The sequence below is a fragment of the Pseudomonas sp. PDM32 genome (assembly GCF_019219225.1).
In the GTDB taxonomy this organism is placed as follows: Bacteria; Pseudomonadota; Gammaproteobacteria; order Pseudomonadales; family Pseudomonadaceae; genus Aquipseudomonas; species Aquipseudomonas laurylsulfatiphila.
In genome coordinates this window covers 1-57671 of record NZ_JAHUWE010000014.1, presented here as the reverse complement: position 1 = coordinate 57671, position 57671 = coordinate 1, and the positions used below count along the sequence as shown (strand labels likewise).

Annotated in this window: 50 protein-coding genes (1 of these 50 running past the window's edge); 24 read left to right on the top strand and 26 right to left on the bottom strand. The window is 60.6% G+C overall.

Going from position 1 to position 57671, the window contains the following annotated elements; genetic code table 11:
- Positions 1–133, top strand: the end of a protein-coding gene (gene tauD / locus KW846_RS24370) for a taurine dioxygenase (protein WP_218485817.1). 710 nt of this gene lie to the left of the window's left edge; only the last 133 of its 843 coding nucleotides appear in the window; its start codon lies beyond the left edge, outside the window; its stop codon occupies positions 131–133.
- Positions 134–263: 130 nt separating this feature from the next.
- On the opposite strand, the gene mgrA is transcribed toward tauD, so the two are convergent.
- The gene (gene mgrA / locus KW846_RS24365; protein WP_218485816.1) at positions 264–1301 is read right to left on the bottom strand and encodes an L-glyceraldehyde 3-phosphate reductase; all 1038 of its coding nucleotides are present in this window, start codon (positions 1299–1301) and stop codon (positions 264–266) included.
- A gap of 237 nt (positions 1302–1538) precedes the next feature.
- Between mgrA and KW846_RS24360 the strand changes: the two genes are divergently transcribed.
- Positions 1539–1799 (top strand): hypothetical protein, encoded by a 261-nt coding sequence (locus tag KW846_RS24360; protein WP_218485815.1) that lies wholly within the window; start codon positions 1539–1541, stop codon positions 1797–1799.
- Between the two features lie 24 nt (positions 1800–1823).
- Here the strand turns inward: KW846_RS24360 and betT are convergent, their stop codons facing one another.
- Positions 1824–3779 carry a choline transporter BetT gene (gene betT / locus KW846_RS24355; protein ID WP_162130348.1) on the bottom strand — a complete coding sequence of 652 codons (1956 nt, stop codon included), beginning with the start codon at positions 3777–3779 and terminating at the stop codon, positions 1824–1826.
- A 397-nt stretch (positions 3780–4176) separates the two neighbouring features.
- Positions 4177–5103: a serine O-acetyltransferase EpsC gene (gene epsC / locus KW846_RS24350; protein WP_007972891.1), complete on the bottom strand. Its 927-nt coding sequence runs from the start codon at positions 5101–5103 to the stop codon at positions 4177–4179.
- 190 nt (positions 5104–5293) lie between these two features.
- Between epsC and KW846_RS24345 the strand changes: the two genes are divergently transcribed.
- From KW846_RS24345 to KW846_RS24285, 13 genes are all read left to right on the top strand, one after another.
- Positions 5294–6286 carry a D-cysteine desulfhydrase gene (locus KW846_RS24345; protein ID WP_218485814.1) on the top strand — a complete coding sequence of 331 codons (993 nt, stop codon included), beginning with the start codon at positions 5294–5296 and terminating at the stop codon, positions 6284–6286.
- Between the two features lie 297 nt (positions 6287–6583).
- Positions 6584–7384, top strand: a complete 801-nt coding sequence (tcyJ, locus tag KW846_RS24340; RefSeq protein ID WP_007972895.1) for a cystine ABC transporter substrate-binding protein — start codon at positions 6584–6586, stop codon at positions 7382–7384.
- Positions 7384–8049 (top strand): cystine ABC transporter permease, encoded by a 666-nt coding sequence (tcyL, locus tag KW846_RS24335; RefSeq protein WP_007972897.1) that lies wholly within the window; start codon positions 7384–7386, stop codon positions 8047–8049. The genes tcyJ and tcyL overlap by 1 nt, the downstream gene beginning before the upstream one ends.
- Before the next feature lie 4 nt (positions 8050–8053).
- On the top strand, positions 8054–8809 hold the full coding sequence (tcyN, locus tag KW846_RS24330; protein ID WP_218485813.1) for an L-cystine ABC transporter ATP-binding protein TcyN: 756 nt from the start codon (positions 8054–8056) through the stop codon (positions 8807–8809).
- A 482-nt stretch (positions 8810–9291) separates the two neighbouring features.
- The gene (locus KW846_RS24325; protein ID WP_218485812.1) at positions 9292–10056 is read left to right on the top strand and encodes a hypothetical protein; all 765 of its coding nucleotides are present in this window, start codon (positions 9292–9294) and stop codon (positions 10054–10056) included.
- Positions 10057–10373: 317 nt separating this feature from the next.
- Positions 10374–11606 carry an SfnB family sulfur acquisition oxidoreductase gene (locus KW846_RS24320; RefSeq protein ID WP_218485811.1) on the top strand — a complete coding sequence of 411 codons (1233 nt, stop codon included), beginning with the start codon at positions 10374–10376 and terminating at the stop codon, positions 11604–11606.
- A 23-nt stretch (positions 11607–11629) separates the two neighbouring features.
- Positions 11630–12823 carry an SfnB family sulfur acquisition oxidoreductase gene (locus KW846_RS24315; protein WP_218485810.1) on the top strand — a complete coding sequence of 398 codons (1194 nt, stop codon included), beginning with the start codon at positions 11630–11632 and terminating at the stop codon, positions 12821–12823.
- Positions 12824–14176, top strand: coding sequence for an LLM class flavin-dependent oxidoreductase (locus KW846_RS24310; protein ID WP_218485809.1), 1353 nt, complete (start codon positions 12824–12826; stop codon positions 14174–14176).
- 120 nt (positions 14177–14296) lie between these two features.
- Entirely contained in the window at positions 14297–15106 is an 810-nt protein-coding gene (locus KW846_RS24305) for a MetQ/NlpA family ABC transporter substrate-binding protein (RefSeq protein WP_218485808.1), read from the top strand.
- A 2-nt stretch (positions 15107–15108) separates the two neighbouring features.
- Positions 15109–16230 carry a methionine ABC transporter ATP-binding protein gene (locus KW846_RS24300; protein ID WP_218485807.1) on the top strand — a complete coding sequence of 374 codons (1122 nt, stop codon included), beginning with the start codon at positions 15109–15111 and terminating at the stop codon, positions 16228–16230.
- Positions 16220–16864, top strand: coding sequence for a methionine ABC transporter permease (locus KW846_RS24295; protein ID WP_015093002.1), 645 nt, complete (start codon positions 16220–16222; stop codon positions 16862–16864). Before KW846_RS24300 ends, KW846_RS24295 begins: the two co-directional genes overlap by 11 nt.
- Positions 16865–17404: 540 nt before the next feature.
- A complete protein-coding gene (locus KW846_RS24290) occupies positions 17405–17743 on the top strand; it encodes a DUF6124 family protein (RefSeq protein WP_218485806.1) in 339 nt (112 codons plus the stop codon).
- Positions 17744–17878: 135 nt separating this feature from the next.
- Positions 17879–18508: a bifunctional 2-polyprenyl-6-hydroxyphenol methylase/3-demethylubiquinol 3-O-methyltransferase UbiG gene (locus KW846_RS24285; RefSeq protein WP_218485805.1), complete on the top strand. Its 630-nt coding sequence runs from the start codon at positions 17879–17881 to the stop codon at positions 18506–18508.
- A 75-nt stretch (positions 18509–18583) separates the two neighbouring features.
- Here KW846_RS24285 and KW846_RS24280 read toward each other — a convergent pair whose 3' ends face one another.
- The 3 genes from KW846_RS24280 to KW846_RS24270 are packed head-to-tail and all read right to left on the bottom strand — an operon-like array spanning position 18584 to position 23795.
- Positions 18584–21634: an efflux RND transporter permease subunit gene (locus tag KW846_RS24280; protein ID WP_218485804.1), complete on the bottom strand. Its 3051-nt coding sequence runs from the start codon at positions 21632–21634 to the stop codon at positions 18584–18586.
- Entirely contained in the window at positions 21631–22695 is a 1065-nt protein-coding gene (locus tag KW846_RS24275; RefSeq protein ID WP_218485803.1) for an efflux RND transporter periplasmic adaptor subunit, read from the bottom strand. The genes KW846_RS24280 and KW846_RS24275 overlap by 4 nt, the downstream gene beginning before the upstream one ends.
- Positions 22692–23795 (bottom strand): efflux RND transporter periplasmic adaptor subunit, encoded by a 1104-nt coding sequence (locus KW846_RS24270; protein WP_218485802.1) that lies wholly within the window; start codon positions 23793–23795, stop codon positions 22692–22694. The genes KW846_RS24275 and KW846_RS24270 overlap by 4 nt, the downstream gene beginning before the upstream one ends.
- 177 nt (positions 23796–23972) lie before the next feature.
- Here KW846_RS24270 and KW846_RS24265 point away from each other — a divergent pair, with 177 nt between their 5' ends.
- Positions 23973–25169, top strand: a complete 1197-nt coding sequence (locus KW846_RS24265) for an AAA family ATPase (protein ID WP_218485801.1) — start codon at positions 23973–23975, stop codon at positions 25167–25169.
- 468 nt (positions 25170–25637) lie between these two features.
- On the opposite strand, the gene KW846_RS24260 is transcribed toward KW846_RS24265, so the two are convergent.
- The 8 genes from KW846_RS24260 to KW846_RS24225 all read right to left on the bottom strand — a co-directional run bounded on the left by KW846_RS24260 (position 25638) and on the right by KW846_RS24225 (position 34156).
- Entirely contained in the window at positions 25638–26420 is a 783-nt protein-coding gene (locus KW846_RS24260) for a MetQ/NlpA family ABC transporter substrate-binding protein (RefSeq protein WP_007972924.1), read from the bottom strand.
- Positions 26421–26673: 253 nt separating this feature from the next.
- Positions 26674–27594: a sigma 54-interacting transcriptional regulator gene (locus KW846_RS24255; protein WP_007972926.1), complete on the bottom strand. Its 921-nt coding sequence runs from the start codon at positions 27592–27594 to the stop codon at positions 26674–26676.
- Between the two features lie 55 nt (positions 27595–27649).
- A complete protein-coding gene (locus KW846_RS24250) occupies positions 27650–28231 on the bottom strand; it encodes an alpha/beta hydrolase (protein WP_007972928.1) in 582 nt (193 codons plus the stop codon).
- Between the two features lie 268 nt (positions 28232–28499).
- Positions 28500–28901, bottom strand: coding sequence for a biopolymer transporter ExbD (locus KW846_RS24245; RefSeq protein WP_102701888.1), 402 nt, complete (start codon positions 28899–28901; stop codon positions 28500–28502).
- Between the two features lies 1 nt (position 28902).
- Entirely contained in the window at positions 28903–29628 is a 726-nt protein-coding gene (locus KW846_RS24240) for a MotA/TolQ/ExbB proton channel family protein (protein WP_218485800.1), read from the bottom strand.
- A gap of 44 nt (positions 29629–29672) precedes the next feature.
- Positions 29673–30482 (bottom strand): energy transducer TonB, encoded by an 810-nt coding sequence (locus KW846_RS24235; RefSeq protein ID WP_218485799.1) that lies wholly within the window; start codon positions 30480–30482, stop codon positions 29673–29675.
- A 259-nt stretch (positions 30483–30741) separates the two neighbouring features.
- Positions 30742–33102, bottom strand: coding sequence for a TonB-dependent receptor (locus KW846_RS24230; protein WP_218485798.1), 2361 nt, complete (start codon positions 33100–33102; stop codon positions 30742–30744).
- 133 nt (positions 33103–33235) lie between these two features.
- On the bottom strand, positions 33236–34156 hold the full coding sequence (locus KW846_RS24225) for a TauD/TfdA family dioxygenase (RefSeq protein WP_218485797.1): 921 nt from the start codon (positions 34154–34156) through the stop codon (positions 33236–33238).
- A gap of 183 nt (positions 34157–34339) precedes the next feature.
- Here KW846_RS24225 and KW846_RS24220 point away from each other — a divergent pair, with 183 nt between their 5' ends.
- Positions 34340–35260, top strand: coding sequence for a LysR family transcriptional regulator (locus KW846_RS24220; protein WP_218485796.1), 921 nt, complete (start codon positions 34340–34342; stop codon positions 35258–35260).
- A gap of 123 nt (positions 35261–35383) precedes the next feature.
- Here the strand turns inward: KW846_RS24220 and KW846_RS24215 are convergent, their stop codons facing one another.
- Complete coding sequence (locus KW846_RS24215) at positions 35384–36397, bottom strand: ABC transporter substrate-binding protein (RefSeq protein WP_218485795.1); 1014 nt, start codon at positions 36395–36397, stop codon at positions 35384–35386.
- A 403-nt stretch (positions 36398–36800) separates the two neighbouring features.
- Between KW846_RS24215 and KW846_RS24210 the strand changes: the two genes are divergently transcribed.
- Genes KW846_RS24210 through KW846_RS24200 form a run of 3 tightly spaced genes read left to right on the top strand, consistent with a single transcriptional unit; the run spans position 36801 to position 40837 of the window.
- The gene (locus tag KW846_RS24210; RefSeq protein WP_218485794.1) at positions 36801–38399 is read left to right on the top strand and encodes an ABC transporter permease; all 1599 of its coding nucleotides are present in this window, start codon (positions 36801–36803) and stop codon (positions 38397–38399) included.
- On the top strand, positions 38396–39211 hold the full coding sequence (locus tag KW846_RS24205; protein WP_218485793.1) for an ABC transporter ATP-binding protein: 816 nt from the start codon (positions 38396–38398) through the stop codon (positions 39209–39211). The genes KW846_RS24210 and KW846_RS24205 overlap by 4 nt, the downstream gene beginning before the upstream one ends.
- 15 nt (positions 39212–39226) lie before the next feature.
- A complete protein-coding gene (locus tag KW846_RS24200) occupies positions 39227–40837 on the top strand; it encodes an arylsulfatase (protein ID WP_218485792.1) in 1611 nt (536 codons plus the stop codon).
- Between the two features lie 130 nt (positions 40838–40967).
- Here KW846_RS24200 and KW846_RS24195 read toward each other — a convergent pair whose 3' ends face one another.
- Positions 40968–42041, bottom strand: a complete 1074-nt coding sequence (locus tag KW846_RS24195) for a fatty acid desaturase (protein ID WP_218485791.1) — start codon at positions 42039–42041, stop codon at positions 40968–40970.
- A gap of 100 nt (positions 42042–42141) precedes the next feature.
- On the opposite strand from KW846_RS24195, the gene KW846_RS24190 reads away from it, so the two are divergent.
- Positions 42142–43146, top strand: a complete 1005-nt coding sequence (locus KW846_RS24190) for an AraC family transcriptional regulator (RefSeq protein WP_116582523.1) — start codon at positions 42142–42144, stop codon at positions 43144–43146.
- A 210-nt stretch (positions 43147–43356) separates the two neighbouring features.
- Here KW846_RS24190 and KW846_RS24185 read toward each other — a convergent pair whose 3' ends face one another.
- The gene (locus KW846_RS24185; protein WP_218475584.1) at positions 43357–44043 is read right to left on the bottom strand and encodes a Crp/Fnr family transcriptional regulator; all 687 of its coding nucleotides are present in this window, start codon (positions 44041–44043) and stop codon (positions 43357–43359) included.
- A gap of 83 nt (positions 44044–44126) precedes the next feature.
- Between KW846_RS24185 and KW846_RS24180 the strand changes: the two genes are divergently transcribed.
- Positions 44127–44651 (top strand): DUF962 domain-containing protein, encoded by a 525-nt coding sequence (locus KW846_RS24180; RefSeq protein WP_218485790.1) that lies wholly within the window; start codon positions 44127–44129, stop codon positions 44649–44651.
- A gap of 87 nt (positions 44652–44738) precedes the next feature.
- Here KW846_RS24180 and KW846_RS24175 read toward each other — a convergent pair whose 3' ends face one another.
- The 6 genes from KW846_RS24175 to dibA all read right to left on the bottom strand — a co-directional run bounded on the left by KW846_RS24175 (position 44739) and on the right by dibA (position 51106).
- Positions 44739–45713 (bottom strand): sulfate/molybdate ABC transporter ATP-binding protein, encoded by a 975-nt coding sequence (locus KW846_RS24175; RefSeq protein WP_218485789.1) that lies wholly within the window; start codon positions 45711–45713, stop codon positions 44739–44741.
- Between the two features lie 3 nt (positions 45714–45716).
- Complete coding sequence (cysW, locus tag KW846_RS24170; RefSeq protein ID WP_007972954.1) at positions 45717–46586, bottom strand: sulfate ABC transporter permease subunit CysW; 870 nt, start codon at positions 46584–46586, stop codon at positions 45717–45719.
- Positions 46587–46598: 12 nt separating this feature from the next.
- Positions 46599–47417, bottom strand: coding sequence for a sulfate ABC transporter permease subunit CysT (gene cysT / locus KW846_RS24165; protein WP_007972956.1), 819 nt, complete (start codon positions 47415–47417; stop codon positions 46599–46601).
- 151 nt (positions 47418–47568) lie between these two features.
- Positions 47569–48582: a sulfate ABC transporter substrate-binding protein gene (locus tag KW846_RS24160; RefSeq protein ID WP_102701901.1), complete on the bottom strand. Its 1014-nt coding sequence runs from the start codon at positions 48580–48582 to the stop codon at positions 47569–47571.
- Positions 48583–48696: 114 nt separating this feature from the next.
- Positions 48697–48879: a sulfur starvation response protein OscA gene (oscA, locus tag KW846_RS24155; RefSeq protein WP_007975618.1), complete on the bottom strand. Its 183-nt coding sequence runs from the start codon at positions 48877–48879 to the stop codon at positions 48697–48699.
- A 286-nt stretch (positions 48880–49165) separates the two neighbouring features.
- Entirely contained in the window at positions 49166–51106 is a 1941-nt protein-coding gene (dibA, locus tag KW846_RS24150; RefSeq protein WP_218485788.1) for a phosphodiesterase DibA, read from the bottom strand.
- A gap of 147 nt (positions 51107–51253) precedes the next feature.
- Between dibA and desA the strand changes: the two genes are divergently transcribed.
- Together desA and KW846_RS24140 are read left to right on the top strand one after the other, a co-directional pair.
- Positions 51254–52438: a delta-9 fatty acid desaturase DesA gene (gene desA / locus KW846_RS24145; protein ID WP_007975621.1), complete on the top strand. Its 1185-nt coding sequence runs from the start codon at positions 51254–51256 to the stop codon at positions 52436–52438.
- Positions 52439–52695: 257 nt separating this feature from the next.
- The gene (locus KW846_RS24140; protein ID WP_218485787.1) at positions 52696–53685 is read left to right on the top strand and encodes a sensor domain-containing diguanylate cyclase; all 990 of its coding nucleotides are present in this window, start codon (positions 52696–52698) and stop codon (positions 53683–53685) included.
- A gap of 125 nt (positions 53686–53810) precedes the next feature.
- On the opposite strand, the gene KW846_RS24135 is transcribed toward KW846_RS24140, so the two are convergent.
- From KW846_RS24135 to KW846_RS24125, 3 genes are all read right to left on the bottom strand, one after another.
- Positions 53811–55025 (bottom strand): response regulator, encoded by a 1215-nt coding sequence (locus KW846_RS24135; protein WP_218485786.1) that lies wholly within the window; start codon positions 55023–55025, stop codon positions 53811–53813.
- A gap of 137 nt (positions 55026–55162) precedes the next feature.
- The gene (gabT, locus tag KW846_RS24130; protein ID WP_218485785.1) at positions 55163–56440 is read right to left on the bottom strand and encodes a 4-aminobutyrate--2-oxoglutarate transaminase; all 1278 of its coding nucleotides are present in this window, start codon (positions 56438–56440) and stop codon (positions 55163–55165) included.
- 186 nt (positions 56441–56626) lie between these two features.
- Positions 56627–57671 (bottom strand): aldehyde dehydrogenase family protein (locus KW846_RS24125; protein WP_218485784.1); only part of this gene is annotated, 1045 nt, incomplete at its 5' end.

Sequence of the window (57671 nt, the reverse complement as noted above, 5' to 3'; positions counted from 1 at the left end):
GCGCTGGAAGCAGGATGACATTGCGTTCTGGGACAACCGTGTGACCCAGCATTACGCGGTGGATGATTACCGGCCGGCGCGGCGGGTGATGCAGCGGGCGACGGTGTTGGGGGATGTGCCGTTTTTTCGGTGAATCCCTGATTTCTTTATTGACTGGTCTGGCCCCTTCGCGAGCAGGCTCGCTCCCACGGGGTATGTGCTTGACACAGATCCAGTGTGGGAGCGAGCCTGCTCGCGAAGAGGCCGGAACAGACACCCGAAAATTACTCAGCTGTAGAAGGCTTCTCCCAAAGGTTGATCCCGCCCTCCTGGGCAAACCGGTCAATCTCCGCCAGTTCCTCTGCACTGAAGCTCAGGTTCTTCAACGCGCCGACGTTCTCGATGATCTGCTCCGGCCGGCTCGCGCCAATCAATGCCGAAGTGACCCGTGGATCGCGCAGGGTCCAGGCCAGCGCCAGTTGCGCCAGGCTCTGGCCACGACGCCGGGCGATTTCGTTGAGTGCGCGCACCTGAGCGATGTTGGCCTCGGACAAGTGCGATGCCTGCAACGAACCACCCCCCGGACGATTGACCCGCGCATCCGCCGGCACGCCGTTGAGGTACTTGTCGGTCAACAATCCCTGCGCCAGCGGCGTGAACGCAATCACGCCCGTGCCGAGTTCGTCAGTGGTGTCCAGCAGGTCTTTTTCCACCCAGCGATTGAGCAGGTTGTAGGCCGGTTGGTGGATCAGCAGCGGGACTTTCCACTCTTTGAGCAGCGCCGCCATTTCGCGGGTTTTCACCCCGGAATAAGACGAGATGCCGATGTACAACGCCTTACCCTGCTGCACCGCGGTGGCCAGCGCACTGGCGGTTTCTTCCAGTGGCGTGTCCGGGTCGAAACGATGGGAATAGAAGATGTCGACATAGTCCACACCCAGGCGCTGCAGGCTCTGGTCGAGGCTGGCCAACACGTACTTGCGCGAACCGCCGCCCTGACCGTAAGGCCCCGGCCACATGTCCCAACCGGCCTTGCTGGAAATGATCAGTTCGTCGCGGTACTGCTTGAAGTCTTCACGCAGCAATCGGCCGAAGTTGATTTCGGCACTGCCATAGGGCGGGCCGTAGTTGTTGGCCAGGTCGAAATGGTTGATCCCCAGATCGAACGCCGTGCGCAGCAACGCGCGCTGGGTATCGATCGGCGTGCTGTCGCCGAAGTTGTGCCACAGGCCCAACGACAGCGCAGGCAGCACCAACCCACTGCGACCCACGCGGCGGTATGGGATGGAGTCGTAGCGGTTTTCGGCAGCGGTGTAAGTCATCGAATCCTCTCTTGTCGGTCTTGAATCTGGTATCGACTGCTTCGCCAGTCGCCCAGCATACGCCCGGATCAACGCCAGAAAACCCGGGATTCGACTAAATGCTGAAACGTTTCACAAAAATTTGATTTGCCCGGATTATTCGACAAAACAGCGACAGGCTTGCGTGATCCGGGTCGACAGGAACACAGTCGCCAAAGCAACGAAGACGCGATAACGATCGCAAGGATGGAAGAAGCCATGCACACCACCATCATCATCACCTTCGGCCTGGTCTTGCTCGCGATGATGCTGTTCATCGGCGAGAAACTTGGCTTCAGCCGCCAGACACTCACCTACAGTTTCGTGATCCTGTGGCTGGCGCTGACGGTGATCAATGGCGCCATCGGGGTGGTGACCGCCGGCCAGTCGTTGAGTACGGAACTGGGGATCGGCACGATGGTGTTCAGTATCCCGGTGGCGGCGCTGGTGTTGTTCATGGTGCTGAGCGCCGAGGGCTGAAAAGCCCCGGCGCCCTGCCCGCGATCAACGCACCAGATGCAAAAACTGCATGTGCCGCTCGTACTGGTCGAGGATGTCGTTGATGATCTGTTCCTTGGTGTAGCCCACCAGGTCGTAATCCTGGCTGCCCTCGCTCAGATGCACTTCGGCCCGGTAGTAACGGCGATTGTTGAGTTGCTTGGAACCCATGCCGCCACGGGCAAACGAAGGCGTGAAATAGCCGCGCATCTGCACCTGATAAACGAACGGATGCTGATCGCCGTGGCCGATTTCCAGGCTGACGCTGTCATGGGCCGGGTCCGGGTGCATGACCACGTGCAGCCCCTTTTCGCGGAACACCGCCGACACTTCCTCAATGGCCGGTCGCACCGTCGTATCGAGGAAGCGATAAACCTCGTCCCGCGACGGGAAATGCACAGCCTGACTCAGGCGTTGCCGCCAGCCGCCGCGTCGTGACCCGGACACAGGCGCCAGCGAATGCATCTGCGCAATCTGCTTCTGCGACTCCAGATAAAACGCCTTGTGCAGACCCCACATCATCAACAGCAAGATCAGTGAGAACGGCAACGAAGTCAGGACCACCGCCGACTTCAACGCATCGATACTGCCGGAAAACAGCAGCGCGCTGGTCACCAGTGCGGTCATTGCGCCCCAGAACACCCGCAGCCATTTCGGCCCGTCTTCATCGGGATTGCCGCCCTTGGCGGACAGCGTCGACAGCACCACGGTGCCGGAGTCGGCGGAGGTGACGAAGAACACAAAGCTGATGAACACCGTCACCGCGATGACGGTTTTGCTCCACGGGTAGGTTTCCAGCAGCAGGTAGAGCGTCATCGACGGATTGTCGATAGCCGACATGCCGAGCGCGCTCATGCCGTGGTTGAGCACTTGATCGATGGCGCTGTTGCCGAAGATCGACATCCACGCCAGGGTGAAGCCGAGCGGAATCAGGAGCACGCCGAAGACGAATTCGCGGATGGTGCGGCCACGGGAAATCCGCGCGATGAACAAGCCCACGAACGGCGACCATGCGATCCACCAGGCCCAATAGAACACCGTCCAGCCGCCCAGCCAGTCGCTGGGTTTGTCGTAGGCATAGAGGTCGAAACTCTTCATCGGCAAGGCGCCGAGGTAATCGCCGAGGTTCTGGATCAGGGTGTTGAGCAAGTGCTGCGTGGGGCCGGCAAACAACACGAACAGCAACAGCGCACAGGCCAGCAGCATGTTGATGTCGGACATGACCCGCACGCCCTTGTCGACGCCCGACACCGCAACGATGATCGCCGCGCCCATCATCAGGGTGATCAGGCCGACCTGAACCCACTGGGTGTGGGCGATGCCGAACAGGTAGTCCAGGCCCGAATTGAGGTGCAACACACCAAAGCCCATGTCCGCGCCGAGGCCGAACACCGTGGCGATGATGCCGAAGCCATCCACCGCGTAGCCGATGGGGCCATTGATGCGCTTGCCGATCAGCGGATACAGCGCCGAGCGCAGGGCCAGCGGCAGGTTGTGGCGATAGGCGAAATAGGCCAGCGCCATACCGACAAAGGCGAACACGCCCCAGCCATGCAGGCCCCAGTGCAAAAACAGAATCTGCATCGCCTGACGCGCCGCATCCGCGGTACCAGCCTCGCCCTGGGGTGGTTGCAGCATGTGGGTCAACGGTTCGGACACGCAAAAGAAAAACAGGGTGATGCTGATCCCCGCGGCGAACAGCATGCCGGCCCATGACAAATAGCTGAATTCGGGCTCGTCGTGGTCGGCACCGAGCTTGATCTTGCCGTAGCCGGACAAGGCGGTGACCACCACGAAGACCAGATACAGGGTCATCGCCAACAGGTAATACCAGCCGACCGTGTTGGCCGCCCAGTTTTGCGCCGCCAGCAACCAGGCACCGGCCTGCTCGGGCATGGCGATGACAACGACACCAAACAACAGAATGAAACTCGCCGAGAACCAGAACACCGGCGGATTCATGCGGACCAGGCCGCTTGGAGGGATGGACGATGCACTCATGTACGGTGCACCTCGAAGGGGTAAAACGTGGCTGTAGAAATCGGACTCAGCAAAGGCAAGCCTCCTGTTGTGAGCGGGCGGCGAACCACCGGTTTAACTTGAATGAACGTTCAAGTTAAACATGGATAGGGGGCTAAGGACTAATCGCAGGGCTCGGCGGTAGTGGTTGTACGCTAGCTCAAGGGAGGGTAATACGCAGGATTTACGGGGTTCTGCAGGCGCTGTAAGAGCTGTAGGAGCTGTCGAGTGCAACGAGGCTGCGATCTTTTGATCTTGATTTTGCGGTGCATTGGAAAAGATCGCAGCCTCGTTGCACTCGACAGCTCCTACAAGTCCTACAGGTCCAACGACAGGGATCTTATTTTTGCGCCCCATCTTCATGCTGCAGATTCGCCTGGGTCAGGTTGCTGCCCGCCGGCACGCTGCGGGTCAACCAGACGTTGCCGCCAATGGTCGAACCCTGGCCGATGGTGATCCGCCCCAGGATCGTCGCCCCGGCATAAATCACCACGTCATCCTCGACAATCGGATGCCGCGGCTGGCCTTTCTGCAACTGACCGTCTTCGTCCGCCGGGAAGCGCTTGGCGCCCAGGGTCACGGCCTGATAAATCCGCACGCGCTCGCCGATGATCGCGGTTTCGCCGATCACCACGCCGGTACCATGGTCGATGAAGAAACTGCGGCCGATCTGCGCGCCGGGGTGAATGTCGATACCCGTGGCCGAGTGGGCGATTTCCGCGCTGATCCGCGCCAGCAACGGCAACCCGGCACGGTACAAATGGTGGGCCAGCCGATGGTGAATCACCGCCAGGATCCCCGGGTAGCACAACAGTACTTCATCGACACTGCGCGCCGCGGGGTCGCCGTGATAGGCCGCCAGTACGTCGGTGTCCAACAGGCTGCGCAAGCCCGGCAGGGCGAGGGCGAAGTCCTGGATGATCTGGATGGTCTTGGCTTCGACTTCGGTATCGGCCTGGGCACTGTGGCGCGCGGCATAGCGCAATTCGAGTCGCGCCTGAGCCAACAGTGCATTCAACGCTACATCCAGCGTGTGGCCGACGTAGAAATCTTCACTCTCTTCGCGCAGGTCAACCGGCCCCAGGCGCATCGGGAACAGCGCACCGCACAAGGCTTCGAGAATCTCTGCCATGGCCGCCCGGGAGGGCAGCTCGCGACCGCCCTGCTCGGTACTGGCCCGGCCATTTTGCGCTCGCCACTGCTCACGCGCGGTGCGCAGCTGGCTGACGATGGTCTGCAATTGCCAATGGCTGGAACGCTCACTCACGGTAGAAACTCCTCACGGGCGACCGGACTGTCTGGCCGCACTGACGGCGATTACTTTACGGCAAGGGCAGCGGGGCAAATTAAGAACCAATAATGCTGTGCTCATTACGATTAGCTATAAGCAATTGACGGTTGCCCAGCCTTTTTCGCGTGCCTATAGTCCTGAGATCTTCCACGGCCAGTACGGACCCATGATCAAACAACAGCTCGCCCGCTTTAACCGCCTCGACCTGCTCGGTCAACCCACCGCCCTGGAAAAACTCGAACGCCTGTCGACCTGGCTGGGTCGTGACCTGTACGTCAAACGCGATGACCTGACGCCACTGGCGATGGGCGGCAACAAGCTGCGCAAACTCGAATACCTGGCCGCCGATGCACTGGCCCAAGGCGCCGACACCTTGATCACCGCCGGTGCGCTGCAATCGAACCACGTACGTCAGACGGCTGCCATTGCGGCAAAACTGGGTCTGGGCTGCGTAGCCCTTCTGGAAAACCCCCTCGGCACCGATGACAACAATTACACCGGCAACGGCAACCGCCTGCTGCTCGACCTGTTCGATGCCAAGGTCGAGCTGGTGGAAAACCTCGACAACGCCGACGAACAACTGCAAGCCCTTGCCGGCCGACTGCGCAGCAATGGCAAGAAGCCGTACCTGGTGCCGATTGGAGGCTCCAACGCGCTGGGCGCACTCGGTTACGTACGTGCCGGGCTGGAACTGGCCGAACAGATCAAGGACACCGGCCTGACGTTCGCCGCCGTGGTCCTGGCCTCGGGCAGTGCCGGTACCCACAGCGGCCTGGCACTGGCCTTGAGTGAAGCACTGCCGGATCTGCCAGTGATCGGCGTGACGGTCTCGCGCAGCGATGAAGACCAGCGGCCAAAGGTTCAAGGCCTGGCAGAACGCACTGCCGAGCTACTGGGTGTGAGCTTGCCGGACGCCTTCAAAGTCGAGTTGTGGGACGAATACTTCGCCCCGCGTTATGGCGAGCCGAATGCCGGAACACTGGCGGCGGTGAAGCTGCTGGCGAGTCAGGAAGGCTTGCTGCTGGACCCGGTCTACACTGGCAAGGCCATGGCAGGTTTGCTGGACGGGATCGGGCGTCAGCGTTTCGACGAGGGGCCGATTATCTTCCTGCACACTGGCGGGGCGCCGGCGTTGTTTGCCTATAAGGATTTTCTGTAACCGATTCAGAAGATCAAGAGATCGCAGCCTTCGGCAACTCCTGCAGGTGCATGCCAATCCATGTAGGAGCTGCCGAAGGCTGCGATCTTTTCTCACAACCGCCACATATTCATTTAACGCATAACAAAAAGAATATTTATTATTTTCCTATCTAACGGCGGCGTCTTATATTCACGCCGCAGGCGAATTTGCAGCGAGACGCATAAGCTGCATTAGGGCAGGATATCGCAGTCGTCCGAATCCCGAATTTGCCAACTTTCCTAAAGCGTCTTCCATAAGAAAACACAGGGGCTTGTCATGAATTTTTCCGCACTACGTCGCAATCTGCTGGTGGGCTCGCTGGGCCTGGCACTGAGCGCAGGCCTGATTGGCCAAGCCGTTGCCGGTGAGCAACTGCAAAAAATCAAAGACGCCGGCGTGATCAACGTTGGCCTGGAAGGCACTTACCCACCGTTCAGTTTCGTCGATGCCGACGGCAAACTGACCGGCTTCGAAGTCGAGTTCTCCGAAGCCCTGGCCAAAGAGCTGGGCGTCAAGGTCAAACTGCAACCGACCAAATGGGACGGCATCCTCGCAGCCCTGGAATCCAAGCGCCTGGACGCAGTGATCAACCAGGTGACCATCTCTGAAGAGCGCAAGAAGAAGTATGACTTCTCCGAGCCGTACACCGTTTCCGGTATCCAGGCACTGGTGCTGACCAAGAAGGCCCCCGAGCTGAACATCAAGACCGCTGCCGACCTGGGTGGCAAGAAAGTCGGCGTAGGCCTGGGCACCAACTACGAAGAGTGGGTGAAAACCAACGTGCCGACCGCTGACATCCGCACTTACGAAGATGATCCGACCAAGTTCCAGGACCTGCGTGTCGGCCGTATCGACGCCATTCTGATCGACCGTCTGGCCGCACTGGAATACGCCAAGAAAGCCAAGGACACCACCGCCGCCGGTGACGCGTTCTCCCGTCAGGAAGCCGGCATTGCCCTGCGCAAAGGCGAGCCTGAACTGCTGGCCGCAGTGAACAAGGCGATCGACAAGCTGCGCGCCGATGGCACCCTGAAAAAGCTCTCGGAAAAATACTTCAACGCTGACGTCACTCAATAATGGAAGAAGCTTTCCAACTCGCACTGGACTCCGTGCCCTTTCTGCTCAAGGGCGCGTACTACACGGTCATCCTCAGCCTGGGCGGGATGTTCTTCGGCCTGGTGATGGGGTTCGGCCTGGCGCTGATGCGCCTGTCGCGCTTCAAACTGGTGAGCTGGATCGCTCGCATCTACGTGTCGTTCTTTCGCGGCACGCCGTTGCTGGTGCAACTGTTCGTGATCTATTACGGCTTGCCGCAATTGGGTCTGGAACTTGATCCGCTGCCGGCGGCCCTGATCGGCTTCTCGCTGAACATGGCCGCCTACGCCTGCGAAATCCTGCGTGCCGCGATCAGCTCCATCGAGCGCGGCCAGTGGGAGGCCGCTGCCAGTATCGGCATGACCCGCGCGCAAACCCTGCGCCGGGCCATCCTGCCGCAGGCCATGCGCACCGCATTGCCACCGCTGGGCAACAGCTTCATTTCGCTGGTCAAGGACACGGCGCTGGCCGCTACCATCCAGGTGCCGGAACTGTTCCGCCAGGCACAGCTGATCACCGCCCGTACCTTCGAAATCTTCACCATGTATCTTGCCGCCGCACTGATCTACTGGGTCCTGGCCACGGTGCTGTCGCACCTGCAGAACCAGTTGGAAGCGCGGGTCAATCGGCACGACCAGGAGTCCTGACCCAATGATTGTCGTGGAAAAACTGACAAAGCAGTTCAAGGGTCAAGTCGTGCTCAATGGCATCGATCTTGAGGTCAAGGAAGGCGAGGTGGTCGCGATCATCGGCCCCAGCGGTTCGGGCAAGACCACCTTCCTGCGCTGCCTGAATTTCCTGGAAGAACCCACCAGCGGCCGGATCAAGGTCGGCGATATCGAAATCGATACCAGCCGTCCCCTGAACCAGCAGCAGAGCCTGGTGCGACGTTTGCGCCAGCACGTGGGCTTCGTGTTCCAGAACTTCAACCTGTTCCCCCATCGCACCGCCCTGGAAAACGTCATCGAAGGCCCGATCGTGGTCAAGAAGACCCCGCACGCCGACGCTGTAGCCCTGGGTAAAAAACTCTTGGCCAAGGTCGGTCTGGCGGGCAAGGAGGACGCTTACCCGCGTCGCCTCTCCGGTGGCCAGCAACAGCGCGTGGCGATTGCCCGGGCGCTGGCGATGGAGCCCGAAGTGATCCTGTTCGATGAGCCGACCTCGGCCCTCGACCCGGAACTGGTGGGCGAGGTATTGGCGACCATCCGCGGTCTGGCCGAAGAGAAGCGCACCATGGTGATCGTCACCCACGAAATGGGCTTTGCCCGGGACGTGGCCAACCGTGTGGTGTTTTTCGACAAGGGCGTGATCGTCGAACAAGGCGAAGCGAAGGCGTTGTTTGCCAACCCGAAAGAAGAGCGAACCCGGCAGTTCCTGAGCAAGTTCCTGAATAACGCTAATAACTAACAGCCCTGCGCAACAACGGTAAACTTCCATGGATGGAAGTGACACCCCTCGAAAGACCTTTCATTAATACCAAACAAAACTCACCTATTAAACATGCATATCCTGTACGCATGCACGGTACAAATATATGCTTCACGACAATTAAGCAATGCCAATTCAACCAGATCCTCCGTCGTAGGACGGTGCCCACGACTTGCACCAATCCGCCCGCACTCACCCGCTTTCAGCAGAAAACCTCGACGCACAGGCACGGTTTAATTACTTGGAACCGTAGGAACTTTCTGAATAACACCACGCAGGACCCATAACTAACAATTCTTATTGACACCTGATCGCCCTAACTCTTATCTAGTCTCAAACCAACGACACCCATCACACTTAAATCATTATTCCCGCTCAAAGTAATGAATGGTTTTTCTGTTCGATAATTAGTTTTTGATATTCCAGAAACGGACTTCGTTGCAAGACTTCAAGGAGACTTCATGAATAGCACCTCGAACAAATCCGGGCTTGCAGCCCCGACCTTGGCGCAATCGAACAAGGCCGGCATCAACGTCACCTGCGCAGCGCACCTGCTGATCGATGTGGCACCCTACCCCGCCATGGACGCAGGAGACCTGGTCGAACTGTTCTGGGACAACTGCTACGTGGCTTCCCGGGTGCTGACGGCCAATGATGTCGGCCGACCGGTGCAGTTGCGGGTGCCTGAGAGTTTTGTCGCCAACGGTACCTCGCGCATTTACTACCGGGTCATGCAGATTGGCCGGGGCCCGGCGGTATCGGCCAGTCAAAACGTGCAAATCAAACTCGACTGTCCAGGCGGCCAACCCTCGTCGCTGTGCGGCGATGAAAACCAGTGCCTGGCACCGGTGAGCATTCCCGAGGCGATTCGCCGTCAGGGGGTCAATCCGAGCCAGGTCAAACGCGGTGTTCCCTTGACCATCGAGCCGTACCTGAACATGGCCGTCGACGACGAGATCACCCTGCGCTGGGGCGATGTGCGCATGGATCTGCCACCGCTCAAGTCCGCCGATGTAGGCCAGCCGATCCAGGTCTGGATACCGCCGGCCATCATCCTCGAAGCCGGTGAAGATCTGCGGCTGGAAGTGACTTACTGCATTCTCGATCGGGTGGGCAACAACTCCCGCTGGGCACCGGCCCGCACGCTGAAGATCGGTTGCGCCAATCCTTATCTGAGAGTCCCGAAGAAACAGCACCTCAAGGCTGCCGAGGCCCACAGACGATGATGTCGTTACTGTAAAAATTCCAAAGATCGCAGCCTTCGGCAGCTCCTACAGGGTTAAGGCGTAAACCCCTGTAGGAGCTGCCGAAGGCTGCGATCTTGGCGACAGCGCCATTGCCACCCTTCTATCTATATTCCTAAAAGTTAGTTCATAAAATATTTATAAGCGTTTAGGGTATATAAACCGGACCACCGGACATTCTTGTTTTCATGCGCGGCCACAAGCAGCGCTTCCATGAGATGTGAGGTAGGTATGGTCCGGAACACAATCACCCCAGTGCAGATCGCCAGGGCATTGCGAGCTGCCAAGGAGTGGCACTGATGTCCAGTCTGGCAGATGCAATCGTCCAGAGTGACCTGGACATCGCCCCGTTGTTGTTGCCCGCACAAATCTTGCGCAACGACGCCCAAGCCATCAAGGCAGCCCACGAACTGGCGCACGTCGCGCGCCTGCAAGCCGCCAAGCGTGACCAGTTGCGCAAGCTCCCATGGTCTGAAATCGAACAGTTCACCCGCAGCGGCCTGGGCAGCATTTCCATCCCCCGCGAGTACGGTGGCCCGCAGATTTCGTTCGTCACCCTGGCCGAGGTCTTCGCGATCATTTCCGCCGCCGACCCGGCGCTTGGGCAGATCCCGCAAAACCAGTTCGGCATTCTTAACCTGATCCTCGGCAGCGCCACCGAAGCGCAGAAAAGACAACTGTTCAAAAGCGTCCTGGATGGCTGGCGCATCGGCAATGCCGGGCCGGAACGCGGCACCAAAAACACTCTGGAACTGAAGACACGCATCACCGCTGACGGCGTCCTCAACGGCCAGAAGTTCTATTCCACGGGTGCACTGTTCGCCCATTGGGTCGCGGTCAAGGCATTGAACGACGACGGCAAACAAGTGCTGGCGTTCATCCGTCGCGGCACGCCGGGATTGCGCATCGTCGATGACTGGTCCGGCTTTGGTCAGCGCACCACCGCCAGCGGCACGATTTTGCTCAACAACGTGCAGGTCGATCCCGAACTGGTGGTGGATAACTGGCGGATCAACGACTCGCCGAACATCCAGGGCGCCGTCTCCCAACTGATTCAGGCGGCCATTGACGCCGGTATCGCCCGGGGCGCCATCGACGACGCCATCGACTTCGTGAAAAACCGCGCCCGGCCGTGGATCGACGCCAAGGTCGAGCGGGCCAGCGATGACCTGTACGTGATCGCCGATATCGGCAAACTGAAAATCGAACTGCACGCCGCCGAAGCGCTGCTGCGCAAGGCCGGGCAGGTGCTCGATGAAGTCAGCGCCGCACCGCTCACCGCCGGGTCCGCCGCCCGCGCCTCGATTGCCGTGGCCGAAGCCAAAGTGCTGACCACCGAGATTTCGTTGCTGGCCAGCGAAAAGCTGTTCGAACTGGCCGGCAGCCGCGCCACCCTTGCCGAATTCAACCTCGACCGCCACTGGCGCAATGCCCGGGTGCACACGCTGCACGATCCGGTGCGCTGGAAGTATCACGCCATCGGCGCCTATCGCCTCAACGGCACGCTGCCTAATCGGCATTCCTGGATTTAACGACCAGACATCTGGAGAAGCACATGAGCATTTCTCACCCCGTCGCGGTCATTACCAGCGATGAGCAAGCCCTGATTGTCGCCAGCGATCTGGCCGAAGATTTCAAACGTGACAGCGCCACACGCGACCGTGAACGCCGTCTGCCACACCCGGAACTGGAGGTGTTTTCCCGCTCGGGCCTGTGGGGCATCAGCGTGCCAAAAGAATATGGCGGCGCCGGTGTTTCCAACGTCACCCTGGCCAAGGTCATCGCCCTGATCGCCCAGGCCGACGGCTCGCTGGGGCAAATTCCGCAGAACCATTTTTATGCCCTCGAAGTGCTGCGCGTGAACGGCAGCCATGAGCAGAAAATACGACTTTATGCCGATGTGCTGGCCGGCCAGCGCTTCGGCAATGCCCTCGCCGAACTCGGCACCAAAACCGCCCATGATCGCATCACCAGCCTGACTCGCGATGGCAGCGGCTATCGCATCAATGGCCGCAAGTTCTACGCCACCGGTGCGATTTACGCCCAGCGCATTCCCACCTCGGTGGTGGATGAAAACGGCGTGCAGCAACTGGCATTCGTCCCGCGCAACAGCAAGGGCCTCACCGTAATTGACGACTGGAGCGGCTTCGGCCAGCGCACCACCGGCAGCGGTTCGGTGGTGTTCGAAGATGTCTACGTCGCGGCCGAAGATGTCATCCCCTTTCAAAGCGCCTTCGAACGCCCGACCCCGGTCGGCCCGCTGGCGCAAATTCTCCATGCCGCCATCGACACCGGCATCGCCCGCGCTGCATATGAAGATGCACTGCACTTCGTACGCACGAAAACCCGGCCGTGGATCGACGCCACCCACGAAAAAGCCACGGACGATCCGCTGACCCTCAAGAGCTTCGGCCACCTGAGCATTCGCCTGCACGCTGCCGAGGCACTGCTGGAGCGTGCCGGTGAATACCTCGACAAGGCCCAGGCCGACACCCAGGCCGAGACCGTCGCAGCCGCGTCGATTGCCGTCGCCGAAGCCCGTGCCCTGAGCACCGAAATCTCCCTGGCCGCCGGCAACACGCTGTTCGAACTGGCCGGCAGTCAGGCGACCTTGATCGAACACGGCCTCGACCGTCACTGGCGCAATGCCCGGGTGCACACCCTGCACGATCCGGTGCGCTGGAAGTACCACGCCGTGGGCAACTACTACCTCAACGATGAAAACCCGCCACTGCGGGGGACCATCTGAATGGCTAAAAAGAAGATCCTGCTCAATGCCTTCAACATGAACTGCATCGGGCACATCAACCACGGTTTGTGGACGCACCCGCGCGACACGTCCACCCGCTACAACACGATCGAATACTGGACCGAACTGGCGCAATTGCTCGAGCGCGGGCTGTTCGACGGCCTGTTCATCGCCGACATCGTCGGGGTCTACGACGTCTACCAGAACTCGGTGGACGTGCCGCTGAAAGAGTCGATCCAGCTGCCGGTCAACGACCCGCTGCTGCTGGTGTCGGCCATGGCCGCGGTGACGAAAAACCTCGGTTTCGGCCTGACCGCCAACCTCACCTACGAAGCGCCGTACCTGTTCGCCCGACGCCTGTCGACGCTGGATCACCTCAGCCGTGGCCGGGTCGGCTGGAACATCGTCACCGGCTACCTCGACAGTGCCGCCAAGGCCATGGGCCTGAGCGAACAGGTCGAGCATGACCGTCGCTACGACCAGGCCGACGAGTACCTGGAGGTGCTCTACAAACTCCTGGAAGGCAGCTGGGAAAACGACGCGGTGCTGAACGATCCACAGCAGCGGATCTATGCGCAGCCGGAGAAAGTGCACAAGGTCGAGCACAAGGGCGAGTTCTATCAGGTCGAGGGTTATCACCTCTGCGAACCCTCGCCCCAGCGTACGCCGGTGCTGTTCCAGGCCGGTAGCTCGGATCGCGGCTTGCTGTTCGCCGGGCGACATGCCGAGTGCGTGTTCATCAGCGGCCAGAACAAGCCATCGACCAAGGCTCAGGTGGACAAGGTTCGTGCCAGTGCCGTCGAAGCCGGGCGCAACCCCGAGGACATCAAGGTGTTCATGGGCCTGAATGTGATCGTCGGCGCCACCGAAGAATTGGCCTGGGCCAAGCACGCCGAATACCTGAGCTACGCCAGTGCCGAGGCTGGCGTGGCGCACTTTTCGGCGTCCACCGGGATCGATTTTTCCCAATATGAAATCGACGAGCCGATCCAGTACGTGAAGAGCAACGCGATCCAGTCCGCCACCAAACACCTGCAAAACAACGATTGGACCCGGCGCAAATTGCTCGAACAACACGCCCTCGGTGGCCGCTACATCACCGTGGTCGGCTCACCGCAGCAAGTGGCGGATGAGCTGGAGTCGTGGATCGCCGAAACCGGGCTGGATGGCTTCAACCTGACCCGCATCGTCACCCCGGAAAGCTATGAGGATTTCATCGAGCTGGTGATTCCCGAGTTGCAGCGGCGGGGGTCGTACAAGACGGCGTACGACAGCGGCACCTTGCGCGAAAAGCTGTTTCAGCAAGAGGCGCACTTACCCGAGCAACATACCGGCTCGGCTTACCGCCGCTAAAAAGCTTCGCGAGCAAGCCCGCTCCCACAGGGGAATGCATTCCAAATGTGGGAGCGGGCTTGCTCGCGAAGAGGCCCCACCAGACACCAAAAAACTAATGCACTGACTGGATAACTCATCATGAAAAAGAACTACCTCTCTCACCCAGTCAAAGCACTGGCCCTGGCCCTCGGCCTGTTCAGCTCTACAGTTTTCGCCGCCGACGCGCCGCTGAAAATCGGCACCACCGCCGCGTTCGCCATTCCCCTTGAAGCCGCCGTCGAAGAGGCTTCCAAGCAAGGACTGAAAGTCGAACTGGTGGAGTTCAGCGACTGGATCGCGCCGAACGTCAGCCTCGCCGCCGGCGACATCGACGTGAACTACTTCCAGCACATCCCCTTCCTGGAAAACGCCAAGGCCGCCTCGGGTTTCGACCTGGTACCGTTCGCGCCGGGGATCATCAACAACGTCGGCCTCTACTCGAAGAAATACAAAAGCTTCGACGAACTGCCCCAAGGCGCCAGCGTGGCCATCGCCAACGACCCGATCAATAGCGGTCGAGGCTTGCAACTGCTGGCCAAGGCCGGCCTGATCACCCTCAAGCCCGGTGTCGGCTACAAGGCCACCGAAGAAGACATCATCGCCAACCCGAAGAACATCAAGATCCTCCAGGTCGAAGCGGTACAACTGGTACGTGCCTATGACGATGCCGATCTGGTGCAGGGCTACCCGGCCTACATTCGCTTGTCGAAAACCTTCGACGCTGGCTCCGCGCTGCTGTTCGACGGCCTCGATCACAAGGAGTACGTGATTCAATTCGTGATTCAGCCGAAGAGCAAAACCGACCCGCGCCTGATCAAGTTCGTCGACATCTACCAGCACTCACCCGCGGTGCGCGCCGCACTGGATAAAGCTCACGGCAAGCTCTATCAAGCCGGTTGGGAAAGCTGAGCATGACCGCCGCCATCCAACGGCGACTGGAGACTCCAGAGCCGCAAAGCGCCGAGCGCACCGAACTTCATCCCGAACTCAACCATGCCCACGTGCGCTTCATCGGCCTGGGTAAAACCTACAACGGCCAGCAAGGACCGGTGGCCGCGTTGCACGGCATCGACCTGGCGATCCAGCGCGGCGAAGTGTTCGGCATCATCGGCCGCAGCGGCGCCGGCAAGTCGTCGCTGATTCGCACCATCAATCGCCTGGAACAACCGAGCAGTGGTCGGGTACTGATCGATCAGGTCGACATCGGCGAATTCGACGAAGACCGCCTGGTGGCGCTGCGGCGGCGCATCGGCATGATCTTCCAGCACTTCAATTTGATGTCGGCCAAGACCGTTTGGCAGAACGTCGAGTTGCCGCTGAAAGTCGCCGGCGTGCCCAAGGAACAACGCGAGCAAAAAGTCCGTGAGCTGCTGGAGCTGGTCGGTTTGCAGGCCAAACACAAGGCTTACCCGGCGCAGTTGTCCGGCGGGCAGAAACAGCGCGTGGGCATTGCCCGGGCGCTGGTGCATGACCCGCAAATCCTGCTGTGCGACGAAGCCACCTCGGCACTGGACCCGGAGACCACGCAATCGATCCTGGGCCTGCTGCGCGAGATCAATCAACGCCTGGGCCTGACCATCGTTTTGATCACCCACGAGATGGCGGTGATCCGCGAGATCTGTGATCGCGTAGTCGTCCTCGAACACGGGCGGATCGTCGAGCAAGGGCCGGTGTGGGAAGTCTTCGGCAATCCACAGCATGAGGTCAGCAAGACGTTGCTGGCGCCGTTGCAACACGCATTACCGGAAGAGCTGCAAAGCCGTTTGCAGCCACAATCGAATGCCCCGGATGCAGCTGTGGTCCTGCGCTTGCAGTTCACTGGCAACCAACGCGAAGAACCGGACCTGGCAGCGCTGTTCAGCGCCCTGGGTGGCCACGTGCGATTGCTGCAAGGTGGTGTGGAACGGATACAGGGTCACGCCCTTGGGCAACTGCTGTTGGCGGTGACGGGCTCACCCCTCGGTGCCGAAGAATTGCGTCAACGCGCCAACCAATGGGCGCAACAGGTGGAGGTGCTGGGTTATGTGGTTTGATCGCTTGCTGCAGGGCTTTATCGACACGTTCCTGATGGTCGGCGTGTCGTCGCTCATCGCGCTGTTGGCGGGCATTCCGCTGGCAGTGATCCTGGTCACCAGCTCCAAGGGTGGAATCTACGAAGCACCGGCGCTGAACCGCGCACTGGGCGCATTCGTGAACCTGTTTCGCTCGATTCCATTTCTGATCTTGATGGTGGCGCTGATTCCGTTCACCCGGCTCATCGTCGGCACCACGTATGGCGTATGGGCGGCCGTGGTGCCGCTGACCATCGCGGCCACGCCGTTCTTTGCGCGCATCGCCGAGGTCAGCTTGCGCGAAGTCGATCACGGCTTGATCGAAGCGGCGCAAGCCATGGGTTGCCGGCGCTGGCACATCGTCTGGCATGTGTTGTTGCCTGAAGCACTACCGGGGATTGTTGGTGGGTTCACGATTACGCTGGTGACGATGATCAACTCGTCGGCCATGGCCGGCGCGATCGGTGCTGGCGGGTTGGGGGATATTGCCTATCGGTATGGGTATCAGCGCTTTGATAGCCAGATCATGTTGACGGTGATTGTGTTGCTGGTGGCGTTGGTGGCGGTGATTCAGTTGGGTGGGGATCGGTTGGCGCGGGGCCTCAACAAGCGGTAGGCATGTTGTGAACACTCTTTGTGGCGAGGGGGCTTGCCCCCGTTGGGGCGCGAAGCGGCCCTAAAACCATTCCATAAGGTGTGTCAGAAAAAACGAGGCCGCTGGTTTTACGACTGCTGCGCAGTCGAACGGGGGCAAGCCCCCTCGCCACAAAAGCGCCCTTGCCACAGGTCATCACTGGACTTCGGAGGGAAGTTTTCGTACAGGGAAATCAGCGATTTTGCAGGCTCGTTCCCTTTCCTTTGCAGGACATTTCCTAGATCATTTCGCTCGCTTGCGCCTGCCAAATCCGGTGGCTAGTCTCGGTCCGTCACTGCTCATCAGTGATCGGGTTTAGTAGCCCGGAACAATAGGCGCATAGCGATTCCATGCTCATGTCCGGCAAATTTTGCCGCATGCAGAATATGGTGGCTGTGCGTAGGGTACCTTCGGGTGCACCGGTTTTCCTATTGACCGGCCTACTAACCTGCGTACAGCCGCCACCCAATCGTTTAGTAGGCGATAAGTGATGGCTCCCATGCAGCAATAGGAGTAACACTCATGGAAAAATCCGTTCCCGATCCCCCCGAAACCTCCACCGAAGACCCACTCCGGGATCGCTCAGCGCTCTACCGCGCCATCGATTTCCACCTCACCGGCAAGCAACCCGCAGCACCCGATGAAATGCGCTTCTACAACGTCAGCAAGGACGTGAGCTTCGAAGACACCCAACTCTATGTCGCCGACCTGCTGCGCTGTGCTTCGGTCACGGCGTATCAATGTGGCGACCAGCTCAAGGGGGCCGACCGGGCGATGGTGTATTCGATCTGGCATTTGCTGGAGATTGCCAAGGCGATGGTGGATCACTCCATTGAGTGCTTGGGGATGAAGCAGGACTAAAAGATCGCAGCCTGCGGCAGCTCCTACAGGGTTTACGTCAGGCTCAGGTTCTGTAGGAGCTGCCGCAGGCTGCGATCTTTCAAAGCGCGAAAGCGCTTATAGTCAACACATCTCCTTTTTCCTGCGCAGCCGACCATGAAACAAACACCCGACGACCTCGAACAGATCACCACCACGACCCTGGGCCACTACAACGCGGTGGCCGAAAGTTTCCGTGAAGGCACGCGCGATCACGACGTCAGCCAGAACATCGATGCCCTGTTGCGGCACATCCAGGCTGAGGCGCCTTTCGACATTCTCGACTTCGGCTGCGGACCCGGTCGTGATCTGCAAACCTTCACCCGCATGGGCCACACAGCCGTCGGCCTCGATGGTTCGGAAAAATTCGCGCAGATGGCCCGGGACGACAGTGGTTGCGAGGTATGGCAGCAGGACTTCCTGAAGCTCGATCTGCCGGCCGAGCGTTTCGACGGGATCTTTGCCAATGCGGTGCTGTTTCATGTTCCGCGCCAGGAATTACCACGGGTGCTGAAGCAGTTGTGGGGAACGTTGAAACCGGGCGGGGTGTTGTTCAGTTCCAATCCCCGTGGCGAGAATCAGGAAGGCTGGAACGGGCCGCGTTATGGGTCGTATCACGACCTGGCGGCCTGGCAGCAGTTGCTGATCGAGGCAGGGTTTGTGGAGTTGGAGCATTACTACCGGCCGGCCGGGCTGCCGTGGGAGCAGCAGCCTTGGTTGGCGAGTGTGTGGCGCCGCGTTGAATAGCAAAAGATCGCAGCCTGCGGCAGCTCCTACAGGGGCAACGGTGTAGGAGCTGCCGCAGGCTGCGATCTTTTGACTTTATTGCACCTCTTTCTTCGGCTCGCGAATCTTGTACCAGGCCACATACAGCGCCGGCAAAAACAGCAGCGTCAGCAAGGTGGCGATGACGATCCCGCCGATCATCGCGTAGGCCATCGGCCCCCAGAACACTTCCCGGGCAATCGGGATCATCCCCATGCTCGCCGCCGCGGCGGTCAGCAGGATCGGCCGGCGCCGATGTTCGGTGGCCTGTACCACCGCATCCCAAGGCGCATAACCCTTCTGTTCGTATTCCTCGATCTGGGTCACCAGGATCACCGAGTTACGGATGATGATACCGATCAACGCGAGAATCCCGAGAATCGCCACGAAGCCCATGGGCGTACCCGTCGGCACCAGCGCAATCACCACGCCGATCAGCCCCAGCGGCGCGACGCTGGCCACCAGGAACAGCTTCTGCACGCTGTGCAGCTGGATCATCAGGAAGGTCGCCATCAGGAACAGCATCAGCGGCACAACCTTGGCAATCGGGCCCTGGGCCTTGCCGCTTTCCTCCACCGTACCACCGGTGGCGACCTTGTAGCCCGCCGGCAATTTGGCTGCGAACGCGTCGATGGACGGCTTGAGGATTTTCACCAGGTCCGTTGGCTGTATCTCGTCGCGGATCGCCGCCTTGATGGTGATGGTCGGCAGGCGGTCGCGACGCCACACCAGCGGTTGCTCAAGTTCGTAGCGCACTGTGGCGAACGCCAGCAGCGGAATCGACGTGCCGTTCGGCGTGACGATTTGCAGGTTCTGCAGGGTTTCCGGCGTTCCACGCTCGGAATCCACTGCACGACCGACCACGTTGATCAGGTAAATGTCGTCATCGACCTGGGTCACAGACTGGCCGCTGACGATGCCGTTCATCAGGTTGGCCACATCCTCGGAAGACAGCCCCAACTGCCGCGCCTTGTCCTGGGCGATGTCGATGCGCAGCACTTTGCCCGGTTCGTTCCAGTCGTAGATGATCTCGCCCACATGCGGGTTCTTGTCCAGCTCCGTGGCCAGGTCGATGGCATGTCGGCGCACCTGGTCGATGTCCTTGCCGCTGATCCGGTACTGGATCGGACGCCCTACCGGCGGGCCCATTTCCAGTGCCTGGACATAACTGCCGATGCCGACGAAGTCGTTGCGCAAGCGCTCGCGAAGCTTGTGCATCATGGCCTCACGGGTATGGCCTTTGCTGACGATTACCAACTGCGCATAGAACGGGTTCTGCAGTTGCTGGTCCAGTGGCAGATAGAAGCGGATGGCGCCCTGCCCGATGTAAGTGCTCCAGCGCTCGATGTCCGGATCGTCCTTTAGCGTGGCTTCGAGGCGATCGACAGCCCGGCGGGTTTCGTCGATCGAGGCGTTTTGCGGCAGGTTCAGGTCCACCAGGATTTCCGGGCGGTCCGAAGACGGGAAGAACTGGTTCTGCACGAAGCGCATGCAAAACAGCGCCAGCACAAAACACAGCACCGTAATGCCGATGGCCCACCAGCGATTGCGCATGCACCACAGCAGCCCGCCGTTGAACGCCCTGCCGATGCGCCCGGGTTCGCCTTCATGGGGTTTCACCTTGGTGCTGAGAATGTGCACGCCGATCACCGGCGCAAACAGAACCGCCACCACCCACGACACCAGCATCGCACAGGCGATCACCGCAAACAGGGTGTAGGTGTATTCACCGGCCGAGCTGGCGTTCAAGCCGATCGGCACGAAGCCCGCCACCGTCACCAGCGTACCGGTGAGCATCGGGAACGCCGTGGAGGTGTAGGCGAAGGTGGCCGCCTGCTCCTTGGTCTCGCCCAATTCCAGGCGCGTGACCATCATCTCCACGGTGATCATCGCATCGTCCACCAGCAGGCCGAGGGCGATGATCAGTGCACCGAGGGAAATCCGCTGCATGGTGATGCCGCTGTACTCCATGAATACAAACACCATCGCCAGCACCAGCGGGATCGAGCAGGCCACCACCAGGCCGGCGCGCACACCAAGGCTGACGAAGCTGACCAGCAGCACGATCACCACCGCCTCGAACAGCGCGCTGGTAAAGCCGCCGACGGCCTCTTCGACCACCACAGCCTGGTCGGACACGTTGTAAATGCCGACGCCGACCGGCAGGTCGGCGGTCAACTCGTCTATACGGGCGTGCAAGGCCTTGCCGAACGCCTGGACGTTGCCACCCTTCTGCATGGCAATCGCCAGGCCGATGGCCGGTTTGCCGTTGAAGCGGAATTCCGGCGAGGCCGGATCGACGTAACCGCGGCGGATTTCGGCAATGTCGGCCAGGCGATAGTAGCGGTCGTTGAGCTTGAGGTTGACCTCGGCCAGGTCTTTCTCCGAAGCGAACTTCCCAGACGTGCGCACCGAAATCCGCTCCGGCCCGGCCTCGATCACACCCGCCGGGGTCACGGCGTTCTGGGATTGCAGGCTCTGCACCACCTGACGCTCATCGATGCCCAGCGCGGCGAGTTTGCGCGTGGAGAAGTTCAGGTACAGCACTTCGTCCTGCTGGCCGACCATTTCGATCTTGCCCAGGCCCGGCACACCGCGAATCTCCATGCGCGCCTGTTCCACGTAGTCGCGCAACTGACGCAGGGTCAGGCCGTCGGCGGTGAAGGCGTAGATCGACCCGAAGACGTCACCGAACTCGTCGTTGAACGACGGCCCCTGTATGCCCTGCGGGAACTGGTATCTGATGTCGTTGATCTTCTTGCGCACCTGGTACCAGATTTCCGGGATGTCCTTGGCACTGGTGGTGTCGCGCAGGTACACGTACACCGTCGATTCGCCGGGGCGCGTGTAGCTTTTCACGTAGTCGAGGGAGTCGAGCTCTTCGAGCTTTTTCTCGATCCTGTCGGTGATCTGCTTGAGGGTTTCCTCCTGGGTCGCCCCCGGCCATTTGCTCTGGATCACCATGGTTTTGATGGTGAACGACGGGTCTTCTTCGCGCCCCAGGTTGAAATACGAGAACACACCCATCAGCAACGCGACGAACATCAGATACCAGATGAACGACTGATGCTTGAGGGCCCATTCCGAGAGGTTGAAAGGCCCTTTCATTGACTGTCCTCGTCGATTTTCACTTGCTGCCCCGGTTTGAGGCTGTTGACACCGGCACTGACCACCCGCTCGCCGTTTTTCACGCCGCCGGCCAGCACCACGGTGCTGTCGGTGCGGCTGATCACGGTGATGTCACGGGGGGAGACGGTTTTAGTCTGTGCATCGATCACCCAGATGCGCGGCTTGCCATCGACCTCCTGCAGCGCGGTGACCGGCAACTCGATGCGCGGCTTGACCGCCGAGCTCAGGGTGACGCTGATGGCCGTGCCCAAGCGGAAGCCCTGTGGCGTTTCGGCCAGGGTCAGGCGGGCGCGACGGGTGCGTGTCGCGCTTTGGGCCTGGGGTTCGATTTCACGGATGATGGCGGTGGTGTTGATGCTCGGATCCAGTTGTGCAGCGACCTGAAACACCACATCGCTGGGCAACTGGTCAACGAGGGTATCGGGCAGGTCGATCACTGCTTCCTTGATGTCCGGTTGCGCCAGGGTCACCACTTGCTGACCCGCCGTCACCACTTGCCCGGCCTCGGCGCTCCACGCGGTGACCACGGCTTTATGGTCGGCACGCAGCTCGGTGTAGCCCAATTGGTCTTTGCTCTGGCTGACGGCCGCCCGAGCCTGATCGAGGGAAGCCTGGGTGGTTTTCAGGTCCGTGTTGGCCGCGTCGAGTTGCGCTTGTGCGCCAACCCCGCGATCGAACAGGGCTTGTTGACGCTGGGCACTGGCCTTGGCATTGATCAGTTGCGCCTGGATCTTCGCCAGGTCGCCCTGGGCTGAACGCAATTGGTTCTGCTGGTCGGAAGGATCGAGGGTGGCGAGCAACGTCCCCTTCTCCACCTCGGTGCCGACATCGACGTTACGGCTGGCGATCCGCCCGCCCACGCGGAAGCCGGTATCGCTTTGATAGCGCGCCTGGATGCTGCCGGCGAAGCGCCCCAGATCCTCCTCGTTCAAGGTCTGGACCTTGATCGACAACACCGGCCGTATCGGTGCCGGCGGTGGTTCGCTTTTGGAACAGGCGCTCAGCACCAGCCCGATGGACAACGCCCATAAAGGCTTCATGGCTTGGCTCCCCACGTCAGATCCTTGTAAGTGTCTTCGGCAATCTCGACCTCCATGTCAGGGTGCAAGAGTTGCCCGCCCGCGATGATGACTTTGTCGCCGTCTTTCAACCCGCCGCTGATGATGACCTTGCCGGTCAGGTAGCGGCCGACAGTGACCGAATGCAACTGGGCCTTGCCCTTGTCGTCGACAATCCACACAGCGGGTTCACTGATGTTTTTGGTCAGCGCCGACCACGGCAACTCGATGACCGACTTGCCCGATCCCTTGGCCGTGGCACTCACCACCGACCCCAATTGCATGCCGTCGGGCAGACTGTTGAGGCCGACCTTGACCTGCACGGTACCGGATTGCGCCGACACCGCCGGGGTGATTTCGCGCACGGTGCCGGTGGTTTTGATCGCCGGGTTGTCGAGCAGGCTCAGGACAATGGTGTCATCGCTGGGTTTCTCGGCCAGCAGGGATTCATAAACGTTGAACACCGCATCGCGGTCGCCGTCACGGGCCAGGCTGAAGATCGGCATCGTCGCCTGAACCACCTGGCCGACCTCCGCCTGGCGCTCGGTAATGATCCCCGGCGCATCGGCGATCAGCGCCGTATAGCTCAACTGATCCTTGGCATTGGCCAACTGCGCCTGGGCAGCGCTCAGGGCGCTCTGGCTGCTGTTCAAGGCGGCCTGGGCTGAGTCATATTCACTCTGGCTGGTATAACCCTTGGGCAGGAGTTTTTGCTGGCGTACGAATGCCGCCGCGTTCTGCTTCACCCGCGCCTGTTCGGCAGCCACTTGCGCCTGGGCCGAGTCGACGTTGCTCTGCAAATCCTTGGGATCGAGCCGGGCCAACACTTGCTTGGCGGTCACTCGATCGCCGACATCAACCGAACGCTGGATGATCTTGCCACCCACACGGAAAGACAGCTCCGTCTGTACCCGCGCCTGAATATCGCCGGTGAGGGTAACCGGGGCCGCGTAGTCCGCCGGCTTGACGACTTGCACGAACACCCGTGGCAGGTATTCCTGCACGGGTTTTTTCTCGTCGCAAGCCGTCAGCAGGGTGACGACACTCAAGGCCATGACTACTTTGAATCCGGGAACCACCATGCAATCTCCTTGGCCTTTTTCATTTACAGCACGACAGAGAGCTTAGAACAGGACAGGAACCTTGCACGAGCGTCTTATGAAGAAAAAATTCACCCTGCCTTACGTCCAAAACACTTGCGCTAGACACCTGACCGTACCGGACAATGGGCCTCGCTCGACCCCGCCACAGGAACCCACATGCTCAATACGCTCGCGGTAGCCAATTACCGCTCGATCAACAAGCTGGTAATCCCGCTGGGCCGACTGAATCTGATCACCGGCCCCAACGGCAGCGGCAAGTCCAACCTGTACCGTGCGCTGCGCCTGCTGGCGGAAACCGCCCAGGGCGGCGTGGTCAATGCCCTGGCCCGTGAAGGCGGGCTGGATTCGAGCTTCTGGGCCGGCCCGGAAACCCTCTCCCGACGCATGCGTGCCGGCGAAGCCGCCATCGAGCCCACTGTGCGCCAAGGCGTCAAGCGCCTGCGCCTGGGGTTTGCGGGAGAGGATTTCGGCTACTCGATCAGCCTCGGCCTTCCCGATTCCAATGGTCATTTCATGCTGCCCGGGCACAGCTCACCGATTCCGTCCTATTTCAGCCTGGACCCGCAGATCAAACGCGAATGCCTGTGGGCAGGCGCGTTCTACCGCCCGGCCAGTCTACTGGTCGATCGTGACGGCCCGATGATCCGCGCCCGCTCCGAGCGCAAGTGGGATGTGCTGGCGCAGCACACGCCGACGTTCGACAGCCTGTTCGATCAGGTCGGCAGCCTGCGCGGTTCGCCGGAAGTGCTGGAGATGCGCGAATTCATTCGCCGCTGGCGCTTTTACGATCACTTTCGCAGCGATGCCGACGCCCCGGCGCGCCAACCGCAACTGGGCACTCGCACGCCGGTGCTGCATCACGACGGACGCGACCTGGCAGCGGCCTTGCAGACGATCATCGAAATCGGCGATCCCGACGCCTTGCGGGCGGCGATCAGCGACGCCTTCCCCGGCGCACGACTGAACATCGACCCTCTGCCCGGTGGACGCTTCGCCATCGAGTTCTTTCAGGAAGGTTTGTTGCGGCCGCTGTCTGCCGCCGAGCTGTCGGACGGAACCTTGCGTTACTTGTTGCTGGTCGCCGCGCTGCTGACGCCACGACCGCCGACGCTGATGGTGCTGAACGAGCCGGAAACCAGCCTGCATCCGGACCTGCTGCCGGCGCTGGCACGCTTGATCATCCGTGCCTCGGCGCATTGCCAGGTGTGGGTGGTGTCCCATGCCCGGCGCTTGATTTCGGCGTTGCAGGAGGACCCGGACTGCAACTGCATCGTGCTGGAGAAAAATCTTGGCCAGACCGGGATCGTGGGTCAGCGCATGCTGGATGAGCCGGCATGGTATTGGCCGGATTGAGCGGCGCGTGATTTGCCGGGTTGAAGGAAGACGTCTATTTTCCCTTGCGCCGTAGGAAGGATCTTTTTTTCGAAACACAGCTCCAAGGACGAACCACTTTTGGCCAGACTCCCGGCCAACATCTCACAAGGACGAGAACATGGCAGACGAACAACCGCCGCAACGGCTGGATCCGCAGGACATTCTGAAATTACTGATGGCGTTGCGCAGGGCGTTGAAGGCCAGGCCGGCCTGATCAACTCCATGGTCAACAGGCTCTTTGTGGCGAGGGGGCTTGCCCCCGTTGGGCTGCGAAGCGGCCCCAAACAGATCTCCCGCGCTCCCTTGGGCGAATGCTGCGCATTCGAACGGGGGCAAGCCCCCTCGCCACAAAAGCTCCCGCGCCACAGGCAAATCGAACGCTCAAAAAAACGCCGACGCTAATTCAGCCGTCGGCGTTTGAAACCTTGAAGGGGTTTGCTTCGCGAATCAGAACGCTGGCAATACCGCGCCGCTGTACTTCTTCTCGATGAAGGCTTTCACTTCCGGGCTGGTCAGGGCCTTGGCCAGTTTCTGGATGGCAACGCTGTCCTTGTTGTCCGGACGGGCCACCAGGAAGTTCACGTAAGGCGAGTCGGCACCTTCGATCACCAGCGCGTCTTTAGCCGGGTTCAGACCCGCTTCCAGCGCGTAGTTGGTGTTGATCATGTCCAGGTCGACCTGATCCAGCACGCGCGGCAGCATTGCGGACTCAAGCTCCTTGAACTTGAAGTTGTGCGGGTTCTTGGCGATGTCTTTTGGCGTGGCCAGGGCGTTTTTCGGGTCTTTCAACTCGATCAGGCCAGCCTTCTGCAGCAGGATCAGAGCACGGCCGCTGTTGCTGCCTTCGTTCGGGATAGCGATGGTCGCGCCGTCTTTCAACTCAGCCAGGGTTTTGACTTTCTTCGAGTAGCCGCCGAACGGTTCGACGTGCACGCCGATCACGGTTTCCAGGTGGGTGCCTTTGCCTTCGTTGAAGCTCTTGAGGTACGGCAGGGTCTGGAAGTAGTTGGCGTCCAGACGCTTCTGGTCGACCTGCACGTTCGGCTGAACGTAATCGGTGAAGACTTTGATTTCCAGGTCCACGCCTTCTTTGGCGAGGGTTGGCTTGATCAGCTCAAGAATCTCGGCGTGTGGAACCGGGGTCGCGGCAACCACCAGTTTCTCGCCAGCCTGGGCCAGGCCCGCGGTCAGGGCAGCCGCCAGTGCGGTGAACAACAGAACCTTTTTCATGCAGTGTCCTTATCGAAAATCACAGTCGCTTGTGGCGACGGCTTGAAGATGAGAGTGCCAGTGAAGTGCTATCGCTGGCGTGAAGCGGACAATACCGGGATTTTTTATTCCCGAACAATAACGTTTATTCAGCTTCATATTCCATTTTGTTCATACAACCCTGTAGGAACTGCCGCAGGCTGCGATCTTTTGCTCTTGATCTTTGGCGGCCCGAATAGTGCGAGGATCAAAAGATCGCAGCCTTCGGCAGCTCCTACAAAAGCCGGGCGTCTTGCAGGAGGTTTTTCAGGGCTGCTTGTTCGGCGGCTGATCCATTGGCGAGAATCTGCTTGATCTGACTGTCGATCTGCGCCAGCGGATCAGGCAAATTCAAATGCTCCGGCAAAATCTCGTCGCCCGTACTCACCAGCAGCGCAAAGTGAATGATGTTTTCCAGCTCCCGGGTATTGCCCGGCCAACTGTGGCGTTCCAGCACAAGCTGCGCCGCTTCGCTGATCAGCGGCACCGGCAGGTCGAGGCGCTGGCTGTAGATGCCGAGGAAGTATTCGGCCAGCGGCAGGATGTCTCCCGTACGCTCGCGCAGTGCCGGCAGTTCGAGCGGGCCCTCGCTGAGGTAGTGATAGAGCCGCTCATGGAATTTCCCGGCGGCCACCGCCTGGGCCAGATCGATGCTGGTGGCCGCCACCAGCCGCACATCCACCGGGCTCGGCTGCTGCGCGCCGACGCGGGTGACTTCATGGTTCTCCAGGGCGGCGAGCAGCTTGATCTGGATCGGCAGCGGCAGGTCACCGATTTCGTCCAGGTACAGCGTGCCGCCGTTGGCCGAGCCGAACCAGCCGGCACGACTGCTCGCCGAACCGCTGTAGCTGCCCGCCGCATAGCCGAACAGCTCGGCATCGGCGTAGGTCGGGCTGATGGCGCCGCAGTTGACCGACACGAACAACCCGCCGCGATCACTGGCGCGGTGGATATGACGGGCCAGCAACTCCTTGCCGGTGCCTGTTTCGCCACGGATCAGCACCGAGACTGAACGCGTGGCCAGTTGCTCAAGGTCTTCACGTAATTGCCGCGAACGCGGGTCGACAAACACCAGCGCCTTGGCGCGGATGCTCAGAGGACTTTTTTCGGCGTCGGGAAAGGTCAGCAGTGGCTGACCGAAGGTTTCAAAGCTCATGGCAGACTCCCGCCCAAAACCGCCGGGAGACGGGGGCGTTAAATAAAGAAAGTGTTCAAGCGCGGCGCAGGGCGTGATGTTCCATGCGGTTTTGCAGGCGATAGAGATAGGCAAAACCCTGTTCCCAACGCTGGTGACCGGACTTCACGTTGATATGCCCCGCCCCCGCCAGAATCCCCGCCTCGGCACCCCAGTTGCGCGCCAGCTCCAGGGCTCGCGGCGCACTGACGGCGCTGTCGTTGTCAGAGCTGACGACCTGGCTGGGGAACGGCAGCAGGTCCGTCGGGATCGGCGCGAAGTTGCGCAAGGCCGGTGCACAGGCCGGGCGTTCGACATCCGCCGGGGCGACCAGCAGGGCACCGCGCACCTGACGCAGGAACTGCACAGGCGCCGTGGCCGCCCAATGGGCGACGGTGATGCAACCCAGGCTGTGGGCGATCAGGATGACCGGCGTGCTGTCGGCGGCAATCGCCTCGGCCAGCGCCGCGACCCAGTCTTCACGGCGCGGCGTCAGCCAGTCGGCCTGCTCCACCCGTGCGCTGTTCGGCAGGCTGTTCTGCCAGTGGCTTTGCCAATGATCTTCTGGCGATCCTTGCCAGCCCGGCACAATCAGGTAGCGAATTGATTCGTTGCGCATGGGGGAGCTCTCCTGCTGCGTGTCTGTTCCCGGTCGAGTATAGGGAGGAGAGTTATATTCGTTAAGGAATAAGAAGCTATTTATTAAGACCCACATAGAATATTAAACACTCTCTGTAGGAGCTGCCGAAGGCTGCGATCTTTTGATCTTGATACGCAAAATCAAAAGATCGCAGCCTTCGGCAGCTCCTACAGGTTTGGTGTTTTGCACCGGAATAAAAAAGGGGCCGCACCCTGCCAAGGAGACGGCCCCGGAAAACGAAAACCTGTTAACGCGCAGTGATCACCGACAACTTGGTAATCCCTGCCCGTTCAATCGATGCCATGGCCCGCGCCACCTCGCCGTAATTCACACCGTCATCCGCCTGCAACTGCACGCGCACCTCGGGGTCCTTGGCCTTCGCCGACTTGAGACTGAACTCCAGCAAGTCCGGCTGTATCTCGTCCTTGTTGATGAACAGTTTGCCAGCACCGTCGATGCTCACCACCAGCGGGTCCTTCTGCTCCACCGGCGCCACCGCTTCGGTCTTGGGCAGGTTGATCGGAATGGCGTTGGTCAGCAGCGGGGCGGTGACGATGAACACCACCAGCAACACCAGCATCACATCCACCAGCGGCGTCACGTTGATTTCGCTGAGCACCTCATCGGTGTCTTGCGTGGAGAAGGCCATATCAGGACGCCTCCTTCACTTTCTGCGCGCTGCCCTGGGCTGCCACCTTGTGCGCCGTCGGGTGGATCAGCACGCGGAACGAACTCTTCTGCGCCAGGCTGTAGAAGTCATGGGCGAAGTCATCCAGGTCCGCCGCCGTCAGTTTCAAGCGACGCAAAAAGTAGTTGTAAACCAGCACTGCCGGCACCGCGACGGCGATCCCCACACCCGTGGCGACCAGTGCCGCGCCAATCGGTCCGGCGACCGTTTCAAGGCTGGCCGAGCCCGCCGCGCTGATGCCTTTCAACGCTTCCATGATTCCCCACACCGTGCCGAACAAACCAATGAACGGCGAGGTACTGCCAATACTGGCGAGCACGGCCAACCCGGTTTCCAGCGACCGGCGCTCGCGCACGATCTGCTGGCGCAAGGCTCGCTCCAGACGATCCTGATGGTTGATCGCCTGGCTCAAGTCCGCCGCCTGTGGCGTCTCGCCCACCTGGATGGCCGCATAACCGGCCTGCGCCACCCGGGCGGCCGCGCCAGGCCGGGTTTCGCTCAGTTCGGCCGCCGAGTCGAGACTCGAAGCGGCCCAGAACTGCTGATGAAACTTTCGATCCTGTGCCTTCAGGCGACCGAACTGCACGCCCTTGAGCAATGCCAGGCCCCAGGTCGCGACGGAAAAAACCACCAGCAGCCAGATCACCGCGCTTTCGATGGATTCAAGTGGAGAGGCCAGTAACGTCATGATGTATTCCTCGTGTAAACGTTTCGCGCGAAATTGGTTTCTGTTTAATGAATCTTGAAATCGATGGGCACGCTGACCCAGCCGTCCTGGGCGACATCACCTTGCTTGGCCGGCACGAAACTCCAGCGCTTCACCGCGTTCAGCGCGGCGTCATCCAACGCATCGCGACCACTGCTTTTCTGGATCTGAATCTCGCCGGGCTTACCGCTGGCCAACACATGCACACGCAACAACACCGTACCTTCCCAGCCGCGACGCTGGGCCAGCGACGGGTATTCCGGCGCCGGGTTTTTCAAGTAGCCAGCGGTGGCGGAGGCCGGTGTCACAGGCGCTGGGGCCGGCGGTGCAGGTGGTGCCGGGGCCGCGACGGGTGCTGCCGGTTGTGGCGGCGCGGGTGGCTGCTCAACGGCCTTTGGCGCCGGTTTCGGTAGCGGTTTGGCGACCGGTTTGGGCTTGGGAACCGGCTTCGGTGGAGGCGGCTTCACCGCCAGTTCGTCTTCCACTGGCGGTGGCGGCTCAATCACAGGTTGCACAGGTTGTGGTGGCGGCGGCTCGACCACCGGTGGCGCCGGACGCGAAAATTCGATGGTCATGGGCGGGACTTCTGGCGGCACGATCGGCAGCACCGGGGTCGGTTGCTGATTGACCCAATAGATCACCGCGCCATGCACCAGCAACGCCAGCACGCCCAGCACGATTGCTTCACGCCGGCGAAGGACGCCTTTGGGGGCTCGCTGCAAACGCAACTGCCCCAAGGGCACCCGGTGCGGTCGGCCGAGGTCGACCAATTCGCCACCGGGTGCCTGCCGCCAAAGCACCTCATGTGCACCGGCGGCGATCTGGACATTGCCCATTGTTTAACTCCCTGCGGTCTCTTTGCGGATAACCGGAACGTCGTGCTGAACATCCCCCGACGACGCCCCGGTAGAGCAATCATTGGCTTGAACGCTTAGCTCTTAAAGTAATGTTTAAACTTATAATTAGACCTAAAACGAATAACAAAAACCCTCAACCCACCGCCAGAGCCCGCCGTTCAAGGGCTCTGGCGCAGTGGAAAAAATCCGATGCTTTGCGGGCATTGAAAGTATTCATTCGAAGCATGCGTTTTCGCCGTCAGAAGTCGTATCGGCCGGTCACGCCGAGCGTGCGTGGCGTACCGAGCAGGCCTTCATAACCACCATTGGCGGCCGTCCACAGCGTTGTGTAGTAGGTTTTGTCGAAGGCGTTTTTCAGCCACAACGAAACGTCCCACTGCCCCTGGTTGAAGTCGCCGCGCAGACCGGTGGACAGGTTGACCACCGCATAACTCGGGATCTGCCCGAAGTCGGAGTCTTCCACCGTGCCCACCGCTTTGGAGCGGAACGCATAACTGGCGGTGACGTACTCCTCGAAGCCGTTGCTCAGGTTCCACTTGTATTCGCCGTTGGCGTTGCCGATCCATTTCGAGGCGCCGACCACTTGATGGCCAGTGAGGTCGCAAGACGCCGGAGCGCCCGGCGCCAGGCTGACTTCCGGCGGGCACGGCGCATCCTTGTAGGAGAGGTAACTGACGTCGTTGTACGAACCGTTGATGTTCAGCGTCAGGCCGCGCAGAGGGATCAGGGTGCTTTCGAACTCCACGCCACGGGAGCGCACGGAACCGGCATTGGTCAGGTATTGCACGCGATTGACGTCGTCATAGGCGTTGGTCTGATAGCCGTTGACCTGGGTCCAGAACAGGTTGGCGTTGAGTTGCAGGCGACGGTCCCACAGGGTGCTCTTGAAGCCGAGTTCGGCGTTGTTGGCGCGCTCGGTGCCGATCAGCAACGAGTCGGCACCGGCCACAGGCGCCATACCGACGGCCAGGTTGACCCCACCGGATTTTTCGCCGTGGGACAACGTGGCGTAGGTGAGCAGGTCGTCGGTGAGGTGGTAGCTGAGGTTCAACAGCCCCGACGGGCTGGAGCTGTACTGGTTCAGATCGCCGGAATCGTAGGCCCCCGCACGAGCGCGTCGTGCCGCGGCCGCCGCGCCGGTGACTGCGGCACCACCGGCGGGTGCATTGCGGGTCACCCAGGCGTTTTTCTCTTCATAGGTGCCGCGCAGGCCGGCAGTGAAATCCAGGCGTTCGGTCAGGTGCCAGGTGCCCTGCGCAAACAGCGCGAAGCTGTTGGTTTCGATATGACCGTTGCCGACACTGTCGATGTTGTTCAGCGCACCGTTGGGCGTGCCACTCCAGATGTCCGCTTGCGGCCCGTAAAAGGTGAAGGATTTGTTGTCCAGGTCGGAGCCGAAGTAATAAGCGCCGAGCACGTAATCGAAGAACCCGCCGGTAGGCGACGCCAGGCGAAACTCCTGGGAGTACTGCTTGTCCTCCACCGAAACCCCGGCGTTGTAGAAGACGGTGGTGTTCAGGCCGTCATCATTGCGCGGGGTGAAATTCCACCAGCGGTAAGCGCTGATGGACGTCAGGGTGAAGTCGCTCGGCAGCGTCCAGTTGGCCTCCACCGACGTGCCGCCCTGATGCACGGTGACATGTTGGTCGTTGTTCAGGTTGACCTTGCGGTGGGTGCCGTCGACCAGTGTCGCGCCCGTGGCATTGGCCCGGGTCTGGTAAAGGTTGGTGCCATTGATGGTCGGCCCGGTGTTGAACAACACGCGGGTGCCGGCGCTGGAATCTTCTTCGTTGTAGTCGCCGATCCAGCGCAGGTTGAACGATTCGTTCGGCTTGAACAGCAACTGGCCACGGAAGCCATCGCGCGAGCCGCCATTCAAATCGTGGCCGTCGAATTCATTCTTGATATCACCGTCGCTGCGGGTGCGATACGCAGAAAAGCGCCCGGCGAGCTGGTCATTCAGCGGGCCGGAAATCGTGCCCTTGGTCTGGAAGTAACCATCCTCGCCCACCGAAGATTCGATGCTGCGTTCCGGGGTGAAGGTCGGCGCGCGGGTGCTGATGTTGATCACACCGGCCGTGGTGTTCTTGCCGAACAAGGTGCCTTGCGGACCGCGCAGCACTTCGAGCTGCTCGATGTCCATCAGGTCGAACACAGCCATGCCTGGCCGGCCGAGGTATACGTTATCGAGGTACAGGCCGACACTGCCTTCCAGGCCATCGCTGGCCGGGTTGTTGCCCAGGCCACGAATTGACACGCTGGACTGGCGCGCATGCATGTAGGCGACGTTGACGCTGGGCACCAGTTGCTGCAAATCCTGGATGCGATAGACCCGCTGGGTTTCCAGAGTCTGGCCGCTGACCACGCTCATCGGGGTGGGTACGTCCTGCGAGCTTTCTTCGCGGCGGCGAGTCGTGACCGTCACGGTTGCCAGTTGGGTATTGTCGGCCGTGGCGGTTTTTGCCGGGGTGGTTTCAGGGGTGGCGCTCTCGGCCGCATAGCCTTGGGTCCAGCCGGCACTGCCTGCCAGTAACAGAGCCAGGGGCAGGCGTTTGAGCCGTTGTGGAGAGTGGGTTGGGGCGAAATGCAACGGACTCATAAGGCGGGTTCCCGATCAAAAAAAGTTCTTTGTTGCTTGCCAGGCCGCCTTCGCGAGCAAGCCCGCTCCCACACTGACCGTGTGAACACTGGAGATCCCCTGTGGGAGCGGGCTTGCCCGCGAAGGCGTCGGCTCAGACGCCGCCGATATCCGGCCCTTTCACCGTCTGGCTGACCTGCCCGTTCACACCCACCGGCACTTCACCCTTGAGCGTCACACGGCGCACGATCCGGTCCTGGGTCCCGTAGTCATCCACCGCATAATGCTGGGTCGAGCGGTTGTCCCAGATCGCCACGTCACCGGCCTTCCAGCGCCAGCGCACGATGTTTTCCTGGCGGATCACATGACTTTGCAGCAACCCGAACAGGTGCGCCGAATCGGCCTGGGAATAGCCCTTGATGCGTTTGACGAAATGCCCCAGCAACAGGCTCTTCTCGCCGCTGATCGGGTGCACGCGCACCACCGGGTGTTCGGTCTCGTAAACCGTCGAGGTGAAGACCTTGCGATAACGCTCCAGCTTCTCCGCCGAAACGTCCGGCCGGGTCCCGGCGTAGTCGTATTCGTTGCTGTGCACGGCGACCAGTTTGTCGGCCAGCTCACGCAGCTCCTCCGACAACCCGTTGTAGGCGGTGGCGGTGTTGGCCCACAGGGTGTCGCCACCGAAAGCCGGGGCCACCACCGAGCGCAGGATCGAGGCTTTGGGGTAGGCCTCGACGAAGGTCACGTCGGTGTGCCAGGAGCTCGCACGCTGGCCCTCGGCACCGTCCAGTTCCAGCAGAAAACGCGTGCCTTCACGCACCGGCACGGTCGGGTGCGCTACCGGTTCGCCGAGCAGGTGGGCGAACGCCTCTTGGCGCTGATCGTCGAGTTGGGTCTGCTCGCGGAAGAAGATCACTTTGTATTGCAGCAGCGCCTGTTGAATGGCTTCAACGGTGGCGGCATCCAGCTCGCCGGAAAGCTGTACACCACGGATTTCGGCGCCGATGCGACCGGCCACCGGATGGATTTCAAGCGCGTGAACAGCGGGTTGTACTGCGAAAGCGGCATTGCTCATGGGTAGACCCTCATCAGACTGCTTGCGGTTGAACCGGCCGCGAAACACTGCTCTATCTATATTCTATTTAGATCTAATAGATATAGACATGCTTCGTTGACGGAATAAGAGGTTGCATTTAAAACCTCAGTCAACCCTCGTCGCAAATGCCTTCGAGCTATTTTTAGGATGCCGGAAAAGCATATGGATCTTCGCCAGTTGCGTTACTTCATCGCCCTCGACGAACACCGCAGTTTCGTGCGCGCGGCCGAGGCCATGGGCATTACCCAACCGGCCTTCAGCCGCAGCATCCAGGGGCTGGAGCAAGAGTTCGGCTGCGTGTTGGTGGACCGTGGCAACAAGGATTTGCGCCCCACCCCCGAAGGCCTGGTGGTGCTGCAACATGCCCGCAGCCTGGTGCAGGGTGCGGCGCTGCTCAGCTCGGAAGTGACGCAGATGACCAAGCTCGATGCCGGGGAACTGCGCTTCGGTTGCGGCCCGGCGCCGGCGGTGAAACTGGTGCCGGATGCAGTGGCGCAATTCATTAATGCGCACCCGAAAGTGCGCACCTGCTTCGAAGTGGATAACTGGGAAAAACTCAGCCGCGCCCTGAGCCGTGAGGAGATCGAATTCTTCATCGCCGACATCCGCCACTTCGAGTCCGACCCGAACTTCCAGACCCAGGCGCTGACGCCCAAGCGCGGTGTGTTTTTCTGCCGTCCCGGGCATCCACTGCTGGCCAAGGAGAGCCTGTCGACCAACGACATGTTCGACTACCCGCTGGCGACCACGAAGATCCCGCCTGGCATTCGCAAACTGCTGGCAAACCTCAGTGGGCGGGTGGATTTTTCGCCGACCCTCGAGACCGAACATTTTCCGGCGCTGGTGAAGGTGGTGTTGCAATCCAATGCCATCGGCGTGGGCACGCAAGAGGCGTTCATCGAAGACATTGCCCAGGGTGCGCTGGTGCTGCTGCACTGGCGCAATTTGCCGCAGAACATCGAGAGCATGAATGCGCGGTGCGGGATTGTCAGCCGCACCGGGTTCCGGTTGTCGCCGGCGGCGCGGGCGATGATCGAGACGCTGGTGGCGGTGGACAGGCAGCAAGTCAGCGTCGCGGTTTAGGGCCTCTTCGCGAGCAAGCCCGCTCCCACATTTGATTTCCCGCGAACACAAAGTTTGTGTACGACGCAGAACCAGTGTGGGAGCGGGCTTGCTCGCGAAAGCGTCCGAATTGACGCTAGAGATTCAAAGTTTTGCCGCAGCCAACTCCGGCGCCACCCAATCCGTCACCTTGAACGACTTGCGAATCAGCTTCTGCTGCGATGCCAGGTCCACCGCATCCTGCAATTTGCCAAGGAACACCGGATCAAGTGTCGACGGGAACACCTCGCTCAATTTCTGATCCTTCAGGTCCTGGCTGAGAATCACCGGCGGGTAACTCGCCAACCCCGACACCAACTGAACATAAGCATCCTTGTTGCTATCCTGGGTCAGCCACGCCACCGCTTGCTGTTGAGCCTTGAGCAGTGTGGCGACCGCCTCGGGGTGCTCGTCGACGAACTTCCCGGTCCCCACCAACACGGCCTGCACACTGCCGGCGCCGCCCAGGTCCTTGGTGGTCAGAGGCAACTCGGCCAGCCCCTTGGCCTGTAATGCGGTGAGCCCGGAACCACCCCACGAGGCATCGATCTGCTTCGCCGCCAGCGCCGCCACCGCCGCGTTGAAGTCCAGGTTGATGACTTTCACATCCTTCTCGCTCAACCCCTGACTGGCCAGCGCCGCATCGAAGGACAACTGGCTGGCCGTGCCACGGAAGATCGCCACGCGTTTGCCCTTGAGGTCTTGCAGGGTCTTGATCCCCGAACCCGGTACCACGCCGAGGTAGTGCTTGACCCCGCGCGCCGAGGCGCTGAGCAATCGCGTATCCAGACCATTGGACTTGCCGATGATAGCTGCCAGGTCGCCGAGGTAGGCCAGGTCCACCTGACCGTTGGCGAACGCTTCGTTGATCACCGGGCCTGCGCCCTTGAAGAAGCTCCACTGAATCTTGATGCCTTGATCGGCAAAGGCCTTTTCGAAGATCTGTTGATCGCGCAACACATCCACTACACCGCCACCGCTGTGCTGGGTACCGGCACTCAGGTCCGGCACGGCGATGCGGATTTCCTTGAGCTCACCGGCGTTGGCCGTGAAGGCCAGCAGACCCGCCAGGGCCGGTGCGGCGAACTGGCTGATGACACGTTTGAAGGGAAGGTTCATGGGTGCGGCTCCTTGGGGCAACGGGCGTTGATGAGCCGAAAGTAGGCCGAATCAGAACCAACACTTAAATACTATAAATTCACATTTTTAGATCATATGGATCTATATCAACACCGGCGGACCTCTCCGCCGGGTATGCCTTGGCAGCATCGAAAATATTCTTCGAATGCATTGGATGCAGCGGCTGATGGAGGCCTTAAATGGTCTCGCTTATCTCTCAATAGCATTGACTTGAATTTTTATAGATCAATTTCGCATACACCTTAACCCCCTGTGGGAGCGAGCTTGCTCGCGATAGCGGTGTGTCATCCAGCACATAAGTCGCCTGATACACCCTCATCGCGAGCAAGCTCGCTCCCACAAAAAGCAGGCTTGCATTGCAACCCGACAACGGAGGTCACCCATGGCCCGTGTTTCCCTTCTGAGCCTGCCGCTGGCCGCACCTCGGCTTGATGGTCGACGACATTGGCCGACGCTGAGCCAGCGGCTCTTGCCCTGGCTATTACCCCTCAGCCTGTTTGCCCTCTGGTGGCTCGCCAGCCGCAACCACTGGATGAGCGAGCAGATCCTGCCGGCGCCGACCCTGGTCTGGAGCAGCGCCGTTGAATTGTCCCAAGGCGAATTGTGGAGCCATTTGTGGATCAGCCTGCAACGTTTGTCCTGGGGCCTGCTCGCGGGGATCAGTGTCGGTGCGGTATTGGGCGCGGCGCTGGGTTTCAGTCGTACGCTCGAACGCCTGGTGTTTCCCACCTTCGCCGGGTTGGCGCAAGTCCCGACCCTGGCCTGGATTCCCTTGTTCATGGTGTTTTTCGGCATCGGTGAAGTGCTGAAACTGGTGGTGCTGATCAAGGCCATCGTGGTGCCGGTGACCCTGCACACACTGGTCGGCGTGCGCGACGCGCAACCCAGGCTGCGCGAAGCCGCCGCCGTGTTGCGCCTGCCCAGGCACCTGTTGATCCGCCGTCTTGTGCTGCCTGCCGCACTGCCGGCCTTCATGGCCGGTGTGCGCCTTGCGCTGGCCGCCGGATGGACCTCGCTGCTCGCTGTCGAACTGCTCGCGTCCAGCGAAGGCATCGGCTACCTGATGGTCTGGGCACGCCAGTTGTTCATGCTCGACATCGTCTTCGTGTGCATCGTGGTGATCGGCTTGATCGGCGTGGCGATGGACCGCGGCATCGGCCTGCTGGACAGGAAGCTGGTGCACTGGCCGCACCCGGCCACCGCCGAAATCCGTCGCGGGCCGCGTTATCAAGGCTGGCAACGTCTGCAACCGTGGCTGCTGCCGCTGGCGCTGCTGGCGGTATGGCAACTGAGCTCGGATCATCAGTGGATTGACCCAAACATTCTGGTCAGCCCGCTGGCCGTCCTGCACACCACCTGGCATGGCCTGCTCGACGGCACACTGATTGGCGGCATGGCCCTGAGTCTGGGCCGAACCCTTGGCGGGTTACTGCTCGGTGGCGGGCTCGGCTTTGCTCTGGGCCTGCTGCTTGGACTGTCGCACACCAGTGAACGCGTGCTCGGCCCGACCCTCGCCGCCCTCCGCCAGATCGCCATATTCGCCTGGGTGCCGCTGCTCACCGCGTGGTTCGGCCTGGGGGAATTGGCCAAGTGGGTGTTCGTCGCCCTCGCCGCGTTTTTCCCGCTGTTCATCGCCACCCAACGCAGCGTCGCCAATCTCTCGCCACAACTCAACGAGGCTGCCCAAGTGTTGCGCCTGAATCTGCGCCAGCGCCTCGGTCGATTGGTGTTGCCGGGGGCGGCGCCGGGAATTTTCGCAGGCCTTCGCCTGAGCCTGATCTACGCCTGGCTCGGCACCATCGGCGCCGAATATTTCATGCCGTCCAACGGCGGCATCGGCAGCCAGATGATCGGTGCCCAGCAACTGCTGCGCATGGACCTGATCATGGCCGGCATGCTGCTGGTGGGCCTGACCGGCGCCCTGCTCAATCTCATTGGCCAACGCCTGGAAATCCGCGCCACTCGCTGGAGACACGCATGAACGCACCGATTGTCAGCTTCAATCACGTGGGCAAGACCTTCGACGTCGACGGCTTCGAGCTGGAGGCCATTCGCGAATTCAACCTGGACATCGCCGAGGGCGAATTCGTCGCCATCGTCGGCTCCAGCGGTTGCGGCAAATCCACTTTGCTGCGGCTGCTGGTGGGCCTCGACAGGCAATTTCGCGGGCAGATAAGCGTCGACGGAAAAGCCGTCACCGGCATCGGTGGCGAGCGCGGCATCGTCTTTCAGGAACACCGTTTGTTCCCGTGGCTGAGCGTGGCCGACAACATCGGCCTGGGCCTGGTCAACGAGCCATTGAGCGCCGCGCAAAAGCACCGGCGTATCCATGACTTCATCGAACTGGTGGGCCTGGGCGACTTCTCCCGCGCCTATCCGCACCAGCTCTCCGGCGGCATGGCGCAGCGCGTGGCCATTGCTCGCGGCCTGGTGGCCAGCCCACGGATTCTGCTGCTGGACGAGCCCTTCGGCGCCCTCGATGCGCTGACCCGCCAGCAGATGCAGGACGAACTGCTGGCGATCCGCGCTCGGGCAAAAATCACCACAGTGCTGGTCACCCACGATGTCGAGGAAGCGATCTTCCTCGCCGACCGCGTGGTGGTGATGGAGCCGCGTCCGGGGCGAATCAAGCAAGTGGTCGACATTGCCCTGCCCCATCCACGCCAGCGCAGCAGTTTCGACTTCCACCAATTGCGCGAAGAACTGCTTCACGAACTCACCAGCGACGGTCACTACCAGCCTCCCGTGCCGGTGCAGGTCCGCGATCTGCCGCTGTCCTTCATTGCCTACTGAAAAAGGAAATTTTTGATGCCGCAACGTCCCAACTTTTTAGTGATCCTGGCCGATGACCTGGGCTTTTCCGACCTCGGCGCCTTCGGCGGCGAAATCAATACACCGAACCTCGATGCCCTGGCCAACAATGGCCTGCGCCTGACCGATTTCCACACCGCACCGACCTGCTCGCCGACCCGTTCGATGCTGCTCACCGGCACCGATCACCACATCGCCGGCATCGGCACCATGGCCGAAGCCTTGACCCCGGACCTGATCGGCAAACCGGGTTATGAAGGGCACTTGAACGACCGCGTGGTCGCCCTGCCCGAGCTACTGCGCGAGGCGGGTTACCAGACGTTGATGAGCGGCAAATGGCACCTGGGCCTGACCGCCGAATTGGCACCCCACGCCCGGGGTTTCGAGCGTTCGTTTTCGCTGTTGCCCGGTGCGGCCAACCATTACGGCTTCGAGCCGACCTACGATGAAACGACGCCACGGCTGCTGAAATCCACGCCGGCGCTGTATATCGAAGACGACCGGTTCATCGACGAACTGCCGAAGGATTTTTATTCTTCCGATGCCTTTGGCGACAAGCTGCTGCAATACCTCAAGGAGCGCGACCAGACCCGGCCGTTCTTCGCCTACCTGCCGTTTTCCGCACCGCACTGGCCGCTGCAGGCACCGGCCGAGGTGGTGGAAAAATACCGTGGGCGCTATGACGCCGGCCCTGAAGTGCTGCGCCTGGAACGTCTGGAAAAACTCAAGAAACTGGGATTGATCGAGGCCGATGTCGAGCCGCATCCGCTGATCCAGTTGACTGCACAGTGGGATGCCCTGAGCGACGAGCAACGGCAGATTTCCGCGCGGGCCATGGAGGTTTACGCGGCGATGGTCGAGCGCATGGACTGGAACATCGGGCGTGTCGTCGATTACTTGCGCCAGCAGGGACAACTGGACAACACCTTCATCCTGTTCATGTCCGATAACGGCGCCGAAGGGGCGTTGCTGGAGGCCTTTCCGAAATTCGGCCCGCAGTTGCTGACCTATCTCAACCAACACTACGACAACAGCCTGAACAATATTGGCCGGGCCAATTCCTACGTCTGGTACGGACCGAACTGGGCGCAAGTGGCGACCGCGCCGTCGCGACTGTTCAAGGCCTTCACCACCGAAGGCGGGATTCGCGTGCCAGCGCTGGTGCATTACCCGCAGCTGCCGCTCAAGGGCCAGATCAGCCATGGGTTTGGCACGGTGATGGACATCACGCCGACCATTCTCGACCTGGCCGGCGTGCGCCATCCGGGCAAGCAATGGCACGGCAAACCCGTGGCGGAAGTTCGCGGGAAGTCGTGGCTGGGGTTTCTGTCGGGCGAGACGGCGCACGTGCATGACGAGCACACCGTCACCGGGTGGGAATTGTTCGGTCGGCGGGCGATCCGCCAGGGGCAGTGGAAGGCGGTGTACATCCCGGGACCGGTGGGGCCGGCGACCTGGCAGCTGTATGACCTGGGCAATGATCCGGGGGAGATTCATGACCTGGCGTCGAGCCAGCCGCAGCGGCTCAGTGCCTTGATCGAGCATTGGCAGCGGTATGTGGATGAGACGGGAGTGATCTTGAGTGAGTCGCCGTTTCAGCCGGATTGATGCTGCCTGAACCGGCCCCTTCGCGAGCAAGCCCGCTCCCACAGGTTTCTGCGGTGAATGCAAAATTTGCATTCAGCACAAATCACTGTGGGAGCGGGCTTGCCCGCGAAGAGGCCCTTACAGACAACCCTTAAGCCTGAGCCGTACGTCCCTTTTCCGCGACCAACTCTTCCCTGCGCTCAAACCGATTCGCCCGCGCAAACGTACCGAAATCATTGAACCGCACCCCCATCTCGCGCATCACCTTGTGCGCCACCGGCACGGTCAACTGGCGGATGTAGAAGGGTTCCTTCACCACAAAGTGATGGATCCCGTGGCTGCTGCCGAAGTTGAAGCAGAACGCCTGCAGCGGCCACAGCCACGGGGCATTGAGTACCTGGCATTGCTGCATCACGTTGCCCGGCTCCACGTCACCGTAGTAATGCATGTTCGAGCTGATGAAATGCAGGCAGAAGGTGCGCAACACGTTCGGGCCGATGATCACGACGACCGCGATGTCGATGACCTGCATCACCGACAACGTCGTCGCCGACCACTCGATCGTTGCGCCCATCAGGTGCGCAACGCCGTTCGCTGCATGGAAACCGAGAAACACGTACCACGCACCCCAATGCATCAGCGCCAGCGGTGCGTAGACCTTCAGCGTGCGTTTGATGATGCTGAACTTCATGGCCCAGGTCTTGGCGCGCAGCATGCGGATGACCGAGGACATGATGTTGTCGCCGATCATCAACAGCCGCGCAAAACCCCAGGGTTCGCCATTGGTGATGGCGCGCTCTTCCGTGTCGGTCTCAGAGCCCGACACCTTGTGGTGATTGAGGTGCAGATGGCGGCGAATCCAGGGATTGATGGTGCTCGGCCGCGCCAGCCACACCAATCCCATCATCAGGTTGTGCGGCACCTTCTGCTTGCGGAAGTACATGCTGTGGATCAGGTCGTGTTCCAGCTCATGGGTCAGCGAAGCGAAAAAAGCGTTGAGCAACAGACACGCCCACCAGGCCATGTGCCCGGTCATGTAGAGCGCCGCCGAACCGACCATACCGGCGATGGCGAAGGTCAGAATGCCTGCGCCTAGGGCGTCCTGATGCTTGAGAATCGGGTACTTCTCGCGCAGTTCGACACCTCTGGCCAGCACCACTTCACGGATATGGGCTGATCGTTGGGCTGCATTCAGTCGTTGGGGGCTTGCAGAAGTACGGTCCATGCTTCCATCCTCTGGTTATTGATGGTTGCATCCTGCCTTGCGGAACCTCGCAATGCGGTAGCCGTGAACGCCAACCTGTTGACTGGAAGCGCCAATCAGCATGACTGAACCGACCTCCCTCGCCAGCTGGACCCGCGCCCTGCGCAAGCAACTCGATGCCCTTGGCATTGACAGCACCGCCCTGTGCCAGCAAGCGGGGCTCGACCCGCAACTGATGGACGACCCGAACGCGCGCTACCCGCTGTCGGGCACCACACACCTGTGGAATCTGGCAGTGCAGGCCAGCGGCGACCCGGCGATCGGTTTGCGGGTTTCGCGTTTCGTCAGTCCGACCACCTTCCATGCGCTAGGGTATGCACTGGTGGCCAGCGGCAGCCTGCGGGAAGTGTTCGAGCGCATCGTGCGCTATCACCAGGTGGTCAGTGATGCCCTGGAGCTGGAACTGACTCGCGCCGAGGATCGCTACCGTTTCCGTCTGAAAATCCCCGCTGGCAATCCCGCCCCGGCCTTCGAAGCCATCGATGCGTTCATGGCGATTTACGTGCGCACCTGCCGCAATCGCCTGGGCCGCGACTACGCACCGCTGGAGACTTACCTGCGCCGCCCGGAGCCGGCAGACGCGCATCAATGGCATAAAGTCTTTCGCTCGCCCGTGCACTTCGGTGCCGACGAGGACCGGCTTGAGTTCGCCCTCATCGACTTCGACAGCCACCTGGACGACGCCAACCCGGAACTGGCCGAACACAACGAAACCGTGCTCAAGCGCACCCTGGCGCAACTCAAGCCGCTGACGTGGGAGCGCAAGGTCCGCGACGCCATTGAAGAACAGCTGCCCGAAGGCGAACCCAGCGCCGAGCACATCGCCAAGGCCCTGCACCTTAGCCTGCGCAGCCTGCAACGGCATCTGGCGGACGAGGGCTGCCGGTTCGATACGCTGCTCAACGAAAGCCGCGAAAACCTCGCGCTGTTGCACCTGCGGGACCCGCAGGTGTCGCTGAGCGAAATCAGTTATCTACTCGGGTTTGCCGATACCAGCAGCTTCAGTCGCGCGTTCAAGCGCTGGACCGGGATGACACCGGGGCAGTTTCGGGATGGGTTGCGCTGATTGATTCGGAAGGTGAGTTGGCTGGTCTGGCCCCATCGCGGGCAAGCCCGCTCCCGCTGTTTTTTTATCGGTGACCACAATCTTGTGATTTACACAGATCCACTGTGGGAGCGGGCTTGCTCGCGAAAGCGGTGTATCAGTTGAAATTGATATACCTGAGCTGACGCCTTCGCGAGCAAGCCCGCTCCCACAATGGTTCGGTGTTCGCCGTCAGATCGTAGCCAGTGTCCGCAACCGCTCGGCATCGAGGATTTCGATCTCGCCGTAACTCAGCCCGATAACTCCCTGCCCCTGCAACTCCTTGAGAATCTGGTTGGTGGTCTGGCGCGACAGCGACAACATGGCGGCAAGCTGCTCCTGGGGCAGTTGCAGGACGCGCCGCGGCGGGGCGGTCTCGCCATAGCCTTCGGCGATCATCAGCAAGCGGTGCGCCAGCCGTGCCGGAGCCGGCAACAGGCTCAGCTGTTCGAGATTGATGAAGGTCATGCGCAGTTTCTGGCTCATCAGCAACGCCAGTTGCCGCCAGTGCTGCGGATGCTCGTCGAGCAGCGCCAGCAAGGTGTTCTGGGGAATGTGCAGCAGTGTGCACTGGCCCACGCCGTAGGCATCGTGGGTACGTGGCTGGCCATCGAACAGGCAGATCTCGCCGAACCAGTGCGGCGGCTCCACCAGGCTCAGCAAGGCTTCCTTGCCCTGCTCGCTCACGGCACCGACGCGTACCGCGCCTTCAAGCACCGCGTACAGGCCGCAGGGCGGATCGCCACGCTTGAACAGCCGCTGGCCCGGCGACAGCCGCCGCAGTCTGGCCGCCGACAGCAGGCTATCCTGTAGGGAAACAGGCAAATGGCTGAACCACTGACCGCTCATCAGGCGTGGGCGCCAGACCTGCATATCCATGAAAACTCCTAGAGATTGTCGCCTGGCTGACAGAGCGGGAAGTGACCCCGGGGCATGATCAATCACCCCACAGGAGAACAACAATGAAAAGCCTCGTCGACCACCTCAGTCAATACGCCGCCTATCACCGTGACCCGCGCAATATTGCATCGCACTTTATCGGTATTCCGCTGATCGTGGTCGCCGTCGCGGTGTTGCTGTCCCGGCCGCAATGGTCGCTGGGTGGCGTATGGCTGTCACCGGCGGTGCTCGTTTCGCTGGCATCGGCGTGGTTTTACATGCGCCTGGAATTGCGCCTGGGCGTGTTGATGACCCTGTTGCTCGGGCTGAGTGTCTGGGCCGGTCATGCGCTGGCACAGCAAAGCACGCTGGTCTGGCTGGGCAGCGGCGTGGCGATGTTCGTGATCGGTTGGGCGATCCAGTTTGTCGGCCATCACTACGAAGGGCGCAAACCGGCCTTCGTCGATGACGTGACCGGGTTGATTGTCGGACCGTTGTTTGTGGTGGCGGAACTGGCGTTCATGCTGGGCATGCGGCATGAGCTCAAAGAGCAGATCGAAGCGCGGGCGGGTGGGGTGCGGGTCAATCCGAAAAAAGCGGCGGCTTAGGCCGCTTTGAAAGATCGCAGCCTGCGGCAGCTCCTACAAAAGAATTCGTACTCTGTAGGAGCTGCCGCAGGCTGCGATCTTTTGCTTTTACTGCCAGACCTTCGGCTTGAAGAACAACGTCTCCCCCTTCGCCAACCCGATCAGGCTGTCGTGATCCTTGACCACTTCGGCCTCGATCAGATCGCTCTGCCCTTCGACCTTCAGCGTTACCCGCGTTGTCGCGCCCAGCGGACGAATATCGCGCACTTCGGCCGCGTGGTGATCTTCCAGTTCATGGCGCGACAGCGACACTTCGTGCGGGCGGAACAGCACGTGGTGGTCTTCGCCCAGGTGCAGGCGGTTCGAATCGCCGAGGAAGTGATAGACGAAATCGCTGGCCGGGTTTTCGTAGACGTCGCCCGGTGAGCCGATCTGCTCGATCACCCCCTTGTTCATCACCACGATACGGTCGGCGACTTCCATCGCTTCTTCCTGGTCGTGGGTCACGAACACCGAAGTCAGGTTGATGTCTTCGTGCAGACGCGCCAGCCAGCGGCGCAGTTCCTTGCGAACCTTGGCGTCGAGGGCGCCGAAAGGTTCGTCGAGCAGCAGCACTTTCGGCTCCACCGCTAGCGCCCGGGCCAAGGCAATGCGCTGGCGCTGACCACCGGAGAGTTGCTCCGGATAGCGATCCGACAACCAGTCCAGTTGCACCATGTTCAACAGCTCGTGAACCTTGGTTGCGATCTGGCTTTCACTCGGACGCTGGTTTTTCGGCTTCATGCGCAGGCCGAACGCGACGTTGTCGAACACCGTCATGTGGCGGAACAGAGCGTAGTGCTGGAACACGAAGCCGACGTTGCGATCGCGCACGTCGTGGCCGGAAACGTCTTCACCGTGGAACACGATGTTGCCCTTGTCCGGGGTTTCCAGGCCCGCGATGATCCGCAGCAGCGTGGTCTTGCCGCAGCCCGACGGGCCGAGCAACGCGACGAGTTCGCCGCTCTGGATGTCCAGGCTGATGTTGTCCAGCGCCTTGAACGCGTTGAAATTCTTGCTGACGTTACGCACTTCGATCGACATGAATTATTCCTCCGCGGCGCTGGCGCGCAGGCGGTTAATACGGTTTTCGCTCCACTGCTTGAGCAGCAGGATGAAGAGCGCCAGGATCAGCAACAGGCTCGCCACGGCGAACGCGGCCACGTGGTTGTATTCGTTGTAGAGGATCTCGACGTGCAACGGCAGGGTGTTGGTCACCCCGCGAATGTGCCCGGACACCACCGACACCGCACCGAACTCACCCATGGCCCGGGCGGTGCACAACACCACGCCGTAGATCAGGCCCCATTTGATGTTGGGTACGGTGACGTGCCAGAACATCTGCCAGCCGTTGGCGCCGAGCAGGCGCGCGGCCTCCTCTTCCTGAGTGCCTTGTTCCTGCATCAGCGGGATCAGTTCACGGGCCACGAACGGCACGGTGACGAAAATCGTCGCCAACACGATGCCCGGCAGGGCGAAGACTATCTGGATGTCGTGGTCCTGCAGCCATGGGCCAAACAGGCCCTGGGCGCCGAACATCAGCACATAGACCAGACCCGCGATCACCGGCGACACCGAGAACGGCAGGTCGATCAGCGTCACCAGCATGCTCTTGCCGCGGAACGAGTACTTGCTCACGCACCACGCGGCGCTGACGCCGAATACCAGGTTCAGCGGCACCGAAATCAGTACGGCGATGACCGTGAGTTTCAGTGCCGACAGCGCGTCCGGCTCAAAAATCGCGGTGAAGAACGCACCGAGGCCGAGCTTCAGGCCCTGGGACACCACGATGAACAGCGGCAGCAGCAGGAACAGGGCAAAAATCAGCCAGCCAAGGCCGATCAGGATTCGCCGCGAAGTCGCGCTGCCACGACGGGCAGCGTTCGAGGAAGCGGCAGCAATAGACGATTGGGACATGGGTGCGCCTCCTTATGGGGTTTCGATGCGCCGCTGCAACAAGTTGATCAGCAGCAACAGGACGAAGGAAACCACCAGCATCAGTACACCAATGGAGGTAGCGCCGGTGTAATCGTATTGGTCGAGTTTGACCATGATCAGCAGCGGCAGAATCTCGGTTTTCATCGGCATGTTACCGGCGATGAAAATCACCGAACCGTACTCGCCGACCCCGCGGGCAAAGGCCAGCGCGAAACCGGTCAGCCAAGCAGGCAGCAGTGCCGGCAGCAGGATATGGCGGAACACCTGCAATGGTTTTGCACCCAGGCACGCCGCCGCTTCTTCGACTTCACGAGGAATGTCCGCCAATACTGGCTGTACGGTACGTACTACGAATGGAAGTGTCACAAAAGTGAGGGCAAGGGTGATGCCCAGGGGGGTGTAGGCGATCTTGAAACCCAGATCCGCTGCAAACTGACCGACTAGGCCGGTAGGGGTGTACAGCGCCGTCAGTGCAATACCGGCCACCGCCGTGGGCAATGCGAACGGCAAGTCGATCATTGCATCGATCACTTTTCGTCCAGGGAAGGTATAGCGCACTAATACCCAGGCCAGCAGCGTGCCGATGATGCCGTTGATGATGGCGGCACACAGGGCGGTGCCGAAGCTGAGCTTCAGCGCCGCCAGCACCCGTGGTGCCGAGATGATTGCCCAGAACTGATCCCAGGTGAGTTGAGCGGCATGCACGAACATCGCCGCCAGTGGTATGAGCACAATCAGGCTGAGGTACACCAAGGTGTAGCCCAGCGTCAGCCCGAAGCCGGGTATGACGGGGGAGATACGACGCGACATAAAAGTCCTTGGTTAAAAAGCGATCAACTAAACCCATCCTTGTGGGAGCGGGCTTGCTCGCGAAAGCAGTGTGTCAGTCAACATTAATGCCGCCTGATACACCGCCTTCGCGAGCAAGCCCGCTCCCACATGTTATGCAGCTTAAGCCAGGTTATTGCGCCTGGTAGATCTGGTCGAACACGCCCCCGTCATTGAAGAATTTCGGCTGTGCGGTTTTCCAGCCGCCGAAGTCCTTGTCGATGCTTACCAGTTCCAGTTTCGGGAACTGCTGGGCGTATTTGGCGGCCACGTCCTTGTCACGCGGGCGATAGAAGTTCTTCGCCGCGATTTCCTGGCCGGCCGGGCTGTACAGGTGCTTGAGGTAGGCTTCGGCGATCTGCTCGTTGCCCTTTTTCTCGGCATTCTTATCGACCACCGCCACTGGCGGCTCGGCGAGAATCGACAGTGAAGGCACGACGATGTCGAACTTGTCGGCGCCGCCCTCTTCTTTCAGGGCCAGGAAGGCTTCGTTTTCCCAGGCCAGCAACACGTCGCCCTGGCCGTTGTTGACGAAGGTAATGGTCGAGCCGCGGGCGCCGGTGTCCAGCACGGGCACGTGCTTGAACAGGGTTTGCACGTATTCCTTGGCCTTGGCTTCGTCACCGCCATTGGCTTTGAGGCCGTAGGCCCAGGCCGCGAGGAAGTTCCAGCGCGCACCACCGGAGGTTTTCGGGTTCGGCGTGATCACCGAAACGTCATTCTTGACCAGGTCACCCCAATCCTTGATGCCTTTAGGGTTGCCCTTGCGCACCAGGAACACGATGGTCGAAGTGTAAGGCGTGCTTGCGTCCGGCAGGCGCTTTTGCCAGTCCGCCGGCAGGGTCTTGCCGAGTTTGGCGATTTCGTCGATGTCACCGGCCAGGGCCAGGGTCACGACGTCGGCGCGCAGGCCATCGATCACCGCCCGGCCTTGCTTGCCCGAGCCACCATGGGATTGCTGGATTTTCACGGTGTCGCCGGCATGTTCCTTTTGCCAGAACTTCACGAATTCGGCGTTGTAGTCCTGGTACAGCTCGCGGGTCGGGTCGTACGACACGTTGAGCAGTTCGTAGTCCTTGGCAACTGCGGAACCGGCAAAAAGGGCGCTGGCCAGGGCGGCCAAAGCGAAATGACGAATCGACGACATGGTGAAAGCTCCTGGGATTCTTGATTTGTTGGCTTTTTTTATGGATTTCTGGAATCGCGTTGCCGGTTCAAAGATCGCAGCCTTCGGCAGCGCCTACAGGGGCTGCGACCCCCTTCAGCCCGGCTTGTTGCCTGGCTGCTGCAAACGGAATTTTTCTTTGCGTTCGATCTGCACCACCTGTGCGTTGTGCACAGTGATTTCCACGGCACCAAACCGCAGGTCGCGCAGGGCACTCTGGATTTCACGCAGGATGGTGGCTTCGTCTTGACCGTCGACGCTACGCAGGGATGCGCTCATATTGCTGCTCCTTCAACTGAGAGATTGCCTCGCAGTGTCGGCACTGCTTGCGGCTTGGGAGCAATACTAGTGAGGTCTTGATATTCTTAAAAAGACTATTTAAGAATGTTTATATAACCAAAAAACATTAATTGAAGGGACAAGGGCTTGAGGAGATTCACCCTCTTTCAAGCGCAGCAAAAACCTGTGGGAGCGGGCTTGCTCGCGAAGGCGGACTGTCTGGCAACAGGGATGTTGAATGTGCCGGCCTCTTCGCGAGCAAGCCCGCTCCCACAGGTTTTGTGTATCAGCAAGGCGGCAAGGTAATTGCTCCGATCACCGGCACATGAGCCCAGTTCAATTGCGCCGCCGGCACCGGCCGCCCGAACCAGTAGCCCTGCCCCAGATCACAGCCCTGTTCGAGGAGGAAAGCCGCCTGTTCGACCTGCTCGATCCCTTCGGCATGAACCTGCATGCCCATGCTTTGGGCCAGGGCGATGATCACCCGCGAGATCGCCGCATCATCCTCGTCCCACGGCAATCCGGCGACGAAGCCCTGGTCGATTTTCAGTTTTTGCACCGGCAGGCGCTTGAGCCGCAACAGCGATGAATAACCCGTGCCGAAGTCGTCAATGGCCAGGCGCACACCCAACTCGCGCAGGCGGTGCATTTGTTCCAGCGCGACTTCCGGATCGTCCATCACTGCGCTTTCGGTCACTTCCAGTTCCAGACAGGCCGGTTCCAGCCCGGTTTCGTGCAGCACCTGCGCCACCTGCTGATACAACTCGCGACGGGCGAACAGGCGCGAAGAAACGTTGACCGCCACAAACGACAGCACCACCCCGTCCTGCTGCCACTGACACATCTGCCGGCACGCCTGCGCCATGACCCAGGCATCGATTTCGGCAATCAGACCGGTTCGTTCGGCGACCGGAATGAATTCCGCCGGTGACACCAGCCCCCGCTGCGGGTGCTGCCAACGCACCAGCGCCTCGACACCTATCAGGCGGCTGGTCTTGAGGTCGTGTACCGGCTGGTAATAAACCTGCAGTTCCTGCTGGTCCAGGGCACGGCGCAATTCGAAGGCGATCTCGACGCGTTGTTGGGCATGGGCGGTCAATTCTTCGGTGTAGAGCGCGTAGTCATTGCGACCGGTGCTTTTGGCCTTGAACAGCGCCGAATCGGCGTTACGCAACAATTGTTCAACGCTCAAGGCATCGCTGGGGAACAGGCTGATGCCAATGCTGGTGTTGATGAACAGCTGATGTCCATCGATAGCAAACGGCTCTTTCAGTCCGTTGATGATCCGTTGCGCCAGCGCAGCCGCCTGGACCAACTGCGGACAGCATTCGGCCAGCACGGCAAACTCGTCGCCGCCCAGCCGAGCCAGGGTAATACCGGGGTCGAACATGCCTTTCAGGCGTCCGGCTACGGCCTTGAGCAAATGATCCCCAATGGTGTGCCCGAGGCTGTCGTTGATCATCTTGAAGTGGTCCAGATCGATCATCAGCAACGCGCAGCCACGCCTGTGGATCTGCGCCGATGTCAGAGCCTGCTCGACTCGGTCGGTGAACAGCAGCCGATTGGGCAGATCGGTCAGTGGATCGTGGTGAGCCAGGTGCATCAACTCATGCTCGGAGTCCTTGATCGCACTGATGTCGGAAAAAACCGCCACGTATTGATTACGTCGTCCATGATCGTCGCGAATGACGCGGATAGTCTGCCATTGCGGGTAGATTTCACCGCTTTTACGGCGGTTCCAGATCTCCCCGCTCCACTCCCCCAAACTGTCGAGTGTGGCGAACATGGCCCGGTAGAAATCCGCTGGATGACGGCCAGACTTGAACAGACTGGGGCGCTGACCCAGGACTTCTTCACTTTGATAGCCGGTGATTTCCATGAACGCCCGGTTGACATGGATAATCAAGCCTTCGCAATTGGTGACCAACACCCCTTCGCGAGTGCAGTCGAACACAGCGGCGGCTTGACGCAAACGCTCGCGATCTTCGCTACGCTCACGCAGCTTGGCGCCGACCCCGAGGCAACGAAGCAGTCGCGCACGGGCGATGAAGATCAACCCGGCGCTTAGCACCACCCAGGCATAACCGTTGATCAGTTGCCACCGCAATAGCTCTTCCGAGCTATCGAAGAAACTGTTTAATAAATAGCCACTGATCTGCAGCCAAACCACAGAAAGCAACAGATAGAGCAGCGCTGCACGCAAGGCATCGCGATAGGTGGCAGGCATCCGGCAATCCATGTCCATACGAAAAGGTTGGAATTATAGTTTAAAGACACATCCAGCCACTCTTATCTGAAAGGGCGACTGGTTTTCTGTGTGGGCTTAGTGATAATGCAACGGCTGTTTTTTTCTTTATCGAGGGCCCTACAGCCTATGTGGTACGAAGGTTTACTTGGCTTGTCGGCCTGGTCACTGGTAGCAGTCACCCTGCTGATGACCCACGTCACGATCATCGCCGTTACGGTCTATCTGCATCGTTACTCGGCCCACCGCTCCCTGGAGCTGAATGGGGGCCTCAAGCATTTCTTCCGTTTCTGGCTGTGGCTGACCACGGCGCAGAACACCCGCGAGTGGACGGCCATCCACCGCAAGCATCACGCCAAATGCGAAACCGTCGATGACCCGCACAGCCCGGTCATCAAGGGGCTGTCCACGGTGCTGCGCAAAGGCGCCGAGCTGTACCGCGCCGAAGCGGAAAACCCCGAGACGCTGCGCATCTACGGCAAGAACTGCCCCGAAGACTGGATCGAGCGCAACCTCTACAGCCGCTTCCCGCTGCTGGGTGTGGCGATCATGGCCGTTATCGACCTGCTGCTGTTCGGCACCATCGGCATCACCATCTGGGCCATCCAGATGATGTGGATCCCGGTGTGGGCCGCCGGCGTGGTCAATGGCCTGGGCCATGCCATCGGCTACCGCAACTTCGAATGCCGCGATGCGGCGACCAACCTGGTGCCGTGGGGCATCCTGATTGGCGGCGAAGAACTGCATAACAACCATCACACCTACCCTAATTCGGCAAAACTGTCGGTGAAGAAGTGGGAATTCGACCTGGGCTGGGCGTGGATCAAAGTCTTCAGCTTCCTGCGCCTGGCCAAGGTTCAACGGGTTGCGCCGATTGCCCATCGCGTTGAAGGCAAGGGCAACCTGGACATGGACACCGCCATGGCGATCCTCAACAACCGCTTCCAGATCATGGCCCAGTACCGCAAATTGGTGATCGGCCCACTGGTCAAGCAAGAGCTGGAAAAGGTCGATCACTCGGTCCGTCACCAGTTCCGCCGGGCCAAACGCCTGCTTTCACGAGAGACCAGCCTGCTGGATGACAAACACCATGTACGCATCCAGAACATGCTCGAGCACAGTCAGGCACTGAAGGTAATCTACGAGAAACGCCTGGCCCTGCAGCAGATCTGGGTCAAGACCAGCTCAAATGGCCACGACATGCTGGCGGCGATCAAGGACTGGGTGCACGAAGCCGAAGCCAGCGGGATTCAATCCCTGCGCGACTTCGCCGATCAGCTGAAAACCTACTCCCTGCGCCCTGCCGCTGTCTGAAAAACCTGTGGGAGCGGGCTTGCTCGCGAATGCGGTGTGTTAGTCACCTTTTATGTCGACTGACACACCGCATTCGCGAGCAAGCCCGCTCCCACATGGATTTGTGGCCGCAAAAACGCGTCGCCAGTACCGCCCGGCGGGAGCAAGCTCTCTCTCCACAAAAGGCGGGAACTTCATCTTGAAACCCTTATCTCAAAGACACTTCGCCATCCCCGGCGGGCTTGGTGTTGGCCGCATGCCCTTTGAGATTTGTGTCGATGGCCCAAAAGAACCTGCAAGACTCATCTTCGTCACATTGGCCCGAAGCCGCGCAGACCCTGATGGCGCTGATGCACGCCCAAGGCGAAGTCGCACGTTTGACCGAACGGGAACAACTGCTCAACACATTGCTAGCAAGCGTCAACGCGGTGCTGTGGGCATTCGATTGGGAAACCCGCCGGGTGCTTTACGTCAGCCCGGCCTATGAACGGATTTTTGGCCGTTCAGCCGACCAGTTGCTGGCCGACTGCAATCAATGGCGCGACAGCATTCACCCTGACGACCTCGACTATGCCGAACGCAGCCTGGCCGAAGTGCTGGACAAAGGCGCCATCGAAGACCGCGAGTATCGAATCATTGCCGCTGACGGCCAGGTGCGCTGGCTCAGCGACAAATGCTTCATCAATCGCCAGGCCGAGCCAGGGCAACCGGTGATCATCGTCGGTATTGCCGAAGACATCACCCACAAGAAGCAAGTGGAAACTGAACTGCATCGCCTGGCCACCACCGACGCCCTGACCCAGAGCAGCAATCGCCATCATTTCTTCGAATGCGCTCACCGCGCGTTCGCACACGCCCGGCAACAGGGCGAGCCGTTGTCGTTTCTGATGCTGGATATTGATGACTTCAAGACAATCAACGACACCTACGGTCATCAGGAAGGCGACAACGTGCTGCAACGCATTGCCGAAAGCGGCCGCGCAGCGTTGCGCCGTCGCGACCTGTTCGGGCGCATTGGCGGTGAGGAATTTGCTGCGGTGTTTCCCGGGTGCACGCCACAAATGGCTCTGCAAGTGGCTGAACGCCTGCATCGGCAGATTCAGCAGTTGAGTTTCAACCACGAAGGCCGGACGTTCGGCATCACTGTCAGCCAGGGCCTGACCAGCCTGAGCGCCTCGGACGAAAACGTGGAGGACCTGTTTTCCCGGGCGGATGCCGCGATGTATCAGGCCAAGCGCGAGGGCAAGAACCGGATTGTCACGGCCTGACAGGCACCATAGACCCCATGTGGGAGCGGGCTTGCTCGCGAAGGGGCCGCGTCAGTCACCTTTTATGTCGACTGACACTCCGCTTTCGCGAGCAAGCCCGCTCCCACAGGGAATCGCGTTCGCCCTCATTTTTTGCGCAACCGCATCAACTCCGGCAAGCCGATCTTGAGCAACCGCGCCGTCCGGCTCTTGGCCAGCTCCTCAATGCCCTCGTGCTCGGTCAGGCGCGCCATCTGCGCCGCCATGTTCATCACCAGCGCTTCGCGGGAATAAACCCCGCCACCGAGCTGGTAGACCGCCGCAATCAGCTCCCGCAACTCCAGCGGCAGACGCCAGCGTGTACGCAGGGCCGAGCCATAGGCTGCGCCATATTCAACCAGCGCTTCACCCACTTCTTCCAACTCGTCCAGTTCGCCGCCGGCCTGCTGCCATTCCTGCAGACAGCGCAGCAACGCCAGATCGCCGAGACGATGCAGCATGCCGGCGCAATAACAACGCTCCTGATCCAGATCGAGCAAGCGCGCCAGGGTTCGCGCGTACTCGGCGGTATGCAGTGACAGCTCCCAGTAACGCTCGGCATAGTCGGCCAATTGCGGATCGCTGAGCCGGGCACTGCGCTTGAGCGCGAGGCCGAGAATCAGGTTCATGCTTTGTCCGGTGCCCAGGCGATGCAGCGCCTGGGACAGGGTTTGCACACCCGCGCCGCGGTGCTGGGCCGCGCTGTTGGCAGCGGCAATCAGCACCGCCGTAACCTGCGGATCGGTGCGGATTTCGTCCTCCAGCACCGTCAGGTCGAGGCCATTGGGATTGAGGCTGCGTTTGACCGCCACTTGCACGTCGGTCATCAGCGGCGCGCCGTCGGCCAACTCCCGTCGACGCTCCAGAAACACCGACAACGTCATGCCCGGCGCCAGCGCCGGCACTTCGCACGAGACTTCTTCCCCCGCGTGCAGCAGCAACCCCTGCAACCGATGGGTCAGGCTTTCCATGTTCAGGGGCTTGGTCAGGTACGCGGCCGGCGCCAGCGGCAAGGCCTCGCGCACGCTGGCACTGTCGTTGCGACTGCTCATGAGGATGAAGGGCAGCGGCGGGTTGCGTTTGCGCTGGCGAATGTTACGCAGGACATTCAGGCCATCGACACCCGGCAACTCCCAATCGGCGATGACCAGGTCATAGGGGTTGGCAGCCAATAGCTCCAACGCCTGCTGGCCATCGGCGCACAAATCCAGCCGCGCATCGCAGCGTACGTTCAACAACACTTCCTTGAGCAGGTCCCGGGACCAGGGGTCGGCCTCGGCAATCAGTACTCTCGGAACCGCGGGTAAAATGACAGTTGTCATACAGCTCTCCCTGGCAATGCAGGAACCTTAGCCAATGCAGGCCATTCGATACAACGTTAATGCGCAGGATGTGTTTCCAGAGGCATGAAAAAACCCGCCGAAGCGGGTTTTTTTGTCGATCAGGTCACATTAGGTGATCACAGCTCGGCGAAGCACTCTTCGATGATCGCCAGGCCTTTGTCCAGTTGCTCGTCCGGCGAGGTCAGCGGTACCAGGACGCGCAGAACGTTGCCGTAGGTGCCGCAGGACAGCAGGATCAGGCCCTTTTCGCGAGCCTTGGCCACAACCGATGCCACAGCGGCGGCGTTCGGCTTGTGGCTGTCGCCGTTTTCGAACAGCTCGACAGCGATCATCGCACCCAGGGCACGGACTTCGCCGATCACCGGGTACTTGGCCTGGATGGCCTTCAGGCCGGTTACCAGACGCTCGCCAACGGCCTTGCAACGATCCAGCAGGTGCTCCTCTTCGAACACTTCCATCACGGCCAGGGCCGCTGCGCAAGCGATCGGGCTACCGGCGTAGGTGCCGCCCAGGCCGCCTGGAGCGATGGCGTCCATGTACTCGGCCTTGCCGCACACACCGGCCAGCGGGAAGCCGCCAGCGATGGATTTGGCGAAAGTGGTCAGGTCGGCAGCAACACCCATCTGTTCCATGGCGAAGAAAGTACCGGTACGGCCAGCGCCCGTCTGTACTTCGTCAGCGATCAGCAGGATGCCGTGCTGGTCGCACAGGGCACGCAGGCGCTTCATGAATTCTTTCGGAGCGACGTAGAAACCACCTTCGCCCTGCACCGGCTCGATGATGATCGCAGCGATGTCTTTCGGCTCGGCGTCGTTCTTGAAGATGCGCTCGATGGAAGCGATCGAGTCGTCGATGCTCACACCGTGCAGTTCGTTCGGGTACAGCGCGCGGAAGATGCCGCCTGGCATCAGGCCCATGCCGGCCGAGTAAGGCACGACTTTACCGGTCAGGCCCAGGGTCATCATGGTGCGACCGTGGTAGGCGCCAGTGAAGGCGATCACGCCGGCACGGCCAGTAGCGGCACGGGCGATCTTGATCGAGTTTTCCACGGCTTCGGAACCGGTGGTCACCAACAGGGTTTTCTTGGCGAAATCACCTGGCACCTTGGCGTTGATTTTTTCGCACACTTCTACGTACGGCTCGTAGGCCAGTACCTGGAAGCAAGTGTGGGTCAGCTTGTTCAGCTGCTCGGTCACGGCCGCGATGATTTTCGGATGCACGTGGCCGGTGTTCAGCACGGCGATACCGCCGGCGAAGTCGATGAACTCACGACCTTCAACGTCGGTCACGGTCGCGTTCTTCGCGGACTCGGCGAAGATCGGGTGAATCTGGCCAACACCACGTGGAACTGCATTGGTACGGCGGGCCATCAAAGAAGCGTTAGTCTTGCTCATTACATTCCTCATTCGCCGCTCATCGGTCGGCGTGGTTCAAGGATTAAGCGGTGGGGAGGTAACTAAGGCAGCATGCGATGATCGACTGCCACAGCGTTCCCGACCACAGAGAAAATTCCGGTTTGAAGCGGCGCAAAGGGACAGCGCTCTCGTGCCCTTTGCGCTTGAAGCAATACTCTTGCGGGGTTAGATGCCCAGGCAGAGGTATTTGATTTCCAGGTAATCTTCGATGCCGTACTTGGAGCCTTCACGGCCCAGGCCCGAGGCCTTGATGCCGCCGAACGGCGCGACTTCGTTGGAGATCAACCCGGTGTTGACGCCGACCATGCCGTACTCCAGGGCTTCAGCCACACGGAACACACGGCCCAGATCGCGAGCATAGAAGTACGAGGCCAGACCGAACTCGGTGTCGTTGGACATCGCGATCACATCGGCTTCGTCTTTGAAACGGAACAGTGGAGCCAATGGACCGAATGTTTCTTCCTTGGCCACGGCCGCGTTGTTCGGCACGTTGGTCAGGATGGTCGGCTCGAAGAAGTTGCCTTCCATCGGCTTGCCGCCGGACAACACGGTGGCGCCTTTGGAAATGGCGTCAGCGATGTGTTCTTGCACCTTAGCCACGGCTTTTTCGTCGATCAACGGGCCAGTGGTGGTGCCGGCTTCCAGACCGTTACCGATCTTGAGCTTGGCCACAGCCACTTTCAGCTTCTCGGCGAACGCGTCGTAGACCGAATCCTGAATGTACAGGCGGTTGGCGCAGACGCAGGTCTGACCGTTGTTGCGGTATTTGGAAATGATCGCGCCTTCGACGGCCTTATCCAGGTCCGCGTCGTCGAACACGATGAACGGCGCGTTGCCGCCCAGTTCCAGGGACACTTTCTTGATGTCCTTGGCGCATTCCGACATCAGTTGACGACCGATTTCGGTCGAACCGGTGAAGGACAGCTTGCGTACGATCGGGTTGCTGGTCAGTTCGCTGCCGATGTCGCCGGCGCTGCCGGAAACCACGCTGAACACGCCAGCCGGGATACCGGCACGCTGGGCCAGTTCGGCCAGGGCGAAAGCGGAGAACGGCGTTTGCGAAGCAGGCTTGAGCACCATGGTGCAACCGGCGGCCAGGGCCGGGCCGGCTTTACGGGTGATCATGGCAGCCGGGAAGTTCCACGGGGTGATTGCAGCGGTCACGCCGATTGGCTGCTTGATCACGATCAGGCGCTTGTCTGGCTGGTGG

Excerpts from the sequence above, each read along its gene's own strand:
- KW846_RS24200 (WP_218485792.1), top strand. The coding sequence starts at position 39,227 with ATGCCGCAACGTCCCAACTTTTTAGTGATCCTGGCCGATGACCTGGGC.
- KW846_RS24320 (WP_218485811.1), top strand. The coding sequence starts at position 10,374 with ATGTCCAGTCTGGCAGATGCAATCGTCCAGAGTGACCTGGACATCGCC.
- KW846_RS24260 (WP_007972924.1), bottom strand. The coding sequence starts at position 26,420 with ATGAAAAAGGTTCTGTTGTTCACCGCACTGGCGGCTGCCCTGACCGCG.
- tcyN (WP_218485813.1), top strand. The coding sequence starts at position 8,054 with ATGATTGTCGTGGAAAAACTGACAAAGCAGTTCAAGGGTCAAGTCGTG.
- KW846_RS24275 (WP_218485803.1), bottom strand. The coding sequence starts at position 22,695 with ATGAAGCCTTTATGGGCGTTGTCCATCGGGCTGGTGCTGAGCGCCTGT.
- KW846_RS24215 (WP_218485795.1), bottom strand. The coding sequence starts at position 36,397 with ATGAACCTTCCCTTCAAACGTGTCATCAGCCAGTTCGCCGCACCGGCC.
- KW846_RS24325 (WP_218485812.1), top strand. The coding sequence starts at position 9,292 with ATGAATAGCACCTCGAACAAATCCGGGCTTGCAGCCCCGACCTTGGCG.
- KW846_RS24295 (WP_015093002.1), top strand. The coding sequence starts at position 16,220 with ATGTGGTTTGATCGCTTGCTGCAGGGCTTTATCGACACGTTCCTGATG.
- KW846_RS24265 (WP_218485801.1), top strand. The coding sequence starts at position 23,973 with ATGCTCAATACGCTCGCGGTAGCCAATTACCGCTCGATCAACAAGCTG.
- oscA (WP_007975618.1), bottom strand. The coding sequence starts at position 48,879 with ATGAGCGCATCCCTGCGTAGCGTCGACGGTCAAGACGAAGCCACCATC.
- KW846_RS24280 (WP_218485804.1), bottom strand. The coding sequence starts at position 21,634 with ATGAAAGGGCCTTTCAACCTCTCGGAATGGGCCCTCAAGCATCAGTCG.
- KW846_RS24305 (WP_218485808.1), top strand. The coding sequence starts at position 14,297 with ATGAAAAAGAACTACCTCTCTCACCCAGTCAAAGCACTGGCCCTGGCC.
- KW846_RS24220 (WP_218485796.1), top strand. The coding sequence starts at position 34,340 with ATGGATCTTCGCCAGTTGCGTTACTTCATCGCCCTCGACGAACACCGC.
- KW846_RS24225 (WP_218485797.1), bottom strand. The coding sequence starts at position 34,156 with ATGAGCAATGCCGCTTTCGCAGTACAACCCGCTGTTCACGCGCTTGAA.
- KW846_RS24285 (WP_218485805.1), top strand. The coding sequence starts at position 17,879 with ATGAAACAAACACCCGACGACCTCGAACAGATCACCACCACGACCCTG.
- KW846_RS24360 (WP_218485815.1), top strand. The coding sequence starts at position 1,539 with ATGCACACCACCATCATCATCACCTTCGGCCTGGTCTTGCTCGCGATG.
- desA (WP_007975621.1), top strand. The coding sequence starts at position 51,254 with ATGTGGTACGAAGGTTTACTTGGCTTGTCGGCCTGGTCACTGGTAGCA.
- betT (WP_162130348.1), bottom strand. The coding sequence starts at position 3,779 with ATGAATCCGCCGGTGTTCTGGTTCTCGGCGAGTTTCATTCTGTTGTTT.
- tcyL (WP_007972897.1), top strand. The coding sequence starts at position 7,384 with ATGGAAGAAGCTTTCCAACTCGCACTGGACTCCGTGCCCTTTCTGCTC.
- KW846_RS24255 (WP_007972926.1), bottom strand. The coding sequence starts at position 27,594 with ATGAGCTTTGAAACCTTCGGTCAGCCACTGCTGACCTTTCCCGACGCC.
- tcyJ (WP_007972895.1), top strand. The coding sequence starts at position 6,584 with ATGAATTTTTCCGCACTACGTCGCAATCTGCTGGTGGGCTCGCTGGGC.
- KW846_RS24345 (WP_218485814.1), top strand. The coding sequence starts at position 5,294 with ATGATCAAACAACAGCTCGCCCGCTTTAACCGCCTCGACCTGCTCGGT.
- KW846_RS24210 (WP_218485794.1), top strand. The coding sequence starts at position 36,801 with ATGGCCCGTGTTTCCCTTCTGAGCCTGCCGCTGGCCGCACCTCGGCTT.
- KW846_RS24230 (WP_218485798.1), bottom strand. The coding sequence starts at position 33,102 with ATGAGTCCGTTGCATTTCGCCCCAACCCACTCTCCACAACGGCTCAAA.
- KW846_RS24250 (WP_007972928.1), bottom strand. The coding sequence starts at position 28,231 with ATGCGCAACGAATCAATTCGCTACCTGATTGTGCCGGGCTGGCAAGGA.
- dibA (WP_218485788.1), bottom strand. The coding sequence starts at position 51,106 with ATGCCTGCCACCTATCGCGATGCCTTGCGTGCAGCGCTGCTCTATCTG.
- gabT (WP_218485785.1), bottom strand. The coding sequence starts at position 56,440 with ATGAGCAAGACTAACGCTTCTTTGATGGCCCGCCGTACCAATGCAGTT.
- KW846_RS24195 (WP_218485791.1), bottom strand. The coding sequence starts at position 42,041 with ATGGACCGTACTTCTGCAAGCCCCCAACGACTGAATGCAGCCCAACGA.
- KW846_RS24270 (WP_218485802.1), bottom strand. The coding sequence starts at position 23,795 with ATGGTGGTTCCCGGATTCAAAGTAGTCATGGCCTTGAGTGTCGTCACC.
- KW846_RS24160 (WP_102701901.1), bottom strand. The coding sequence starts at position 48,582 with ATGTCGTCGATTCGTCATTTCGCTTTGGCCGCCCTGGCCAGCGCCCTT.
- KW846_RS24190 (WP_116582523.1), top strand. The coding sequence starts at position 42,142 with ATGACTGAACCGACCTCCCTCGCCAGCTGGACCCGCGCCCTGCGCAAG.
- KW846_RS24135 (WP_218485786.1), bottom strand. The coding sequence starts at position 55,025 with ATGACAACTGTCATTTTACCCGCGGTTCCGAGAGTACTGATTGCCGAG.
- KW846_RS24240 (WP_218485800.1), bottom strand. The coding sequence starts at position 29,628 with ATGACGTTACTGGCCTCTCCACTTGAATCCATCGAAAGCGCGGTGATC.
- KW846_RS24205 (WP_218485793.1), top strand. The coding sequence starts at position 38,396 with ATGAACGCACCGATTGTCAGCTTCAATCACGTGGGCAAGACCTTCGAC.
- KW846_RS24310 (WP_218485809.1), top strand. The coding sequence starts at position 12,824 with ATGGCTAAAAAGAAGATCCTGCTCAATGCCTTCAACATGAACTGCATC.
- KW846_RS24180 (WP_218485790.1), top strand. The coding sequence starts at position 44,127 with ATGAAAAGCCTCGTCGACCACCTCAGTCAATACGCCGCCTATCACCGT.
- KW846_RS24315 (WP_218485810.1), top strand. The coding sequence starts at position 11,630 with ATGAGCATTTCTCACCCCGTCGCGGTCATTACCAGCGATGAGCAAGCC.
- cysW (WP_007972954.1), bottom strand. The coding sequence starts at position 46,586 with ATGTCCCAATCGTCTATTGCTGCCGCTTCCTCGAACGCTGCCCGTCGT.
- KW846_RS24290 (WP_218485806.1), top strand. The coding sequence starts at position 17,405 with ATGGAAAAATCCGTTCCCGATCCCCCCGAAACCTCCACCGAAGACCCA.
- KW846_RS24235 (WP_218485799.1), bottom strand. The coding sequence starts at position 30,482 with ATGGGCAATGTCCAGATCGCCGCCGGTGCACATGAGGTGCTTTGGCGG.
- KW846_RS24140 (WP_218485787.1), top strand. The coding sequence starts at position 52,696 with ATGGCCCAAAAGAACCTGCAAGACTCATCTTCGTCACATTGGCCCGAA.
- cysT (WP_007972956.1), bottom strand. The coding sequence starts at position 47,417 with ATGTCGCGTCGTATCTCCCCCGTCATACCCGGCTTCGGGCTGACGCTG.
- KW846_RS24175 (WP_218485789.1), bottom strand. The coding sequence starts at position 45,713 with ATGTCGATCGAAGTGCGTAACGTCAGCAAGAATTTCAACGCGTTCAAG.
- KW846_RS24245 (WP_102701888.1), bottom strand. The coding sequence starts at position 28,901 with ATGGCCTTCTCCACGCAAGACACCGATGAGGTGCTCAGCGAAATCAAC.
- KW846_RS24185 (WP_218475584.1), bottom strand. The coding sequence starts at position 44,043 with ATGGATATGCAGGTCTGGCGCCCACGCCTGATGAGCGGTCAGTGGTTC.
- mgrA (WP_218485816.1), bottom strand. The coding sequence starts at position 1,301 with ATGACTTACACCGCTGCCGAAAACCGCTACGACTCCATCCCATACCGC.
- KW846_RS24300 (WP_218485807.1), top strand. The coding sequence starts at position 15,109 with ATGACCGCCGCCATCCAACGGCGACTGGAGACTCCAGAGCCGCAAAGC.